This window comes from Candidatus Binatia bacterium (genome assembly GCA_036563615.1).
Classification (GTDB): Bacteria; Desulfobacterota; Binatia; order UBA12015; family UBA12015; genus DATCMB01.
The window spans coordinates 1-57671 of sequence record DATCMB010000011.1 but is presented as its reverse complement, the minus strand read 5'-3'; the positions used below and the strand labels follow the sequence as shown (position 1 = coordinate 57671).

The 57671-nt window shown below is 71.0% G+C and carries 48 protein-coding genes, 3 tRNA genes and 1 pseudogene (1 of these 52 running past the window's edge); 28 read left to right on the top strand and 24 right to left on the bottom strand.

The annotated features are described in order from the left end of the window. A protein-coding gene (locus VIS07_09590; GenBank protein ID HEY8515750.1) for a bifunctional aldolase/short-chain dehydrogenase crosses the window boundary here: on the top strand, positions 1-995 show its 3' portion. Its footprint begins 1126 nt before the window's first position; only the last 995 of its 2121 coding nucleotides appear in the window; its start codon lies beyond the left edge, outside the window; it ends in the stop codon at positions 993-995. Positions 996-1303: 308 nt separating this feature from the next. Next, positions 1304-3409: a right-handed parallel beta-helix repeat-containing protein gene (locus VIS07_09585; protein ID HEY8515749.1), complete on the top strand. Its 2106-nt coding sequence runs from the start codon at positions 1304-1306 to the stop codon at positions 3407-3409. Between the two features lie 51 nt (positions 3410-3460). Here VIS07_09585 and VIS07_09580 read toward each other — a convergent pair whose 3' ends face one another. Beyond that, positions 3461-3679, bottom strand: a complete 219-nt coding sequence (locus VIS07_09580) for a hypothetical protein (GenBank protein HEY8515748.1) — start codon at positions 3677-3679, stop codon at positions 3461-3463. Between the two features lie 108 nt (positions 3680-3787). After that, positions 3788-4540, bottom strand: coding sequence for an FRG domain-containing protein (locus VIS07_09575; GenBank protein HEY8515747.1), 753 nt, complete (start codon positions 4538-4540; stop codon positions 3788-3790). 218 nt (positions 4541-4758) lie between these two features. Between VIS07_09575 and VIS07_09570 the strand changes: the two genes are divergently transcribed. After that, complete coding sequence (locus tag VIS07_09570; protein HEY8515746.1) at positions 4759-6015, top strand: hypothetical protein; 1257 nt, start codon at positions 4759-4761, stop codon at positions 6013-6015. 99 nt (positions 6016-6114) lie between these two features. On the opposite strand, the gene VIS07_09565 is transcribed toward VIS07_09570, so the two are convergent. The 4 genes from VIS07_09565 to VIS07_09550 all read right to left on the bottom strand — a co-directional run bounded on the left by VIS07_09565 (position 6115) and on the right by VIS07_09550 (position 9096). After that, entirely contained in the window at positions 6115-7899 is a 1785-nt protein-coding gene (locus tag VIS07_09565) for a long-chain fatty acid--CoA ligase (protein HEY8515745.1), read from the bottom strand. 33 nt (positions 7900-7932) lie between these two features. Continuing rightward, positions 7933-8451, bottom strand: a complete 519-nt coding sequence (locus VIS07_09560) for a nuclear transport factor 2 family protein (GenBank protein HEY8515744.1) — start codon at positions 8449-8451, stop codon at positions 7933-7935. A 149-nt stretch (positions 8452-8600) separates the two neighbouring features. Then, a tRNA-Ser gene (locus tag VIS07_09555) sits at positions 8601-8687 on the bottom strand. An 88-nt stretch (positions 8688-8775) separates the two neighbouring features. Next, entirely contained in the window at positions 8776-9096 is a 321-nt protein-coding gene (locus tag VIS07_09550; GenBank protein ID HEY8515743.1) for a hypothetical protein, read from the bottom strand. 153 nt (positions 9097-9249) lie between these two features. Here VIS07_09550 and VIS07_09545 point away from each other — a divergent pair, with 153 nt between their 5' ends. After that, the gene (locus VIS07_09545; GenBank protein ID HEY8515742.1) at positions 9250-10146 is read left to right on the top strand and encodes a hypothetical protein; all 897 of its coding nucleotides are present in this window, start codon (positions 9250-9252) and stop codon (positions 10144-10146) included. Positions 10147-10168: 22 nt separating this feature from the next. Next, entirely contained in the window at positions 10169-10966 is a 798-nt protein-coding gene (locus VIS07_09540; protein HEY8515741.1) for a DUF4124 domain-containing protein, read from the top strand. Between the two features lie 42 nt (positions 10967-11008). Here the strand turns inward: VIS07_09540 and VIS07_09535 are convergent, their stop codons facing one another. After that, positions 11009-11218 carry a hypothetical protein gene (locus tag VIS07_09535; GenBank protein HEY8515740.1) on the bottom strand — a complete coding sequence of 70 codons (210 nt, stop codon included), beginning with the start codon at positions 11216-11218 and terminating at the stop codon, positions 11009-11011. 352 nt (positions 11219-11570) lie between these two features. Here VIS07_09535 and VIS07_09530 point away from each other — a divergent pair, with 352 nt between their 5' ends. Both VIS07_09530 and VIS07_09525 read left to right on the top strand, forming a co-directional pair. Continuing rightward, on the top strand, positions 11571-12536 hold the full coding sequence (locus VIS07_09530; protein HEY8515739.1) for a DUF3616 domain-containing protein: 966 nt from the start codon (positions 11571-11573) through the stop codon (positions 12534-12536). Between the two features lie 68 nt (positions 12537-12604). Further along, entirely contained in the window at positions 12605-14164 is a 1560-nt protein-coding gene (locus tag VIS07_09525) for a hypothetical protein (protein HEY8515738.1), read from the top strand. A 287-nt stretch (positions 14165-14451) separates the two neighbouring features. Here VIS07_09525 and VIS07_09520 read toward each other — a convergent pair whose 3' ends face one another. Further along, a complete protein-coding gene (locus VIS07_09520; protein ID HEY8515737.1) occupies positions 14452-14670 on the bottom strand; it encodes a hypothetical protein in 219 nt (72 codons plus the stop codon). Positions 14671-15002: 332 nt separating this feature from the next. Then, a tRNA-Ser gene (locus tag VIS07_09515) sits at positions 15003-15091 on the bottom strand. A gap of 188 nt (positions 15092-15279) precedes the next feature. Here VIS07_09515 and VIS07_09510 point away from each other — a divergent pair. The 4 genes from VIS07_09510 (at position 15280) to VIS07_09495 (ending at position 18674) form a co-directional block, all read left to right on the top strand. Beyond that, positions 15280-15353: transfer RNA gene (locus tag VIS07_09510), tRNA-Arg, on the top strand. Between the two features lie 448 nt (positions 15354-15801). Beyond that, positions 15802-16020 (top strand): hypothetical protein, encoded by a 219-nt coding sequence (locus VIS07_09505; GenBank protein ID HEY8515736.1) that lies wholly within the window; start codon positions 15802-15804, stop codon positions 16018-16020. Positions 16021-16159: 139 nt separating this feature from the next. Next, positions 16160-16852, top strand: a complete 693-nt coding sequence (locus VIS07_09500) for a response regulator transcription factor (GenBank protein ID HEY8515735.1) — start codon at positions 16160-16162, stop codon at positions 16850-16852. A 298-nt stretch (positions 16853-17150) separates the two neighbouring features. Then, the gene (locus VIS07_09495) at positions 17151-18674 is read left to right on the top strand and encodes a hypothetical protein (GenBank protein HEY8515734.1); all 1524 of its coding nucleotides are present in this window, start codon (positions 17151-17153) and stop codon (positions 18672-18674) included. Between the two features lie 173 nt (positions 18675-18847). On the opposite strand, the gene VIS07_09490 is transcribed toward VIS07_09495, so the two are convergent. From VIS07_09490 to VIS07_09470, 5 genes are read right to left on the bottom strand one after another with little or no spacing between them, the layout of a single operon-like run. Then, on the bottom strand, positions 18848-20866 hold the full coding sequence (locus VIS07_09490; GenBank protein ID HEY8515733.1) for a hypothetical protein: 2019 nt from the start codon (positions 20864-20866) through the stop codon (positions 18848-18850). A 3-nt stretch (positions 20867-20869) separates the two neighbouring features. Then, positions 20870-21319: a putative lipoprotein gene (locus VIS07_09485; protein HEY8515732.1), complete on the bottom strand. Its 450-nt coding sequence runs from the start codon at positions 21317-21319 to the stop codon at positions 20870-20872. Between the two features lie 43 nt (positions 21320-21362). Then, positions 21363-21650, bottom strand: a complete 288-nt coding sequence (locus VIS07_09480) for a hypothetical protein (GenBank protein ID HEY8515731.1) — start codon at positions 21648-21650, stop codon at positions 21363-21365. Then, positions 21640-22269 carry a hypothetical protein gene (locus VIS07_09475; GenBank protein HEY8515730.1) on the bottom strand — a complete coding sequence of 210 codons (630 nt, stop codon included), beginning with the start codon at positions 22267-22269 and terminating at the stop codon, positions 21640-21642. The genes VIS07_09480 and VIS07_09475 overlap by 11 nt, the downstream gene beginning before the upstream one ends. Before the next feature lie 59 nt (positions 22270-22328). Further along, positions 22329-22775, bottom strand: a complete 447-nt coding sequence (locus VIS07_09470; GenBank protein ID HEY8515729.1) for a spore germination protein GerW family protein — start codon at positions 22773-22775, stop codon at positions 22329-22331. Positions 22776-22889: 114 nt separating this feature from the next. Here VIS07_09470 and VIS07_09465 point away from each other — a divergent pair, with 114 nt between their 5' ends. The 4 genes from VIS07_09465 (at position 22890) to VIS07_09450 (ending at position 29561) form a co-directional block, all read left to right on the top strand. Beyond that, on the top strand, positions 22890-24113 hold the full coding sequence (locus tag VIS07_09465; GenBank protein HEY8515728.1) for an AI-2E family transporter: 1224 nt from the start codon (positions 22890-22892) through the stop codon (positions 24111-24113). Then, positions 24100-24420, top strand: coding sequence for a DUF167 domain-containing protein (locus tag VIS07_09460; protein HEY8515727.1), 321 nt, complete (start codon positions 24100-24102; stop codon positions 24418-24420). The genes VIS07_09465 and VIS07_09460 overlap by 14 nt, the downstream gene beginning before the upstream one ends. A gap of 255 nt (positions 24421-24675) precedes the next feature. Continuing rightward, on the top strand, positions 24676-27849 hold the full coding sequence (locus VIS07_09455) for an adenylate/guanylate cyclase domain-containing protein (GenBank protein HEY8515726.1): 3174 nt from the start codon (positions 24676-24678) through the stop codon (positions 27847-27849). Continuing rightward, complete coding sequence (locus VIS07_09450) at positions 27846-29561, top strand: sigma 54-interacting transcriptional regulator (protein HEY8515725.1); 1716 nt, start codon at positions 27846-27848, stop codon at positions 29559-29561. The genes VIS07_09455 and VIS07_09450 overlap by 4 nt, the downstream gene beginning before the upstream one ends. 6 nt (positions 29562-29567) lie before the next feature. On the opposite strand, the gene VIS07_09445 is transcribed toward VIS07_09450, so the two are convergent. Next, positions 29568-31136: a mercuric reductase gene (locus VIS07_09445; protein HEY8515724.1), complete on the bottom strand. Its 1569-nt coding sequence runs from the start codon at positions 31134-31136 to the stop codon at positions 29568-29570. A gap of 299 nt (positions 31137-31435) precedes the next feature. Between VIS07_09445 and tal the strand changes: the two genes are divergently transcribed. From tal to glk, 6 genes are all read left to right on the top strand, one after another. Next, a complete protein-coding gene (tal, locus tag VIS07_09440) occupies positions 31436-32584 on the top strand; it encodes a transaldolase (protein HEY8515723.1) in 1149 nt (382 codons plus the stop codon). 148 nt (positions 32585-32732) lie between these two features. Continuing rightward, positions 32733-35039, top strand: coding sequence for a transketolase (tkt, locus tag VIS07_09435; protein ID HEY8515722.1), 2307 nt, complete (start codon positions 32733-32735; stop codon positions 35037-35039). A 52-nt stretch (positions 35040-35091) separates the two neighbouring features. Continuing rightward, positions 35092-36105, top strand: a complete 1014-nt coding sequence (gene gnd, locus VIS07_09430) for a decarboxylating 6-phosphogluconate dehydrogenase (protein ID HEY8515721.1) — start codon at positions 35092-35094, stop codon at positions 36103-36105. A 45-nt stretch (positions 36106-36150) separates the two neighbouring features. After that, positions 36151-37695 carry a glucose-6-phosphate dehydrogenase gene (zwf, locus tag VIS07_09425; protein ID HEY8515720.1) on the top strand — a complete coding sequence of 515 codons (1545 nt, stop codon included), beginning with the start codon at positions 36151-36153 and terminating at the stop codon, positions 37693-37695. Beyond that, positions 37692-38825: a glucose-6-phosphate dehydrogenase assembly protein OpcA gene (locus tag VIS07_09420; GenBank protein HEY8515719.1), complete on the top strand. Its 1134-nt coding sequence runs from the start codon at positions 37692-37694 to the stop codon at positions 38823-38825. The genes zwf and VIS07_09420 overlap by 4 nt, the downstream gene beginning before the upstream one ends. Beyond that, entirely contained in the window at positions 38822-39817 is a 996-nt protein-coding gene (glk, locus tag VIS07_09415) for a glucokinase (protein HEY8515718.1), read from the top strand. The genes VIS07_09420 and glk overlap by 4 nt, the downstream gene beginning before the upstream one ends. A 130-nt stretch (positions 39818-39947) precedes the next feature. On the opposite strand, the gene VIS07_09410 is transcribed toward glk, so the two are convergent. Further along, entirely contained in the window at positions 39948-40547 is a 600-nt protein-coding gene (locus VIS07_09410; protein ID HEY8515717.1) for a chalcone isomerase family protein, read from the bottom strand. Between the two features lie 185 nt (positions 40548-40732). On the opposite strand from VIS07_09410, the gene VIS07_09405 reads away from it, so the two are divergent. Next, positions 40733-42091 (top strand): PQQ-binding-like beta-propeller repeat protein, encoded by a 1359-nt coding sequence (locus tag VIS07_09405; protein ID HEY8515716.1) that lies wholly within the window; start codon positions 40733-40735, stop codon positions 42089-42091. A gap of 2 nt (positions 42092-42093) precedes the next feature. Here the strand turns inward: VIS07_09405 and VIS07_09400 are convergent, their stop codons facing one another. The 7 genes from VIS07_09400 to VIS07_09370 all read right to left on the bottom strand — a co-directional run bounded on the left by VIS07_09400 (position 42094) and on the right by VIS07_09370 (position 49936). After that, positions 42094-44787 (bottom strand): glucosidase, encoded by a 2694-nt coding sequence (locus VIS07_09400; protein HEY8515715.1) that lies wholly within the window; start codon positions 44785-44787, stop codon positions 42094-42096. After that, positions 44784-45554: a glucose 1-dehydrogenase gene (locus VIS07_09395; protein ID HEY8515714.1), complete on the bottom strand. Its 771-nt coding sequence runs from the start codon at positions 45552-45554 to the stop codon at positions 44784-44786. Before VIS07_09395 ends, VIS07_09400 begins: the two co-directional genes overlap by 4 nt. A 12-nt stretch (positions 45555-45566) precedes the next feature. After that, positions 45567-46049, bottom strand: a complete 483-nt coding sequence (locus VIS07_09390; GenBank protein ID HEY8515713.1) for a VOC family protein — start codon at positions 46047-46049, stop codon at positions 45567-45569. A 60-nt stretch (positions 46050-46109) separates the two neighbouring features. Next, positions 46110-47222: an amidohydrolase family protein gene (locus VIS07_09385; GenBank protein ID HEY8515712.1), complete on the bottom strand. Its 1113-nt coding sequence runs from the start codon at positions 47220-47222 to the stop codon at positions 46110-46112. Further along, positions 47219-47932 carry a TetR/AcrR family transcriptional regulator gene (locus tag VIS07_09380; GenBank protein HEY8515711.1) on the bottom strand — a complete coding sequence of 238 codons (714 nt, stop codon included), beginning with the start codon at positions 47930-47932 and terminating at the stop codon, positions 47219-47221. Before VIS07_09380 ends, VIS07_09385 begins: the two co-directional genes overlap by 4 nt. Continuing rightward, positions 47929-48837, bottom strand: coding sequence for a hypothetical protein (locus VIS07_09375; protein HEY8515710.1), 909 nt, complete (start codon positions 48835-48837; stop codon positions 47929-47931). The genes VIS07_09380 and VIS07_09375 overlap by 4 nt, the downstream gene beginning before the upstream one ends. A 94-nt stretch (positions 48838-48931) precedes the next feature. Continuing rightward, entirely contained in the window at positions 48932-49936 is a 1005-nt protein-coding gene (locus tag VIS07_09370; protein ID HEY8515709.1) for an aldo/keto reductase, read from the bottom strand. Between the two features lie 94 nt (positions 49937-50030). On the opposite strand from VIS07_09370, the gene VIS07_09365 reads away from it, so the two are divergent. Beyond that, positions 50031-50465 carry an NFACT RNA binding domain-containing protein gene (locus VIS07_09365; GenBank protein ID HEY8515708.1) on the top strand — a complete coding sequence of 145 codons (435 nt, stop codon included), beginning with the start codon at positions 50031-50033 and terminating at the stop codon, positions 50463-50465. A 56-nt stretch (positions 50466-50521) separates the two neighbouring features. On the opposite strand, the gene VIS07_09360 is transcribed toward VIS07_09365, so the two are convergent. Next, positions 50522-51436, bottom strand: a complete 915-nt coding sequence (locus VIS07_09360) for an SMP-30/gluconolactonase/LRE family protein (protein ID HEY8515707.1) — start codon at positions 51434-51436, stop codon at positions 50522-50524. Between the two features lie 387 nt (positions 51437-51823). On the opposite strand from VIS07_09360, the gene VIS07_09355 reads away from it, so the two are divergent. The 5 genes and pseudogenes from VIS07_09355 to VIS07_09335 all read left to right on the top strand — a co-directional run bounded on the left by VIS07_09355 (position 51824) and on the right by VIS07_09335 (position 57671). Further along, on the top strand, positions 51824-52786 hold the full coding sequence (locus VIS07_09355) for a hypothetical protein (protein HEY8515706.1): 963 nt from the start codon (positions 51824-51826) through the stop codon (positions 52784-52786). 52 nt (positions 52787-52838) lie between these two features. Further along, positions 52839-54308, top strand: coding sequence for a DUF1800 family protein (locus tag VIS07_09350; protein HEY8515705.1), 1470 nt, complete (start codon positions 52839-52841; stop codon positions 54306-54308). A 19-nt stretch (positions 54309-54327) separates the two neighbouring features. Further along, positions 54328-55752 carry a DUF1501 domain-containing protein gene (locus VIS07_09345; protein HEY8515704.1) on the top strand — a complete coding sequence of 475 codons (1425 nt, stop codon included), beginning with the start codon at positions 54328-54330 and terminating at the stop codon, positions 55750-55752. A gap of 286 nt (positions 55753-56038) precedes the next feature. Then, entirely contained in the window at positions 56039-56959 is a 921-nt protein-coding gene (locus VIS07_09340; protein ID HEY8515703.1) for a hypothetical protein, read from the top strand. A 434-nt stretch (positions 56960-57393) separates the two neighbouring features. Then, a pseudogene (locus VIS07_09335) lies at positions 57394-57671 on the top strand (recombinase family protein).

Sequence of the window (57671 nt, the reverse complement as noted above, 5' to 3'; positions counted from 1 at the left end):
TGGGGCTCTTCGGTGCGGGCAAGAGCCGCAAGGACGCCGCGATCGCGGCCGACATCGCGGAGCACACCGTGCGCGTCAAGGCGCTCGCCGACGCGCTCGGTCGCTACGAGCCGCTCGGCGACGACGACCTGTTCGACATGGAGTACTGGAGCCTCGAGCAGGCGAAGCTCGGCAAGGAGGCGGAGAAGCCGCTCGCGCGTCAGGTGGCGCTCGTGACCGGCGCGGCGGGCGCGATCGGCGTCGGCATCTGTCTCGAGCTCGTGCGCGCGGGCGCGCACGTCGTGCTGACGGACGTCGACGAGCAGCGCCTCGAGCAGGCGCGCGCGCGCGTCGCGCAGGTCGGCGGCGCGAGATCGTGCAGCGCGGTGCGGATGGACGTGACCAGCGAGGGCTCGGTGCGCGCGGCGTTCGCGCACGCCTGCCGGACGTTCGGCGGCGTCGACATCGTCGTGCCGAACGCCGGCATCGCGCACGTGAGCTCGCTCGAGAAGACCACGGCGCGCGACTTCGCCCGCGTCGTCGACGTCAACCTCGTCGGCTACTTCCTCACCATGCGCGAGGCGGCGCGCGTCATGCGCGCGCAGGGCACGGGCGGCAACATCGTGATCAACGCCTCGAAGAACGTGTTCGGTCCGGGCGCCGACTTCGGCGCGTACAGCGCGTCCAAGGCGGCCGGCCACCAGCTCGGGAAGGTCGCGGCGATCGAGCTCGCGCCGCTCGGCATCCGGGTCAACATGATCAACGCCGACGCGGTGTTCGCGGAGGGCGACACGCCGTCCGGGCTCTGGCAGGAGATCGGCGCCGACCGCGCGCGCTCGAAGGGGATCGCGCCCGAGGCGCTCGAGGAGCACTACCGCGAGCGCAACCTGCTGCACGCCCGGATCACCGGCGCGCACGTCGGGCGGGCGGTGGTGTTCTTCGCGGCGAACCTCACGCCGACCACCGGGGCGACGCTGCCGGTCGACGGCGGGGTGGCGGCGGCGTTTCCGCGCTGAGGCGGTCCCCGGGTCGCGCGGCGGGAGCGGGTCGCCGAGCGGCCGCGAGGCTGGCTGCGCTTCAGCGAGGGTGCTCCGGCGGCTGCGGGGAGTTCCGCGCCAAGAACCTCGCAAGCGCGCCGATCTTGCGGCTTTGCAAGGCGGGATTCCTCAATTTGTGTAGTGCATTGAAACCCGCACCGGCATAAGGTTTGCGGGGTCCGCGGCGCGCAGCGGCCCTCCTCCGGATGTCACCGACCCGTGCCGTTCCGCTCGCAGCGAGAGAAGCCGTCGAGGAGTTGCCCCAGGTGAGACACCTTCCGAGACCCATGCGGTGCGCGTTCGCCGTGCTGACGCCCTTGTTGCTCGCGCTGGCTGGTGTGGCCGACGCGCAGCCCACGCCCACGCCGAACCCGATCTACGTGTGCTCGGGCCATCTCGTGGGCGCCCGGGGGCTGCGTGACTACACCAACAACTACCTGCAGGACGTCGCCAAGTGCGCGCTCGAGCGGCTCAACGGAAAGTCGTGCGAGATCAAGGAAGACGACGACGAGGACCTGCTCAAGGAGGTCAAGAAGTGCACGCCGGAAGCGATCCACGCGATCTGCCCGCTCGGCGGTAACACGGAGCCCAAGCTCGCCGAGGCCTTGGTCGGCGCGAGCCCGACCTCGGTCAAGAGCCAGCTACGCGCGATCCTCGACGACGTCTTCTTCACCGAGCTCAACGAGTCCTGCCCGCGGCCGACCGGTGCCGTCTCCAGCGCGGCGCGACAGTGCGCGGACAAGCTCGTGAAGGCGATCGTCGGCCAGGAGACGGTCGAGCGCGTCGCGCAGTGCTACTTCAGCTGCGAGCGGCCGCGGCTCAACCAGTCGGGGCTCGAGTTCTGCATCGACGACCTCCTCGGCGAGCCGGTCAAGGACGACCTCATCGAGTGCGAGGAGAAGAAGCTCGAGGCCCTCGAGCTGATCGAGGACCGCTGCACCGCGGAGGTGATCCGCGAGCTCGGCTGCCCGCTCGGCGCCGAGAGCGTCGGCGAGCTGCAGCAGCGGCTGCGCGAGCGCATCACCACGTTCGCGCGCGAGCTCAACATGGGCATCTTCCACTCGCCCTGTCAGGGCAGCCTGCCGGGCGGTCCGGGCGAGCCGGAGCCGGTGTGGGTCACGCTGCGCCCGAAGGGCATCCGCAAGCAGCTCAGCTGCGGTCAGACGATCGACGCCGCGTTCATGGAGGGCAACAAGGAGGTCGTCTTCGAGGGCGACCTCGACTGCAGCGGTGCGAAGCCGCCCGAGGACGGCGGCCCGATCAACGGCATCCTCGTCGCGAAGCGCAACATCGTGCTGAGCGGCGTCGTCGGCAAGAAGTGGCGCATCCGCGGCCCGCAGCGCAGCAGCCTGCGTACGGGCGTCGGCATCAAGCTTCTACCCGGCGTCACCCACGTTCAGATCAAGAACTTCAAGGCGATCGAGAACTGGGGCATCGGCATCGAGGATTCCGAGGAGGGCAACAACAAGAAGCTCCGGATCGTCAAGACGACGGTGCGGCGTAACGTCATCGCCGGCCTGCGGATCCGCTCGCCGAAGGCGATCATCGACGAGGTCGTCGCCGACAAGAACGGCATCGGCATGGACCTCTCCGGCGAAGGGATCCGGGTGAAGAACCGCACGGAGGCGAAGAACTCGGCCTACCCGCCGAAGGTCGGCATTCGCCTCTCGGGCGTCGACAAGAACCGCAACGGCCTCATCGTGAAGATCTCGTCGGGGCCCTCGAAGCCGATCGTCGTCGAGGGGAATGAGGGCGCCGGCATCCTCATCGCCGAGGGCCCGCACTCGATCATTCAGGCCCACATCCAGAAGAACCCCGGGCCGGGGATCTTGATCGAGCCGTTCGGCTACGGCTCGCGCATCGACAGCAACAGTATCAAGTTCAACGGCGACGGCGTGGTCGTTCGCGGCAACTTCAACACCATCCGGTCGAACACCGCGGAGGACAACTTCGGCGACGGCTTCGTGGTCGAAACCGCCGAGGACGAGAACGGCAACGTGATCGGCGGCTACTTCAACGCGCTGATCAACAACGACTCGGGCAAGAAGTCCGACCGGGGCAACCTCGGCGCTGGCTATCGCGTTGGCGGCATCGGCACGCAGGTCGAGAGCAACGAGGCGGAGGCCAACCTCGGCTCCGGCTTCGTGGTCACCGGGACGACGTCGATGTTCAAGGGCAACAACGCCGAGGGCAACGAGGAGCACGGCTTCGACTTCCAGTCGTCGGGCCATGCCATCCAGGATTGCAACGCCGATGCGAACGGTGGCCACCAGTGGACGTTCGTCGCGGGCGAGATCGACAAGGGCGGCAACAAGGCCTCGGGCAAGACGATCCGCATCCCCGAGGAGTCGGGCTACTGCGACAAGCAGACCGACTGCCCGCTGCCGCGCTGAACGTCGCGATGGGAACGCGCGCCGACGGCGGCTCGTGCCGCCGTCGGTCGCTCAGCGCGGAACCGGCGGCTCGCCGCTGATCTTGCGCACGGCGACGTCGCGCACCTTGCGCCGCACGCCCGCCGCCGAAGCGATCGTGACGTAGGGCGGGTCGATGTCGACGATCGTGAACGGCCCGGGCTCGGCCATGATCACCACCTGGTCGCCGACCTGGAGGTCGTCGTCGCCGAGGCCGCTGCCGTTGAGGGCGCTTCCGTTGGTGGCTGCCACGGCCACGCCTCTTACGGCACTCCTCGCCCGGACGCAAAGCGTCCGCGCGCGAAGGGGTGATGCGGCCCGCCGCCGTGGGGGCCGCGCACGGCGGACGTCTCGTGGACGCTACTCGTAGTACCGCCGGATCGCGGCCGCGACGCCGTCGAGGTCCGGGAAGATCCGTCGCTCGTCGACCCCGACCAGGTCGAGCTGGTCGCGCACGACGGCGACGTCCTCGCCCTCGATCACGAAGCGGGTGAGGGCGTCCGACAGGCCGTGGCGCGCGAGGAACTCGTCGAACGACACCGAGGCGTCGGAGCAGACCGTGAACGCTCCTCCCTGCGCGACGATGCGCGGCTCGAGCGACGGCGGCTCGAAGAGACACGCGACCGGCCCCTCGCGCCGCGCGCTCGCCTCGTCGAACGGTGGCACCTCGCCGAAGAAGCGCTCGACCTCGTCGATCGTCAGCACGTGGTCCGGAAGGTCGAAGCGCGCGTGCACGCGCCGCCAGTCGAGGCGCCAGATGACGACGGCCTCGCCGCGCGGCCGCAGCGTCGCGAAGTGCGCGGCGATCAGCGGCGACACCGTCCAGTCGAGGAGCCGCGTCGGCACGCCGTGGTGCTGCGCGGTCGCGAGCAGCTCCCACGGTCGCGACGCGGCGACGAACGCGCGCGCGTAGCGCGCGAACGAGCGGAAGAGGTGGGGCTCGAGGTGGTTCTTGCGATGCGGCTCGTCGAGCCCGCCGAGGCGGTCGAGCGACGTCAGGAGCCGCGAGCGCGCCTCGCGGCAGCCGCGGTAGACGGCGAGCGCGCGGCGGTGGCCGGTGTCGCGGTCGAGGTCGGGGGTGAGCTCGTCGACGAGCTGACCGAGCGTCCGCACGCGGACCTCGCGTATTCCGCGGGGCGCGAAGCGCGCCTCGGACGAGGTGGCCCTCTGCGGCGAGTCGTTGGTGGGTCGCTGCGTCGACACGGATGCGCCAGCGGGGCCGTGTTCACGATGGCGCATCCGGCGCGGGGCCACAAGCGAGCGTCCGCCCGCTGGGGGACACCCGAGATCGCTCGCACCGTCGCGCGAGCTGTACTAACGCTGGCCGGGCCATGATCCGGCAGTGCAGCGCTCTGGACGAGCTACCCCGCCCAAAGCTGCTCCGCGTCGCGCTCGAGACGATGCTCGTCGGCCACCTGTTCGACCGCGCCTTGATGCCGCAGGTCTACTTCGCGACCGAGAGCTTCGACGCCGTCGACCGGCTCGCGATCGACGAGTGGATGGGCGCGAGCCCGGTCTACACCGGCCGCATGCGCCGCCTGATGCGGATCGAGGGCGACACGGTGCCGGCGATCATCAAGGCGCTGCAGCTCGATTGCGGCTTCGTGCACCAGTACATGGACGTCGGCTGGAAGCTCATCGACGACCGCCGCGCCGAGTTCTTCCTGCGCCACTGCGGCGCGCTGCTCGACGTCGAGCCGTACGGCGAGGAGCGGGTCCGCGGCATGTGCCACACGATCGAGGACCCGACCTTCGACGCGACCGCCTACGCGACCAACCCGCGCGCGCGCATCCGTCCGATCCACCGCCCGCCGCGGGTGCCGGCGGACCGCTGGCCGCACTGCCACTGGACGATCGAGATCGACCCCGCGGCCGAGCCCATCGGTCCGGCGAAGAACACGCAGGCGGTCGCGGCGCTGCCGCTCGCGCGCGTCGTGAACGAGCGCGCGCCGGAGCGCGACGCCGGCTGGACCGACTACGCGCGCCCGGTCGATCCGAGCTTCGAGCTCGGTTTGCTGTCGAGCGCGACGCTCGCGGCGGTGACGCGCGAGCTCCAGATCCAGGAGCACCTGCTCGCGTGCTCGACGGAGCTGGCGCTCGGCGAGCGCTTCGACGTCGAGCGGTCGCGCGCGCTGCTGCGCACGCAGTGGAGCGCGGTCGCCTGGCGCGCGAGCGAGCGTCTCGCGGCGGCGCTCGACCTCGCCGGCGGCGGTGCGGACGCCGTCGCCCGCGTGCTCTGCCTGCACGCAGCGCTGCCGCCCGGTTTCTCGCGTGACGCCGTCGTGCGCGGCGACACCGTCGAGCTCGTGCTCGAGCCGCAGGCGGCGGAGCTACTCGATCCCGCGCACCCCGGTTGGCTCGGCCTGCTCGCGCGCGGCGAGGGGCTCGGCGTCGAGGCGGCGGCGCAGGGCGTCGATCCGCGCGCGCGCCTCGAGCACGTCGCGGTGCGCGACGGTCGCATCGAGGTCGAGCTCTCGGTGCGGTCGAGCGCGCAGCCCGCGGTCATGCCGAAGGCGGCGCAGCTCATGAGCGTCAGCGGCGCGACGACCTTTCGCTTCGTCACGCGCGAGCCCGCACGCGCGCAGTGAGCTCGCTCGCGGTCGCGACGCGCTCGGCGCTGCTCGGCGCCGCGCCGCACGCGGGGCGCTGCGCGACGCAGGGCATCGCGACGCGCGGACCGCGGCCCGTCAGGCGTCCGCGTACAGCGACAGCACCGCGTTGCCGTGCTTCTCGAACACGGCCTTGCGCTTGAGCTTCAGCGACGGCGTCAAGAGCCCGTTTTCCTGCGTGAAGTCCTCGCCGACCAGGACCACCTTGCGGATCTTCTCGTACTCCTTGAAGGACGCGCAGCGCTCGTGGATCTCCTTCAGGATGAGCTCGCGCACGCGCGGGTCGTCGAGCAGCTGGCCGTCGCTCAGCTCCGGCGCGTTCTCCTGCGCCCACTTCTTCAGGTTCTCCATGTCGGGCACGACGAGCGCGACGTTGTACGGCTTGTTGTCGCCGTAGACCATGACGTTGGAGACGTAGGGCGAGAGCTTGATCTCCTCCTCGAGGAGCGTCGGCACGACGTACTTGCCGTTCTCGAGCTTGTACTGCTCCTTGATCCGCCCGGTGATGTAGAGGAAGCCGTCCGCGTCGAGGTGGCCCATGTCGCCGGTGCGGAGACCGCCGTCGGGCGTGAACACCTTGGCGTCCTCGTCGGGCAGGCCGTGGTAGCCCTTCATGACGTTGTGGCCGTAGACGATGATCTCGCCGTCGACGGCATCGCCCGTCGCGCTGCGGTCGATCTCGACGCGCACGCCGGGGATCGGCTTGCCCACGCTGCCGATCTTGCGATTGCCCGGCCAGTTGGCGGTCACGATCGGCGAGGTCTCGGTGAGGCCGTAGCCTTCGTAGACCATGATGCCGAGGTCGTCGATGAACTCCGCGACCTCGCGGCTGATCGCCGCGCCGCCGCTGAACGCGTACTTGAGCTTGCCGCCGAAGCGCGCGCGGACCTGCGAGAACACGAGACGATCGAAGAGCGCGTGCTGCAGCTCGACGACGATGCTCGACTCGTTCTTCTCGGCGAGCCGCCTGCGCCGCTGCTCGTTCGCGATCGCGAGGTCGAACAGCAGCTTGCGGATGCCGCCTTCCTCGGCCATGCGCTGGTGCAGCCCGCGGTAGATGCGGTTGAAGATCCGCGGCACCGCGAACAGCAGCGTCGGCTGCACCTCGGCGAGGTTGTCGATGATCTTGTCGACCGACTCGGCGATGCCCATCGAGGCGCCCATCGAGAAGAGCCCGTGCAGCTCGACGGTCTGCCCGAAGCTGTGCGCCCACGGCAGGAACGAGAGCGAGCGCTCCTCCGGACCGATCGGGAACAGGTCCTGGATCGCGCTCACGTTGCTCGCGAGGTTCTTGTGCGTCAGCAGCACGCCCTTCGGATTGCCGGTCGTGCCCGACGTGTAGATGAAGCCCGCGAGATCCTCGGGCTCGGGATGGAAGATCGCGACCGGCGAGCGCTCCCCGAGCTCGACCACCTCGGCGAAGCTGTGGTCGGCCTTGCCCTCGATGACGATCACGTGGCGCAGCTCGGGCAGGCGCGCGCGGAACGTCGCGACCCGGTCCGCGATCGTCTGGGTCGAGACGACGAGGACCTTCGCGCCGGAGTCCTTGAGGATGTACTCCCACTCGTCGTCGTGCTGCGCCTCGTACATCGGCGCGAACGACGCGCCGAGGCCGTAGGTCGCGTACGCGGCGGTGGCCCACTCGGGTCGGTTGTTCGAGATGATCGCGACCACGTCGCCGCGCCCGACACCGAGCGCGCTGAGCCCGGCCCGGAACGCGTCCGTGGTGCGGCGGAACTCGCCGTACGTGGTCCACACCCAGCGTCCGTCGCGCTTCACGCCGAACAGCGGACGCGAGGGATGCTGGTCGGTGCTCTTCTCGTAGATCTCGACCAGGGTGCCGAACATCGGCTGGAACGACATGCTCGAAGTATAATCCTTTTTCCGTCTCGTTCTTTACGGCCTGTGCGGCTCGAGGTGCCTCCAGGCCCTGGGCAGCGACACGTCTCGATTGGGATTGGGCGGCGGCACGTTGACCGTCGCCGGCGGCTTCCAGCCCATCGCCTTCATCACCTCGAAGACGTGGACCATGTTGAGCATGTCGTGGCTGTAGCAGAACCGCCCGCCGCCCGCGTAGTAGAGGATCGACAGACCGGGGACGAACCAGCGCTTGCCGTCGGGCCCTTCGCCGAGCACCTGGTCCCACTGGCTGACCACGCGGTGGCCCTCGACCATGATCCAGTTCTCCGGCGTGTACCAGCCGTGCCCGGTGAGCCCGGACATCGACGTCTCGAAGAACTCGCGGATCGCCTCGCGCCCCTCGATGCGGCCCCACGCCGGGTCGATGTAGGCCGCGTCCTCGGTGAAGAAGTCGGCGAGCGCCGACCAGCGCTGCCGTCCGGCGTCGATCTCGTCGCGCAGGGCGACGAAGCGCTCGTAGGTGTCGCGGGCCTCGCGTTCGATCGCGTTCGGCATCTCGGGCCTCCCTTCGGCTCCGGCGACGCTCCGGCGTCGCCCCGATGTCCCGCTGTACTTCAATCGGCCCGAGGGGCGGAAGCGCGCGGCCGACGGCATCTCGAGATCGGTCGTTCGCTCCGTCGTGCGCCGCGCGGCGCGGGAGCGAGCGGAGGGGGTGGGATTCGAACCCACGAGACCCTCGCGGGCCTGCCGGTTTTCAAGACCGGTGCCTTCAACCGCTCGGCCACCCCTCCGTGACCGCCGATTGAAGCAGTTTGCGCGCGGCGGCGCATCTCCGTGACGTCGAGATGCGCACTGCGGGACGTGCGCACGAGCTCGCGGTCAGCGCGGCCTGCGGGCGCGCGGCTCGCGCAGAGCCGTGTGCGGCGTGTCCCGCGGCGGTCCGATCCAGGCGCCGGATTGGTGCGCGAGCGATGGTGGCCGCTTGAGGGTCGCGTCGGCGTCCCGGTGGCACATCACGCAGATGCAGTTGCCGCTTTCGTCGAGCTTCCAGCCGATCGCGAGGAGCAGGTGCCAGTCGCTCGCGCTCGCCGTCTGGCCACACCGAGAACAGCTCCATTCCATGTTGCGCTCCGGCCGTCGGTTGAAGACCTGCGCCGCGCGGGGTGTTCGGGGATGCGGCTCGAGGAAGCTCCGCCACATGGGGGCGGGTTGTCAAGAACAATCGGACAGGGTTGAGAAAAAAATTGGCGTGGCGCCCGCGTGCGCGGGGCGGCGTCGGGACGCGCGTCGGCTGGCGCTGCGTCGACCCGCGCGGCGCGTCGTGGCGACACGGCAAAGCCGCTATCATCGAGCATGGCCGCCTACGCCAAGGCGCTCGAGGAGCTGTACCGGAGCCGCCCGCAGGACTTCGTCGCGGCGCGAAAGCGCCTCGCGGCGGACCTCCGGCAGGCCGGCGAGCGGGATGCCGCCGCGCGCCTGGCGAAGCGCCGCCGACCGCCGGCGTCGGCCTGGGCGGTGAACCAGCTCTACTGGCGCCAGCGAAAGGCCTTCGACTCGGTGCTTGACGCCGCGGCCAAGCTGCGCGACGGCGACGTCGGGGCTGCGAAGGACTACCGTCGCGGGCTCGGCGAGCTGCGCCGCCGCGCCGAGGAGCTGCTGCGCGAGGTCGGCCTCGGGGCGAGCGACGCGACGCTGCGCCGCGTGAGCGCGACGCTGGCCGCGATCGCCGCCGCGGGCGGCTTCGACCCGGACCCGCCGGGCGCGCTCGAGGACGACCGCGACGCGCCGGGCTTCGACGCCTTGACGCTCGCTGCGGGCGACGACGGCGGCGCGGCGCGCAGCAAACCCGCGCGCGAGACCGAGAAGCGAGAGCGGGCGACCGCTCACGGCCGGAGCGCCGCCGAGCCGGTCGGGCGCGCACCCGAGCGCGACAAGCGCGACGCGGCGCGCGAGAAGCGCGACGCCGAGCGCGAGCAGCGGCGAGCCGAGCGCGCCGAGCGCAAGCGTCTCGCCGCGGAGCGCAAGCGACGCGACGCCGAGCGCCGCCGCCTGCGCGCCGAGCTGCGCAGCGCCGCCGACGACGTGCGGAAGAAGGAGAAAGTGGCCGAGCAGCTACGCGACGAGCTCCGTCGTGCCGAGGAAGCGCTCGCCGCCGCGCGCAGCGCGGCGGAGGATCTCGAGCGGCGGCTCGACGACCTCGAGCAGGAGAACGAGCGGCCCCCCGTCGACAGCCGCGACGGAGCGCGATAGCGTCGAAGCGAGGAGATTCACGATGCAGCTTTTCGGCATCGTCGTCCTTCTCGCGCTGCTGCTCGTCCCCTCCGCCGAGGCGACCGTCTACATGTGGAACGACGCGGAGGGCGACCTCGTCCTGACCAACGATCCACGCCAGGTGCCCGAGGACCCGCAGCATCCGGTGAGGACCTTCGAGACCGTGGACGGCGCGGCCGCCGCCGAGGCGCGAGCGAGCGCCGCGACGGCGCCCGGTGCGGCGCCGCAACGAGCGGCCAGCGGACAGCCCGGCACGCACGGCGCGCAGGCCGCGGCGAAGGAGCAGGGCGACCCCCAAGGGCAGCCGTCGGTGAGCGGCGCGGTCGCGGCGGCGGGGACGTCCGGCGCAGCGACGCGCGGCGGCGCGCGCGTGCTCGGGCAGAGCGAGACGTCCGGGGCGTCCGAGCGGATCCTCGGCGCGCGCTCGGGCGAAGCCGCCGGGCCGCTTGCCGGCGCGGACGGCGACGGCGCGGCGGACGACCAGGGCTCGACGCAGCAGAGGGCGACGATCGACCCGCGCGCGCTCTTCGAGGAGGCGGCGCAGCGCGAGCCGCCGCGCGTCGTGGTCAGCATCGTGCCACCGACGGAGCGAGCGGGCTCGAGCTTCGACCGCCGCGGCGCGAGGTCGCGCGACCTCGAGGGCGGCGGCTCGTCGCTCGGCCGCGACGACCGCATCGGTGGCTTCGGCGGCGGAGGCCTGGGTGGGAACGATCTCGGCCGCGGCGGCGGGTTCGGCGGCGCCATGAGCCAGCGCCGCGGCACCTTCGGCCGCGGCGCCCGCGGCCTCGGCGGGCGCTAGAAACAGCCTCGCGAGCGTCGCGGGCAGCGGGCTCGCCGAACCTCAGCCGCGCGGCCCGCGCGGCTGCCTGGCATCCGCGCGCTGCGAGCTCGCATCGCGTCCCGTGGTGCCTCTCTCGACGCCCGCCGAGCGCGCGGGCCCCTTGCGGTAGACGCGGCACTTCGCGCACAGCGCGCCGATCTGCTCGCCCTCCGACTCGGTCGGCTCGACGAGCCAGCCCATCGACAAGACCATGTCGACGTTCGACGCCACCGCTTCACACCCGCATTCGGTACAGCACCAGATCGGCATCCGTGTCCTTCCTGGCCGCGGCGTTGAGGCGATCGGTGGGAGGCGGTAGTCGGGTCCGGGACGCGTGACGGTATCGTGCGCGGCCGATGCAAAGCAAGGTTTTGCTGCACGCGGGGAGGAAGCGATGCGGTGGAGGATCCGGCGACAGAGGCGCGCGACGTGTGCGACGGCGCGCGCAACGAGGCGCGAGAAAGGGCACGAGACGACGGGCGCGAGACGACGACGGCAAGCCCCACCGTGCACCGCCGCGACGCTCGCGCTGCTGCTCGCCCTGCTCGCCTCACGCAGCGCGAGCGCGATCGGCGAGCCCAAGGTGCTCGAGCGCTATCCGGTGTGCGAGGCCTCGGCGGCGCTCCTGGTGCCGTGCGGGGAAGAGGGCACCTGCGTCTGGGTCGCGGACAACGAGCACGACCGTGACCTCTTCGCCTACGACGTCGAGAAGGACGGCACGCTCGTGCCGCGCGTCCCCTGGCAAATTTCGCTCGGCAAGGCGCGCGTCGACGACATCGAGGCGCTGGCCCGCGACGGCGACGGCGTGCTCGCCTTCGGCTCGCACGGCCGCGACTCGAAGTGCCGTCTGCGCGAGGAGCGCGCCGGCGTGGCGCGCGTCCGGCTGCGCGATCTCGCGACGGAGCTTCTGACCTCGGGCAAGCACTGGCGCCGTCGGCTCGAGCACTGCGACGGCGAGCTGATCGTGCACACGACCGATCCCGCACGCAGAGCGCAGCGCAGCGCGGTGTGCGACGCGATCGTCGCCGCCGACAGGGCGTCCGAGAAGGTCGCCGGCTCCGAGGACGAGTGCCCGGGCGACGCGTTCAACATCGAGGGCGCGGCGGCGGTTCCGGGGGAGAACGGCACGAGCCGGATCTGGATCGGGCTGCGCGCGCCGCTCGTCGAGAGGCGTGCGGTCCTGCTGCGTCTCGTCCCCGAGATCGTGCGCGACGGCAACATCGCCTTCGACGCCGTCGCGACCGTCGACCTCGGCGGCCGCGGCATCCGCGAGCTCTCGTACGCGGACGGCTTCGTCTGGGGCATCGCGGGGAGCGTCGAGGACAGCGATCGGCCGAGCGTGCTCTGGCGCATGCCGGCCGCGCTGCTGCGCGACGGGGCGACGATCCTGCGCGTCCAGACCGCGACCGAGACCTTGCCGCCCACGGCGGAGGGATTGGTGATCCAGCCCGAGGCGCGGCGCGCGATCGTCCTCGCCGACGGCGACACCGACAAGAAGAAGAAACGCTGCGTGGTCCCGGCGCGCCAGCTGGTCGTGCCGCTGTTCTGACGCGGAGTCGAGCGGTGCGCGACGCGCGCGCTTTACGAGCGCCGTCGCGCACGGCAAGTTGTCGCGCCTTGGACACCTTGGAGACGGAGCAGGAGAGCGGGCGCACGCTCGACCACGTCCTCACGTGGCTCGCCGTGCTGCTCGCGACGGCGTGGCTCGCGTGGGTGCAGTTCTCCTTCACGGGCCTCTACGACCTCGACAGCTACTTCCACGTCCGCGCCGCCGAGCAGCTCGCCACGCACGGCGTGCAGAAGACCTTCCCGCAGGCGGTGCACAGCACGTGGGCCGATGCGTACAGCGACAAGGACTTCCTGTTTCACGTCCTGCTGCGGCCGTTCATCGCGGGCGGCGATTTCCGCCTCGGCGGCAAGTGGTACGTCGTCTTCCTGGACTTCCTGGTGCTGGCGGCGTTCGCGTGCGCGCTGCGCGCGCTCGGCGTGCGCTTCGGCGCGCTGTGGGTGCTGCTGCTGATCGCGGCGAGCCCGTACTACGTGACGCGACTCTCCTCGGTGCGTCCGCACATCCTGGGGCTCGCGTTCGTGACGCTCGAGGTCGCGCTGCTGGCGAAGGACCGCTGGAAGACGCTGTTCGTCGTCTCGGCGCTGCACGTGCTCGCGCACTCGTCGTTCCTGCTGCTACCGGCGCTGCTCGCGGCGCGCATCGTCGTGGCGCTCGTGCACCGCGAGGGCTTTCCGCTGCGCACGACGCTCGGCGTGCTCGCCGGGATCGTCGTCGCCTCGCTCGCGCACCCGTACTTCCCGAACAACCTGACCGTCGCGGAGCAGATCGTCGACATCGTACGCACCGTCGGCGGGAGCGGGGCGGCGATTCCGCCCGAGGCGTTCGGCAGCGAGCTGCGTCCGGCGAGCTGGCAGTCGTTGCTCGCGCAGTTCCCGGGCTGGGCGCCGGCGATCGTCGGGCTCGTCGCGCTCTTCGCCGTGCGCGGTCGCGCCGCCTGGGACCGCACGCTGACCTACCTCGCGCTGCTGGGCGTCGGCGCGCTCGTCCTCGCGCTGCGCTCGCGGCGCTTCGTCGACGTGCTCGTCGTCGCGGCGCTGCTGCTCGCGGGCGCGCTGTGGACGCGCGTCGCGGGCCGCGAGCCGCTGCCGCGGCTGCTCCGCGCGCGGCCGGCGGTCGCGTGGCCGCTCACGGTGCTGGCGTGCGGCTTCGTTGCGTTCTCGCTGCTGCGCGTGCAGGAGGTCCGCGACAACTTCGCGCGTCAGGCCTACGGCGACGTCTACGCGCCGGCGATGGCCGCGCTCACGCAGCTCGCCGCGCCGGACGAGCTCGTCTACCACGTGTCGTGGATGGACTTCGCGGTGCTCTACGCGTTCCGTCCGAATGGCCGCTACGTCTCGGGTCTCGACCCGATCTTCCTCTACCAGAAGGATCCGCAGCTCTTCGCGAAGAACCTCGCGCTGTCGCGCGGTCGGGCGCGTGACGCGGCGCGGATCATCGGCGAGGACTTCGGCGGGCGCTGGGTGTTCGTCACGCACCAGCCGCGCGACGCGGCGTTTCGCCAGCTCCTCGCGCGCAGCGCGGGCGTGCGGCTCCTCTACGACGACGGCTTCGCGCAGATCTGGCAGGTCGGCGAACAGCCGCGCCCGCTTCCGGCGCCGCCGGCGTAGCGCGGCGTGAATGCACGGCGCTCCCGCACGTCTGAGGGGGCGCTGCGCGGGGCGGCGGCACACGCGCGAGGCGCGTGCGGCGAGAGTGACGGCTGCTGCGCCCGCGTCGTTGCCTGCCTGCTTCTCGCTTGGGGGAAAGGTACCGCCTCGCCTTGGGGTGGGGGGTGGGGGAAGCGGACCGTGCGAGCGCGTGGGTGGCGGCGCGACGCGAGCGCAGCAGCGTCGGGGCCCCGTGGCGACCGCGCCCTGGGGGGAGGGGGCAGGGGCGGTCGCGTTGATGGGGCGTCCTACTGCGGCGGGATGTTGGGAAGCGACGTCACGAGGAGGCTGCGTCTTCCGCTGCTGAACTGAACGTCGCTGTCGATGAACGATTCCACCAGACGGGAGTCGGCTTGGTCCGTCGCCCGTGCGCGCAGACCGAGCAGCGCGCCGACGCGAACGAACTCGGGATCGTTCAGGACCAGGAGGAAGGTGTCGGTTTCGGTGGAAGTGGTGGTCTCGTTCATGCCGGGGCGGAGTAACAATGCTCGTGCCACTTCGAGCGTCCGTCGTCGACGCAACGAGGTGCGGCAGAGGCTACGGCGCACGCGCAGAAGAAACTCCCGACTCGTGCAACGCGAATCGGAGAAAAGCGCAGAAGATCGAGGGTTGGGGCGTGCGCGGCGCGCCGACCGCTGCGTTGCGCGCGTCGGCTGGGGACGACGCCGTCGCTGCCGTGCGGATCGATCAATCTCGCGCGAGCGTGCACGCGTGCAGGCTGTCCTTGCGACTTGCCTTGCGCGTCGAGCCCTGCGGAGAGACCGTGGCGTGAGGCCGCTCAGCGGCCACGCCGTGCGAGCGGAGAGAGAGGGATTCGAACCCTCGATACGGTTTTACCCGTATACGCGCTTAGCAGGCGCGCGCCTTCGACCACTCGGCCATCTCTCCAAGCACGTTTTCCGCGTGACCCCTCCTACTAATGCCTCGTCTCGGAGGCCGCAAGGCGCTCGCGCTGCGACCGCCCGACCTGGCGGGCTTGCGAGGACGCCCGTGGGACCGCGAAAGAGACGTGCCGTGCAGAGGTCACTGGACACCCGCAAGCGTTATGGCTACCTACCCGTGTCCGAACGGCTGATGCGCCCTTAGCTCAGCTGGATAGAGCGTCTGACTACGGATCAGAAGGTCGGGAGTTCGAATCTCTCAGGGCGCGCGCAGGAAAGCCCCCGGAAACGGGGGCTTTTCCTTTTTCGGGGGCATTCCTCGGCGACGGCCCTCGAGCCGCCCTGCCGGCACGGCCGGCCGTCCTGGCGGCTCTCCGATCCCGACGTCGGTCCGTCGGGTGGGCGTTGCCGCCGGCGACGGGCAGGTGCTTGGCAGGCGGTGCTGCCGGGGCACGGATCGGGATCGTCGAGCCGGCGCGGCGTGCTCGCGCGCTTTCTCGCATGTGCTTGACGCGGCACGCGACGCCGCAGCGTGTCACGACGCCGCGAGCGAACGAGCCTTCGCTCGCACGGCCGTCAAACGCTCGCACGACCGTGAAAATCGTCAAGTATCGAGCAAACCCCCTTGTGTCGCCGGGCGCGCCGGCATAGCTCCTTGTCGTTCGCTTCCTCCTTTCTCGGCGCATCTCGGTAGACGGTAGACGACACGAGGCGGCTATGTTCGCGTGGCATTGCGAGTCGTGCGGCGCCCCAGCCGACGTTTCCAGCGCCTATCTGGTGAAGGCGATGGGCTGGGCGGTGACGCGCAAGGAAGAGGGACGTCGTCAGACCGCCATCTGCCCGCGCTGTCTGAGCACGGCCCGTCCGGTGGAGCGCTTCTCGCGCCTGGAGACCGAACGCGCCGCGACGCAGGGCGCGCTGCGCGTCGGGCGCTGAAGGCCCCCGGCGACGTCGCTCGCCTCCGACGATGCTCGGTCGGTCTCGGGGAATCCCCTAAGCGCTTCTCCTCCAAACCCCGACGGTACGCGCAGCGGTCTCGTCGACGGCATGGCGCGTGCGTAGAGCCACGGACGGTATGGCGCCGATCCGCATCGTGATCGCCGATGATCACGTGTTCGTGCGAGCCGGCATCCGCGCGCTGGTCGAGCGGATGCCCGATCTCGAGGTGGTCGGCGAGGCGAGCGACGGCGCCGAGGTGATCCGCCTGGTCGAAGAGACGACGCCCGACGTCGTGCTGATGGACGTCGCCAGACCCGGCTTCGACGGAGCCGAGGCCACGGCGCGCGTGCTGCGGGCGAGCCCGACGACGCGCGTGGTCGCGGTGTCGGTGCACGCGGATCCCGAGTCCGTGCTGCGCGCGATCGATGCCGGAGCGTCGGGCTACGTGCTGAAGGACGCGAGCGTCGTCGAGCTCGAGCTCGCGATCCACGCCGCGCTCGAGGGCGGCACGTTTCTGAGCCCACGCGTCTCGGGCCTGGTGGTCGAAGCGTACCGGCGACGCTCGACGGGGCAGGGCGGCGAGGCAGGGACGGACGTCCACCCGGCGTCGGATCGCGCACGGCTCGCACGCCTCACGCCGCGCCAGCGCCAGATCCTGCAGCTCGTCGCCGAGGGCGCCTCGTCGCGCTCGATCGCGCGTCGCCTCGAGCTCAGCGTCAAGACGATCGAGAGCCACCGCGCGCAGCTCATGGAGCGGCTCGGCATCCACGACGTCGCCGGCCTCGTGCGCTTCGCGATCCGCGCGGGGCTCGTGCGCGTCGAGCCGTGACGGACGCGGCGCGCCCGGCTCGACGAGGGCGGAGCCGGCTTCGGCAACGCGTGCGAGACGGCGCCGGGTCCGGGCGCCGGGGGCGGCGCCATCGGGCCGCCAGCGCCGCCCGCGCCGGGACGCGCGTGCGGGTGTCGCTGCGGCTCGCCGGGGAGTCAACGTAGGCGACTGCGGCAAAATTCCACATTCGCTGGCGCGCGCGCATCTGCTATGGCCTCGCCTCAAGATCCCGATGTGCGCATCGGGAGGGGCGGGTCAGCGTCTTGATCAAGCAGCAACGAGCCCCAGGGAGTTGTGCATGAGGACCTCGCGATGGACCGCGGTGCTGGCTGGGATGGTGTTGGTGGGGATCGCAACACGCGTTCTCGCCGCCGGACCGCCGATCGAGGCGTACACCATCTTCGGTGAGAACGGCGTGATCATCGGCTTCGACTCCGACATCGTCGGCCTGGTGGGCGCTCGCAACGAGCATCCGGTCACCGGTGACGCCGTGCGCCTGCAGGGGCGGGCGACCATCGACGGCGACGTACGCAGCGGCGGCGACGTCAATCTACAAAATAATGCCGCGGTGTTCGGAACCGTCTACCGCGCGCCGGGAACGACCCTGTCGCTGGGCTCGAACTCGACCGTCGGCGGCGACGTGGTCGGCGATCCCATGTTGCCCGATCTGCCCGCACCGACGCCGTTCACCTGCCCGACCGGCGGCCAGAACTTCAGCGGCGGCAACAACCAGTCGCTGTCCCTCGGCCCGGGCACCTACGGCGCGCTCAGCTTCGGCGGCCGCTTCAACCTCACGCTCGACGGCGCGGGCGACTACTTCTTCCAGTCGATCAACGCCGGCAACGGCTCGACGCTGAGGGTGACGCAGTTCGGGACGCGCGTCTTCGTCTGCGGCGCGGCGCGCTGGGGCTCGGTCAACGTCACGGTCGCGAACGGCGGCGCGTGCGGCTTCCGCCTCGAGACGCACGCCACCGGCGCGAACGCCTTCCAGGCGGGCGGCAACTCGAACTGGATCGGCAACGTGTTCGCGCCGAACGGCGAGATCCACATCGGCTCGGGCGGCTCGCGGGGCACGTTCGTCGGTCAGCTGTTCGCGAACGGGATCGACATCGAGCACTCGATCGCGGGCATCGCGGACAACTGCGTGAACCCCCCGCCGCCTCCGCCGCCCGGTGAGGTCGGCAAGGACGCGACCATCCTGCACTTCCAGAAGAACCGCAACAACGGCGCGAACCTGACGCTGCGCGTGGAGCGGCAGATCCGCTCGCTGGTCGGCTTCGACGTGCGCAACGTCGACTTCGCGAACGTCACGAGCGCGCAGCTCGTCCTCACCATCTCGAACAACGGCTTCGACGTACCGCCGTTCTCGCCGCCCTCGGGCTGGCCCGCCGGCGGCGGCCCGGTGTACGCCGCGCGCCTCAACGACGGCTTCGAGGACTGGGCCGAGGGCAACGGCAACAACTACCCGGTGCCGAACAATCCCAAGGGCACCGGCTGGGGCGTCACCTGGAACTGCAGCACCGACACCAACATCGCGAACCAGAAGCCCGACTGCTTCGGCGTCGCCCGCTGGAAGACGGGCGGCAAGAAGGTGCAGGGGCCGGCGCGCGGTCCCGCGGTCGTCACCAACGATCTGCCCGACGGAACGCAGATCGTCATCGACGTCACCGAGGACGTGAAGGCCGGCCTCGGCCCGAATGACGAGCAGTTCATGACCTGGTTCATCTACAAGCCGGGTCCGGGCTCGGTGGCGTTCTACTCGCGCGAGGGTGCGGAGGCGGCCGGCAATCCGGCGCTCGCGCCGGCGCTGGTGATCCAGTAGCGCGACGGCTCGACGCGCTGCGGTAGCGAGGTCGTGCGGAGCGCGGTCCGGGGCGTTCGTCCCGGGCCGCGCTCCGTTACGCCTTCGGCGTCCGCGTCGCGTCGTGTCCGGACGCGTGCGACGTCGGCGCGAGCGCGACGTCCGCGAGAGCGCGGGCCCGGGCGAAGAGCGCGTCAGCCCTGCTCGCGGAGCGGCGCCGCGCCGGACGAGGAAGAAGCAGAAGGCGAAGCCGCGTCCGCCGCGAGCGGCTCCACGCGCGGCGTGCGCGGCACGTAGGCGAAGCTGCCCTTGCGCAAGCTCACGAACGCGAGCTCGGGCACGCTGAACAGCGCGCCGCGCAGGCCGGCGACCACCAGGTCCGTCTCGCCGGCGGGCAGCAGCGCCAATCCGACGGCGCCCGCGCCGAGGCCGGCGGCGAGGTTGAGCGCGCCGAACAGCGGCCGCAGCGGTCCCGCGTCGTCGGTGAAGAAGAGGAAGGCCGAGTCCTCGTCGTTCGGCTCGTAGACCGTCGAGGTCAGCACGTTCGACTCGCGCAGGAAGACCAGCAGGTCGTTCTCCTGGGCGTACATCTCCTCGAGCCGCGCGCGGCGGTAGGACGGCAGCTCGAGGCTGGCGGCGACGTCGTACTCGCTCGCGACCGCGCGCGCGGAGACGAACGGGATGAAGTGCAGACCCTCGTCCGGCGCGACGCAGCCGCCGAGGCGCGCGCGCGAGCCGGCGCAGCTCGGCGCGCGGAGTTCATTCGTGGACCGGACGTTGGCGACGCCGCCGTCGCCCTCGTCGTCGAGCGCCAAGGCGATCTCGCGGAAGATCTCCGACACGCAGTTGCGCCGCACGAGGTCGTAGGCGTAGACCTCGCGCAGCCGCGCCTCGTAGCGGGCGAGCGAGGCCTCGAGCGCCGCGAGACGCGCCCCGAGCTGCTCCTTCGACGCCGTCTCGAGCGTCGGTGCTTGACGGGGAGCGCTGCGCCCCGGCAGCAGCGGCCCCGGCGCGACGCGCAGGGGCGCGCCCGAGAGCGTCGCGTCGTGCAGCTCGAGGAAGCGGTTGGTCGCGGTCTCGAGCGCGGTGTACTTGGCCTCGGGAACCCCACCCGTCGCGACCAGCGCGCGGCGCGCGGCCGTGAGGTCCGCGCGGGCGTCGTCGAGCAGGGCGGGGAGGTGCTGCGCGTGGGCGCGCACGTGCTCCTCGGGCAGGACGGTCGCGTCCTCGGGGTAGGCGTCGAGGACGACGAGCTGCCCGCTCGCGATGCTGCGCGCGAGCGTCGCGAGCCGCGCCATGCCGAGCAGTAGCGCGACGCCCCAGTCCGGGCGGGACGACGCCGCGAGCGCGACGAGCTGCGTCTCGAGCTGACGCGCCCAGGCGTGCAGCGCCTCGATCTCGTCCGCGGCGAGCGCGGTCTCCGGGAGCGACGTCGCGCGTACGACGCGCGGCTCGAGCACCGCGCCGTGCTGCAGGACGTCGAGCGCCGCCTCGGCGGCGAGGAGCTCGATCGTGCGCTGCGCGAGCGACGGCGCGCTCGCCGGGTAGCGGTGTGGCGCGACGTCCTCGGGCGGTGCTGCGACCACCGGACGAAGCTCTGCGAGCGCGCGCCGGGTCTCGCGCGCGCGACGCGCGAGCAGGTCGCCGTGCTGCTCCTCGATTCGCGCACGCAGCGCGGCGAGCGTCGCACGGTCGAGCGCCGCGTCGTCGCACGCGGCGGCGTCCGCGTCGAGCGCGCTCGCAAACAGGCCCGCTCCCGGAACCGCGAGCACGGGCGGCGAGCCTGCGGCCTGCGCGGCGAGCAGATCGCGGTCGGCGCGCAGCGCGTCGAGCAGCGCGAACTGCTGCTCCTCGAGCAGGAAGCGATGGTTGAAGCGGCGGCGCAGCAGCGTCGCGGTCTCGGGCGCGACGCGCACGCGCTGCACGTGCACGTCGCGGTTCTGCAGGCCGCCGTAGACGTGCAGGAAGCCGTCCGCGTCGTCGCGGTGCAGCCGCAGCACGCCCTCGGGGTGGTACTGGAAGTGGTAGGTCTCGTCGCCGAAGCGGATCGCGGCGTGGCCGCCGCTCGCGCTGCCCTCGTTGGCCTCGACGTGCAGGTAGTCGAAGAACGCCGCAGGCTCGGAAGCCGCGAGCGACGGTGCAGCGAGCAGCGTCGCGCCGAGCGCTGCCGCGAGCAGCGTCGGAGCGCGCCGCGGCGCGCGAGACCAGCGCATCGATCAGGCCTGGCCGTCGTAGCCGCGCTGGATCTCGCGCCGGCGCTCGACGTCGCCGCCGGCGAGCGCGTCGCCGAGCGCGGTCGCACGCTCGCTCGACGCGGCGGCGCGCCGCAGACCCTCACCGATGCCGATCCAGGTGGCGGGCGTCGCCTGCCAGTCGGTGATGCCGTGACGGCGCGCCACCGCGGCGAGCCCGCGCTGGAAGCCCTCGACGTCGCCGTCGCCGCTCGCGTACGCGGCGGTGAAGTCGCGCACGTCCTCCTGGTAGAGCGACGCCGCGTGCTGGTTGCCGCTCGACGGCGAGCTGCTCTCGCTCGACTCGGAGATGCTCTTGCCGCTCGCCGACACCGAGTCCGAGATGCTGCGCGAGCTGTAGTAGAACGAGCACCCGCTCGCGACGACGCACGCCATCGCGAGCGCGACGAAGGAGCCTTCGATTCTCGTCTTCACGTTTGCCTCCGGCCACGCGCCGCGCGCGTGGTTCTCGAGTCGATCAACATCCCGATTCGTCGCCTGCTTCAAGACGGGCGCGCAGCTCGGCGACGAGCGTCGGCCGCGCGGCGAGCCAGGCGTCCCAGCTCGAGACGTCGTCGGGCAGGGGGACGAGCGGCGTCCAGCGGACGCCGTGCGCGTCGCGGATCAGCAGACCGACCGCCTGCGCTTCCGCCGTGTACGCGACCGCGCCGACCGACGAGGCGACCACGCGTACGACCGGCACCACGAGGGCGGCGCCGCAGCGCCGTGCCGCGCAGGCGAGCAGCCGCTCCTCCTCATGCCGCATGCAGCGGCGCTTCGCGCACTCGCTCATGGACCGCAAGCGCGCGGCGCCGCCGCCACTCGTGCACGAGCAGCACGCGGACGAGGCGCAGCGGACGCACGCGGGCTTCGAGCCTGAGATCGATCGCGAGCCAGCCCTCGAGCGTCCAGCGCGGGATGATGCGCACCGCGCGCTCGGGATCGGCGAGCGCCTGCAGCGCGCAGGCGAGGCCGTACGCCTGTCCGGTCTGCGCCGGGTCGTCGAGCGCGAGCTCGATCCAGCCGCGGGGGCGCTCGATGACGACGGCACGGGTCTGCAGCGCGCGCAGCGCAAGCGCGGCGTACTCCGCGAGACGTTGCGCTCGCTCGTGCACGGTCGTTCCGCGAGGTCGGCGTTTCTCGCGCGTGTCGCGCGGCGTCGCGCTCGCGTCGGCGGACGTCGTCGCGCGCGCGTCGTCGGACCGCGGCGGCTTCGACGGTGCAGCTTCGGGCGGCGTCGGCGTCACCGTCGAGGACGTCGGGCGTCGGCGCAGCGCGCGGCTCCCTCGCAGGACGCCGAGCGCACGCCAGCGGAAGCGCAGCTCGAAGCCGCGCTCGACGTCGCCGCGCACGCACAGCGCGAGCCGCACCGGCGGCAGCAGCAACAGGACGACGACGAGCGCGAGCGCGACGAGGATCGCGCCCGCGATGGCGAGCGCGCTGCTCAGGCCTGGTCCTGTTGCTTGCCCTGATCCTCGTTCTCGGCCCTGGCCGAGCCGTCGCGGTCGGAAGGCAGCGCGGCGCTCGCGGAGGACGCTTCGGGCAGCGGCAGGCCGAGCTGGCGCAGGACGCTCGGCAAGAGCTCGATCGCGCGCAGCACCGTCGCCGAGCGCGAATCCTTGAGCGACAGGAGCTGCGCTCGTCCCTCGCCGTCGACGACGATGAACGCCTGCGGATCGACCGACAACCCACCGCCGATGGCGCTCGACTCGACGCCCGACGGGGTCTCGTTGCGCGACCCCGCGGTGCCGGTGCCGAAGCCGAGCGTCACCTTGCTCACCGGGATGATCGTCGTGTCGCCGGAGCGGATCGGGGCGCCCACCACCGTCTCCGACGCCGAGATCTCCCGCATCCCGGCGAGCAGCGCCGTGATGATCTTGCTGACGTCCATGTGCCTTCCTCCTCCCCCATCGGCCGGGCGAGTGTGCCGCTTTACGACGCGGGTGGAAAGACCGACGCGCCCCGCGCTTTACGCCTGCGACGGCAGTCTCTAGAGTTCGACCGAATGGCACGGCTGCAGCGGACACGGCGCAACACGGTGCAGCGCCAAGGCCTCGTCTGGCTGCTGCTGCTCGGCGGCTTCCTGCTCTTCCTCTGGCTGCTGAGCCCGATCCTGCTGCCGTTCGTCCTCGGGATGGCGATCGCGTACTTCCTCGACCCGGTCGTCGACCAGCTGCAGCGCATCGGCATCTCGCGCGGCATCGCGGCGGCGATCATCATCATCGGCTTCTTCTTCGTCGGCACGCTGATCTTCGTCTTGCTGCTGCCGACGGTGCTCGAGCAGATCGCCGGCCTGATCACGCGCATGCCGGACTACTTCGTCGCGCTGTTCGACCTTGGACGCTCGCTGATCGAGCGCGCGCTCGCGTCGCTCGATCCGAGGGACGTCGAGCAGCTCAAGGCGCCGCTCGCGGCGGCCGTGCAGCGCGCCGCCGGGTTGCTCGCGACGTTGCTCAACGGCCTCGTCGACCGCGGCGTGCGCATCGTCAACGTCATCACGCTGCTGTCGATCACGCCGCTCGTCGCGTACTACCTGCTGCGCGACTGGCCGAAGGTCGTGGAGACGGTCGACAGCTGGCTGCCGCTCGAGCACGCGGAGACGATCCGCGCGCAGGCGCGGGCGATCGACAACGTGCTCGCCGGCTACGTCCGCGGCGTCGCGACCGTATGCTTGACGCTGGGCGCGTTCTACGCCGTGGCGCTGACGGCCGTCGGCCTCAACTTCGGCCTCACGATCGGGCTCCTCGCGGGCCTGATCTCGTTCATCCCGTACGTCGGGACGTTCGTCGGGCTCGTCACCTCGGTCGGCGTCGCGACGCTGCAGTTCTGGTCCGACTGGACCATGATCCTGGTGGTGTTCGGCATCTTCATGGCGGGGCAGGTGCTGACGGACTACGTGCTGACGCCGCGGCTCGTCGGCGATCGGATCGGGCTGCACCCCCTGTGGGTGATCTTCGCGCTGTTCGCGGGCGGCTCGCTGTTCGGCTTCCTCGGCATCCTGCTCGCGATGCCGGTCGCGGCGGCGATCGGCGTGCTCGCCCGCTTCGCGATCACCCAGTACAAGGAATCGAACCTCTACCTCGGCGAGGAGACGCCGGCCGAGGCGCGCGCGCAACGCGCCGCGGGCGAGGCGGCGCCGCTGCCGCGTCCCGCGCCGCAGGCGGAGACGCCGGCCGAGGACGCGCCGGCGGCTACCGGGCCGGCGACCGCGAAGCATGAGCTCGCCTGAGCTCGACGCGCGCCAGGTCGGCGACGGCGTGCGGATCAAGCTGCGCGTCGTGCCCGGGGCGAAGCGCGACGCGATCCTCGGCCTGCACGGCGACGCACTGCGGATCTCGGTGCGCGCCGCGCCCGAAAAGGGGCGCGCCAACGAGGCGGTCGAGCGTCTGCTGGCGCAAGCGCTCGACGTGCAGCCGTCGAGCGTCGAGCTCGTCCGCGGCACCTCGGGCCGCGACAAGATCGTGCACGTCCGCGGCATCGATCTGGCGACCGTGCGACAGCGGCTCGGCGCCGCGCAGAGCGCCGCCGACCGCTGAGCGGACGGCCACACGCGCCGCGCGAACCGCGCCACGCACGGACGCGCGCCGCCACGGCTTCGGCGCGGAATCCGTCATTCTTCCCACGCCTTCGCGGCCGGAAAGTGCTACTCTCGGCGCGGCGAAGTCGACGCCGAGGGCATGACTCCAGCAGAGCGCAGCACGGATTCGCCGGACGAATCCTTCGACCACTGCCTCGCGTGCGGCGCGGACAGCCCCGCCGGTGCGCGCTTCTGTCGCCGCTGCGGACGACCGATGGCGGCGCTCGCGGTCGAGCAGCAGGGCGGCGGGCGCTGCGACGTGCGCGGTCCGCTGCGCGCGGAGCACAAGCAGGTCACGGTGCTGTTCGCCGACGTGCAGGGCTCGATGGCGATCTCCGAGCGCCTCGATCCCGAAGAGTGGTACCGGATGATGGTCCGGCTCTTCGTGATCCTCGCCGAGAACGTGCAGCGCTTCGGCGGCGTCGTGAACCGCTTCACGGGCGACGGCATCATGGCGCTGTTCGGCGCGCCGGTCGCGCAGGAGGACCACGCGCAGCGCGCCTGCCACGCGGCGCTCGCGATGAAGCGGTCGCTCGCGAGCTACGCCGCCGAGCTGCGCGACTCGCGCGGCGTCGATCTCGGCGTGCGGATCGGCATCAACTCCGGCGACGTGGTCGCGGCGACGCTCGGCGGCGAGGGGCCGACCAACTACACCGCGCTCGGCCACACCGTGCACCTCGCGTCGGCGATGGAGCGGCTCGCTCAGCCGGGACGCGTGTTCCTCTCGGAGCGCACGGCGCGCCTCGTCGACGGCTACTTTCGCCTCGCCGACGTCGGCGAGCAGCGCGAGTGCGAGAACGGTCCGCCGCTGCGCGTCTACGAGCTGCTCGGCGCCGGCGCCTACCACACGCGCCTCGAGCGCTCGCGCTCGCGCGGGCTGTCGCGCTTCGTCGGACGCACCGCGGAGATGCACTTTCTCGAGCGCGGCCTCGAGGAGGCTCGCGCCGGTCGCGGCGCGATCATCGGCGTGCGCGGCGAGGTCGGCGTCGGCAAGAGCCGCCTCTGTCAGGAGTTCGTCGAGCGCTGTCGCGCCGAGCGCGTGCCGGTCTACCAGTGGCGCATCCTGTCGCATCTCCGCGGTACGCCGTTTTTGAGCTTGATTACCGAGCTGCGCCGCGTCTTCGACGTCCGCATCGAGGACGACAAGGAGGCGGCGCGGGCGCGCATCGAGGAGCGCCTGCGTGCGCTCGGCGAGGGCGCCGTCGGGCTCGCGCAGTTCGTGTCGGAGCTGCTCGGCGTCGGGGACCGCCCGAGCGAGTCCGAGTCGATCCAGGCGGAGCGGCTGAAGCCGCTGCTCACCGGCTTGACCGGCGCGCTCGGCGCCCGCGGGCCCGCGGTCCTGCTGGTCGAGGACCTGCAGTGGATCGACAGCGCGAGCGGCAAGCTGCTCGATGTCTTCCTCGAGACGGTCGCGGGGACCAACGTGCTCGTGGTCCTGAACTTCCGTCCGGAGTACCGCACGCGCGCGCCGCGGCTACCGTACTACCAGGAGCTCCAGCTCGCCCCGCTCGGTCCGCGCGCGACCTCCGAGCTGCTGCGCCACCTGCTCGGCGAGGACCCGTCGCTCGCCGAGCTGACCGCCGAGATCCGCGAGCGCACCCGCGGCAATCCTTTCTTCATCGAGGAGCTGGTCACGATGCTCGCCGAGGTCGGCGTGCTCGTCGGCGAGCGCGGCGCGTACGCGCTCGGACCGAACCGGACGTTGACCCAGCTGCCGTCGTCGCTGCAGGCGCTGCTCGAGTCGCGCATCGATCTTCTCGAGCCGCGCGAGAAGCGCGTGCTGCAGGCGGCGGCGGTGATCGGCAAGACGTTCTCCGTCGACCTGCTGCGCCGGGTGACGGGGCTCACTGCGGAAGAGCTCGCGGACTCGCTGCGCGAGCTGCGCGCCGCCGATTTCGTCACCTTCTGCGAGCCGCCCGAGGAGGGGCACTACACCTTCCGCCACCCGCTGATGCAGGAGGAGGCGTACTACTCGCAGGTCAGCGAGCAGCGCGCGGCGGTGCACGCGGAGGTCGCGCGCGCCTGCACCGAGGTCTACGCCGGACGGCTCGACGAGCGCGCGTCGCTCATCGCCCATCACTGGGAGAACGCCGGTGACCTCCTGGAGGCGGCGCGCTGGGGGCAGCGCGCGGCGACCTGGACGACGCGCCGCAATCTCGCCGAGGGTCTGCGGCGCTGGCGTGCGCTCGCGGCGCTGACCGAGCGCGCGACCGATTCGGAGGAGATTCGCAAGATCGGGATCAAGGCGCGCATCAAGGCGCTCGAGATCGGCGCGCGGCTCGGCATGTCGAGCAAGGAGTCGGCGCGTCTGTTCGCCGAGGCACGCGCGCTCGCCACGCGCGACGCCACCCCGCGCATGCTCGCGCTGCTGCACGCCGCGTACGGACAGGCGCGCGGCTTCATCGGCGAGATCGTCGAAGCGCTCGAGCTGCACCGCGAGGCAGCACGGCTCGCGGAGGCGACGGGCGACCCCGTCCTGACGGTGCGCCTGCGGATCAGCCTGACCTACGCGGCGATCACCGCGGGACGCTTCCGCGAAGCGCTCGCGCTCTGCGAACGCCTGCTCGAGGACGTCGCCCGCGGCATGCTGAGCCCGGAAAGCAGGGCGGTGGGTTATCTGCGCTTCATGCACGCCATGCTGTGCGTCGACATGGGACGTCCCGCGGAGGCGCGCGACGAGCTGCGCGCGGCGGCGGACATCGCGTGGCGCAACGCCGACGTCGAGCTGCTGTGCCAGGTGTACAGCTTCGATCCCGTGGTGACGCGCATGCTGGGCGACGATGCGGAGGAGGCCTTCCTGCGCGCGCAGCGTTCGGTCGAGCTCGCCGAGTACCTCGGCAGCCCGTTCGTGCGCGTGTTCGCGTACTGGGGCATCGCGGGCGCGCACTTGCTGCGGGGCGACGCGCGTAGCGCGGCGCGGATCCTGAACGGCGTGCTGCTGTTCGCGCGCGATCACGGCGTCGCGCTGCAGGGCGAGGCGGGCATCCTCGCCGACCTGGCGCTCGCGACCATCGTGCGCGGCGACGGCGCGGTCGCGCTGTCGATCGCGGAAGAGGCGATCGAGGTGGCGCGCAAGCGTGGTGTCGGGCTCTACGAGTGCATCGCGCAGCTCGCGCGCGTCTACGTCCTGCTCGAGACCAAGGGCGCCGCCGCGGCCGACGAGGTCGAGGTCGCGCTCGCGCGCGTGCACGAGCTGATCGCGGCGGACGGGCTGACGAGCTTCGACGCGGTCGTGCGGATGCACTGCGCGACGCTCGCTCGGCTCGAGGGTGACCACGTGCGCGCCGCGAACGAGCTGCGCGCGGCGCGCGATCTGTACGCGCGCATGGGCGCGACAGGCTGGGTGCGCCGACTCGAGCGACGCCTCGCGGAGGGCGCCGCCGCATGAAGCCGCAAGCGCAGTCGAGCGCGACGTCGGCGCCCGCGGGTCCGATCGAGGAATCGCGTCTGCGCCTGCTGTACGAGCTCGGCTGCACGTTCGCCGAGCGCACCGATCTCGACGAGCTGATCCCGCTCGTGGTCGCCAAGTGCCGCGAGGTGCTCGGCGCGCACGGCGCCGCCGTGCTGCTGCTCGACGAGACGACGAACGAGCTCTACTTCCCCTACGTCGCGCAGGAGCGCGCGTCGGTCGCGGAAGAGCTCCTGCGCACGCGCTTCCCGGCGCATCTCGGGCACGCCGGTGCGGTGCTGCGCTCGGGCAAGTCGCTGCGGCTCGACGACGCGTCGGCGGCGCCGCAGTTCTACCGCCAGATCGACCTCAAGACGCGCTCGCAGACGGGGCCGATGCTGACCGTCCCGCTCACCACGCGACAGGGACGCATCGGCGTGGTCCAGGTGGTGAACCAGCGCGGCGGACGGCGCTTCACGGACGCCGACCTGTGGTTCCTCGAGACGCTCGCGGCGAGCATCGCGGTCGCGATCGAGAACGCGCGGCTCTACGCGCGCATGCGCGAATCGCAGGAGACGCTGCGCGAGGAGGTCGCGACGCTGCGGCAGGACCTCGCGCTGCAGGAGCGCTTCCCCGACATCGTCGGCTCCGGAACGGCGATGCGCGAGGTGATCCGCCTGATGGAGCGCGCCGCGGCGTCGCCGATCACGGTGCTGATCCAGGGCGAGACCGGGACCGGCAAGGAGCTCGTCGCGCGCGGCATCCACCAGGCGAGCGCGCGCAGCCGCAGCAAGTTCTTGCCGATCAACTGCGGCGCGCTGCCGGAGCCGCTGCTCGAGAGCGAGCTCTTCGGCCACCGGCGCGGCGCGTTCACCGGCGCGCACCAGGACCACGTCGGGCTCTTCGAGGCCGCGGCCGGCGGCACCGTGCTGCTCGACGAGGTCGGCGACATGCCGCTCGCGATGCAGGTGAAGCTGCTGCGCGTGCTGCAGGAGCGCGAGATCGTTCCGGTCGGCGACACGCGCCCGCGCAAGGTCGACGTGCGGATCCTGTCGGCGACGCACCGCGATCTCGAGGCGCTGGTGCGCGAGGGACGCTTCCGCGAGGACCTCTACTACCGTCTCGCCGCCTTCCCGATCCGTCTGCCGCCGCTGCGCGAGCGCCGCGAGGACATCCCGGCGCTGGTCACGCACATCCTGAACAACGTGAGCGCGCGGTGCGAGCGCGAGGCGATCGGCATCGAGCCCGCCGCGCTCGACGCGCTGTGCGCCTTCGACTGGCCGGGCAACGTGCGCGAGCTGCAGAACGAGATCGAGCGCGCCGTGGCGCTGCTCGGCAGCGACGAGCGCATCGCGCTCGCGCATCTGTCGCCGAAGATCGTCGGCGCCGGGCGGCGTGCCTTCCCGGTGCCTTCCGCGGCCCCTGCGTCGCGCGCGGCGACCAGCGCGAACGTGTCGCAGACGTCCGACGGCAAGGCGTCGGCGCCGACTTCGCCAGCGGCCGCGACGCTCGCCGACGTCGCGGCGTGGAGCGCGCCGATCCAGCCGCTGCGCGTCGCGCGCGCGGAGTTCGAGGAGCGCTACATCGAGCAGGTGCTGCGCGAGCACGGCGGCAACATCTCGCGCGCCGCGGCGGCCCTCGGCCTCTCGCGCGCGATGCTGCACAGGCGGCTGCGGGCGATGCGCTCGCGCGAGACGCGGACCGACGCCTGAGCGCGCTCAGCGCGTCCAGCGCAGCCAGGCCGAGAACAGACGCTTCACGGTCGGCGTGAGGCGCGTGCGATTGTAGGCGTCGCCCGCCTTGCGGATCGCCTCCGCCTGGGTCGGGTAGGGGTGGATCACGTTGGCGAGCGTGCCGAGCCCGACCTTGCCGACCATGGCGGTCGTGATCTCGCTGATCATCTCGCCGGCGTGGCGCGCGACGATGGTCGCGCCGACGATCCGGTCGCTGCCCCGTGCGACGTGGATCTTGACGAAGCCGTCCTCCTCGCCGTCCGCGATCGCGCGGTCGACGTCGGCGAGGCGGACGACGAAGGTCGTCAGCGCGACGCCGCGCCGGCGCGCTTCCTCTTCGGTGAGCCCGACGTGGGCGATCTCCGGATCGGTGTAGGTGCACCACGGGATGGTGAGCGCCGAGAGCTTCTTGCGGCCGCGGAAGAGCGCGTTCTGGATCACGATGCGCGCCGCGAAGTCGGCGGCGTGCGTGAACTTGCGCTCCATGCAGACGTCGCCCGCCGCGAAGACGCGCGGGTTCGCGGTGCGCAGCTGGTCGTCGACGTGGACGCCGCGGCGCTCGTCCCACTCGATCCCGGCGCGCTCGAGGTCGAGGCCCTCGACGTTCGGCGCGCGTCCGACGCCGACGAGCACCTCGTCGACCGCGAGCTCGCCGCTGCGGTCGTCGGTCGCCCAGACGAGCACCTTGTCCGCACCGCGGCGGAGGACGCGGGTCACGCGCGCGCCGAGCAGGAGCTCGACGCCGTCGCGCGCGAGCGCGCGCTCGAGCACCTCGGCCGCATCCGGATCGTCGCGCGGCAGCAGGCGCGTGCGGTCGTGCAGCAGCGTCACCTCGGAGCCGAGGCGGCGAAGCGCCTGCGCGAGCTCGCAGCCGATCGGGCCGCCGCCGATCACCGCGAGGCGGCGCGGGCGCTCGGTGAGCGCGAACACGCTCTCGTTGGTCAGGTAGCCGACCTCGGCGAGCCCGGGAATCTCGGGCGCCGCGGCGCGCGCGCCGGTCGCGATCACCGCGTGCTTGAAGCGCAGCACCTTGCCGTCGACCTGCACCGCGTCTTCCGCGACGAAGCGCGCGCTGCCGAGGAAGACGTCGACGCCGAGCTCGTCGCGAAAGCGGCGCGCCGAGTCGTGCGGGCTGATGCGCGCGCGGATGCGGCGCAGCCGCTCCATCACCGCGGCGAAGTCGACCTCGGCGCCGGGCGGCACGCGCACGCCGAGCTCGCCCGCGGAGCGCAGGTCGGCGACCGCGCGCGACGAGCGGATCAGGCACTTCGACGGGACGCAGCCGACGTTCAGGCAGTCGCCGCCCATCAGATCGCGCTCGACGAGCGCGACCTTCGCGCCGAGCCCGGCGGCCCCCGCCGCGCAGACGAGCCCCGCGGTCCCCGCGCCGAGCACGACGAGGTTGTAGCGCCGCGCCGGCTGCGGATTGACCCAGTCCGACGGGTGGACGTTCGCCACCAGCTCGCGGTCGTGCGGATCGTCGAGGAGAAGCTGCGGTCCCCCGTGCGGGCGCGCATCCCCGCGGGCGCCGTGCGCGGTTGCGCCGTGGCTCATCACGTCCTCCTCCGCTGCTCGTTCCTTGAATATGGTCTCGAAGCCTGCCAGTTCTGGGGGTGTATCTCGGTCTCGCCGCGGACCGCGTGAGCGTATCACGGCCTTTGCTCTGCAACGCCACCGCGCCTTCGATGCCCGGCCGGGTCGTGCGTTGCGCGGCGGCGCTCGGCTCGGGCGTTTCGCGTTCGGTGCCGATGAACGGATCGATGACCTTCGCCGCCGAGTCGCCGAGCCGGCGTCGTGCGGACGAGCGATGAATTGCACGCGACGTCGATCGGCGAGCGCGTGAGGAGATCGCCATGAGCAACCCGTTGTTGGAGATTCGCAAGTACGGTCAGAGCATCTGGTACGACAACATCCGCCGCGGGATCATCACGTCGGGGCAGCTCCAGTCGATGATCGACAACGACGGGCTGCGGGGGATCACGTCGAATCCGGCGATCTTCGAGAAGGCGGTGGTCGAGAGCAGCGACTACCAGCACGCCATGAAGGCGCTCGTCCTGCAGGGCGTCGGCACCGCGGTCGACATCTACGAGCGCCTCGCGATCGAGGACATCTCGTGGGCGGCCGACATGCTCCATGGAGTGTACGACGAGAGCAACGGCCGCGACGGCTACGTGAGCTTCGAGGTGGCGCCCGCTCTGGCGAACGACACCAAGGGCACCGTCGAGTACGCGCGGCGTGTGCACCGCCTGATCGGCCGCGACAACGTCCTGATCAAGGTCCCGGGCACGCCCGAGGGCATGCCCGCGATCACGCAGCTGATCAGCGAGGGCATCAGCGTCAACGTCACGCTGCTGTTCTCGGTCGACGCCTACGAGGCGTGCGCCAACGCCTACATGGAAGGGCTCGAGCGCTACGCCGCGAGCGGACGTGATCCGGGCCGCGTCGCGAGCGTCGCGAGCTTCTTCATCAGCCGCATCGACACGCTGGTCGACGAGAAGCTCGAGAAGCTGCTCGAGACGACGACCGACGCCGCGAAGCGCAAGCAGATCGAGGGGCTGCTCGGCCGCGTCGCGGTGGCGAACGGCATCCTCGCCTACGAGCGTTACAAGCAGCTGATCGCGACCGACCGCTGGAAGGCGCTCGCCGCGAAGGGCGCGCAGACGCAGCGCGTGCTCTGGGCGAGCACCAGCACCAAGAACCCGAAGTACCCGAAGACCAAGTACGTCGACGAGCTCATCGCGCCCGACACCGTCAATACCATCCCCGAGGAGACCTTCGTCGAGTACCGCAAGAACGGCAAGCCGTCGCCGGGTCTCGCCGAGGGCTGGGAGCGTCACCTGGCGAACGCGCGCGAGGTGATGTCGACCCTCGACGCGGTCGGGATCTCGATGAAGGACGTCACCGATCAGCTCCTGCGCGAGGGCATCAAGAAGTTCATCGACCCGTTCGACAAGCTGATCGCCACGATCGAGAGCAAGCGACGCATGCTGCAGGCGGCGTAGCGACGCGCGCGCGATCGGGTGCGCTGATGGCCGCCAGGCGGCGGGGGAGAGAGGCGAGATGGCACGGACGACGAGCGCGACGCGTGGGGGCGGTGCACGCGTGGACGAAGTGAAACCATCGGCGGGGCACGAAGCGGCGGTCGAGCGCGTGCGCGCGGCGAGCGAGCCGGTCAAGGAAGCGCCGTCGATCGACCTGCTCGCGATCAACACAATCCGCACGCTGTCGATGGACGCGGTGCAGGCCGCGAACTCGGGACATCCCGGCACCCCGATGGCGCTCGCGCCGGTGGCGTACACGCTCTGGCAGCGCTTCCTGCGCTACGACCCGAACGACCCGATCTGGCCGAATCGCGACCGCTTCGTGCTGTCGAACGGCCACGCGTCGATGCTGCTGTACTCGCTGCTGCACCTCGCCGGCGTGAAGGCGGTGAACGCGCAGTACGAGACGGTCGGCAAGCCGGCGGTGACGCTCGACGACATCAAGCGCTTCCGCCAGCTCGACTCGAAGTGCCCGGGGCATCCGGAGTACCGCTGGACGTCGGGCGTCGAGACCACGACCGGGCCGCTCGGCCAGGGTGTGGCCACCAGCGTCGGCATGGCGATCGCCGGCAAGTGGATGGCGAGCTACTTCAACCGGCCCGGCTACACGATGTTCGACTACGACGTGTACGCCATCTGCGGCGACGGCTGCCTGATGGAGGGCATCTCGAACGAGGCCGCGTCGCTCGCCGGGCACCTCGCGCTGTCGAACCTCTGCTGGATCTACGACAACAACCACATCACGATCGAAGGCCACACGGCGCTCGCCTTCAGCGAGGACGTCGCGACGCGCTTCGTCGGGCTGGGCTGGAACGTCACCCGCGTCGGCGACGCGAACGACGTCGAGATGCTCACGCGCGCCCTCGAGGTCTTCAAGCAGACCAACGACCGCCCGACGCTGATCATCGTCGACAGCCACATCGGCTACGGCGCGCCGAACAAGCAGGACACCTCGGCGGCGCACGGCGAGCCGCTCGGGGAGGACGAGATCCGGCTCGCGAAGCGCAACTACGGCTGGCCGGAGGACGCGAAGTTCCTGATCCCGAAGGGCGTGCGCGAGGCCTTCGCCGCGGGCGTCGGCAAGCGCGGCGGTGAGCTGCGCAAGCAGTGGATGGAGTCCTTCAAGCGCTACAAGAAGGACTATCCCGAGCTCGCCGACCAGCTCTACCGCATGCAGCACCGTCAGCTGCCCGAGGGCTGGGACAAGAACCTGCCGACGTTTCCGGCCGATCCGAAGGGGCTCGCGAGCCGCGACTCGTCGGGCAAGGTGCTGAACGCGGTCGCGCAGTCGGTGCCGTGGCTGATCGGCGGCGCCGCGGACCTGGCGCCGTCGACCAAGACGCGCCTCACCTTCGAGGGCGCCGGCGACTTCGAGGCCGGCTCCTACGGCGGACGCAACCTCCACTTCGGCATCCGCGAGCACGCGATGGGCGCGATCCTGAACGGCATGGCGCTCTCCAAGGTGCGGCCGTTCGGCTCCGGCTTCTTCATCTTCTCGGACTACGGACGTCCCGCGCTGCGCCTCGCGGCGCTGATGGAGATCCCGGTCATCTACGTCTTCACGCACGACTCGATCGGGCTCGGCGAGGACGGTCCGACGCACCAGCCGGTCGAGCAGCTGCCGTCGCTGCGCGCGATCCCGGGTCTGATCACGATCCGGCCGTGCGACGCGAACGAGGTCACCGAGGCGTGGCGCGTGATCATGAAGCTGCGTCACGAGCCGGCGGCGCTCGTCCTGTCGCGCCAGGCGCTGCCGACGCTCGACCGCACGAAGTACGCGTCGCCGAAGGGGCTCGCGCAGGGCGCCTACGTGCTCGCGGACGCGCCGGGCGGCAAGCCCGAGGTGCTGTTGATCGCGAGCGGCAGCGAGGTCGCGCTGTGCGTCGAGGCGTACGAGCAGCTGATCGCGCGCGGCGTCGGGGCGCGCGTCGTCAGCATGCCGTCGTGGGAGCTCTTCGAGCGTCAACCGCAGAAGTACCGCGACAAGGTGCTGCCGCCCGACGTGACGGCGCGGGTCGCAGTCGAGCAGGCGTCGACGTTCGGCTGGGAGCGCTACATCGGTCCGACGGGGCACGCGATCGGCATGACGACGTTCGGCGCGTCGGCGCCGATCAAGGACCTGATGCGGAAGTTCGGCTTCACGCCGGAGAACGTGGTCGCGGCGGCGCTGAAGCAGCTCGGACGCGGCGCGCGCGGCCAGCGTGCTGCGAGCGTCAAGCGACCGAGCGTGTCGGTCGGCACGAAGCGAGCGAGCACGCCTGCGGCCGCGAAGCGGGCGAGCGCGTCCGCCAGCGTGAAGCGTGCCGGCGCCTCGGCGAGCGCCGGACGGCCGGCGGCCAAGGGACGCAAGACGGCGCGCGCGGCGGCGAAGGCCACCCCGCGCAAGCGAGCCACGACGCGGCGGAAGCGGCGGTGAAGGCATCGGCCGCGTCGGCGGCCTTCAGGCGTTCGCGGAGAAGGAGGACAGCGTGCAGCTGGGCATGATCGGTCTCGGACGGATGGGCTTCAACATCGTCAAGCGCCTGATGCGCGCCGGGCACACCTGCGTCGTCTACGACCAGAACCAGAAGGCGGTCGCCGACCTGGTGAAGGAAGGAGCGACCGGGGCCGCGAACCTCGACGAGTTCGTGCAGAAGCTCGAGAAGCCGCGCGCCGCGTGGATCATGGTGCCTGCCGCGGTCACCGACACCGTGATCAACGAGCTCGCGCCGCGGCTCGAGCAGGGCGACATCATCATCGACGGCGGCAACTCGTACTTCCGTGACGACCGCCGGCGCGCCAAGGAGCTCCTGCCGAAGGGCATCCACTACATCGACTGCGGGACGAGCGGCGGCGTCTGGGGCCTCGAGCGCGGCTACTGCTTGATGATCGGCGGCGAGCCCGAGCCCGTCAAGCATCTCGATCCGATCTTCAAGGCGATCGCGCCCGGACGCGGCAACATCGAGCGCACGCCCGGCGCGGAGAAGCTCGGCACGGCGGAGGAGGGCTACCTGCACTGCGGACCCGCGGGGGCCGGGCACTTCGTCAAGATGGTGCACAACGGCATCGAGTACGGGCTGATGGCCGCGTACGCCGAGGGCTTCGACATCCTGAAGAACGCGGACATCGACACGCGCCCGACGTCGGTCGACGCCGAGACGGCGCCGCGCATGAACCACGACCTCGACTACAAGATCAACGTCGCGGCGGTCGCCGAGGTGTGGCGGCGCGGCAGCGTGGTCGCGTCGTGGCTGCTCGACCTCGCCGCGCGCGCGCTCGCCGAGAGCCCGGGGCTCGAGGAGTTCAGCGGTCGCGTGTCGGACTCGGGCGAGGGACGCTGGACGATCATGGCGGCGATCGAGGAGGCCGTGCCGTGCGAGGTGCTGACCTCGGCGCTGTACGCGCGCTTCCGCTCGCGCCAGGACCACACGTTCGCCGAGAAGATCTGCTCCGCGATGCGCTTCCAGTTCGGCGGTCACCTCGAGCGACCGTCCGGCGGCTGACCGGCACGGAGGGCGAAGCGGCCCACGACCGGGCCGGGAGGCAACATGGTCGACGTCCTGGAACAGAATCCTCTGGCGGCCGGCCTGGGCCGCGTCTCGGTGCCGCAGCCCAACACGCTGGTGATCTTCGGCGCCGCGGGCGATCTCACGCGGCGCAAGCTCCTGCCGGCGGTCTACAACCTGGCGCTCGACGGCCTGTTGCCGGCGAGCTTCGCGGTGGTCGGCTTCACGCGGCGCGACATGGACGACGCGTCGTTCCGCACCTTCGGACGCGAGGCGGTCGCCAAGTACTCGCGCCGCCCGCTCGAGACGAGCCACTGGTCGGACTTCGAGCAGGGGCTCTTCCACGCCAAGGGCAACCTCGACGACCCCGAGGGCTACGCGACGCTGCGCCGCAAGCTCGAGGAGGTCGACGCCGCGCGCGGCATCCCCGGCAACCGGATCTACTACCTGTCGGTGCCGCCCAGCATGATCGCGACCTGCGTCGACCAGCTGAGCGCGGCGGGGCTCGTGCAGCCGCTCGAGCCGGGCAAGCCGTTCACGCGCATCATCGTCGAGAAGCCGATCGGCCACGACCTCGCGAGCGCGCGCAAGATCAACGACGACGTCGCGCGCGTGTTCGACGAGCGTCAGGTGTTCCGCATCGACCACTACCTCGGCAAGGAGACGGTGCAGAACATCCTGGTGCTGCGGTTCGCGAACTCGATCTTCGAGCCGCTGTGGAACCAGAAGTACATCGACCACGTGCAGATCACGGTCGCGGAGGAGGAGGGCGTCGGGACGCGCGCCGGCTACTACGAGGAAGCGGGCGCGCTGCGCGACATGATGCAGAACCACATCCTGCAGCTCCTTTGCTTGACGGCGATGGAGCCGCCGTTCTCGATGTCGGCCGACGTCGTGCGCGATCAGAAGATGGGCGTCCTGAACTGCCTGCGGCCGATCCGGCCCGAGGAGGTCGGGCAGCACGTCGTGCGCGCGCAGTACGGACCGGGCTTCCACCACGGCGAGGAGGTCCCCGGCTACCGGCGCGAGCCCAACGTCCGACCCGACTCGACCACCGAGACCTACGTCGCCATCAAGGCGTGGATCGACAACTGGCGCTGGGCGGGCGTTCCGTTCTACCTGCGCACCGGCAAGCGCATGCCGAAGCGCGCGAGCGAGATCGCGATCCAGTTCAAGCCCGTGCCGTCGATCCTGTTCAACACGGACGCCAGCGCGCCGCTCGAGCCCGACGTGCTGGTGCTGCGCATCCAGCCCGACGAGGGGCTGTCGCTGCGCATCGCCACCAAGATGCCTGGGCCGCGGGTGCGGATCTATCCCGTCAAGATGGATTTCCGCTACGGAGCGACCTTCGGTGACCAGTCGCCCGAGGCCTACGAGCGGCTGCTGCTCGACGTCATGGCGGGCGACGCGACGCTGTTCATGCGCCGCGACGCGGTCGAGGCGTCTTGGGCCTGGGTGACGTCGATCCTCGACGCCTGGCAGGAGAGCGGCGCGAAGTGGCTGCCGGAGTACCCGGCCGGCACGTGGGGCCCGGTCGAGGCGGAGCGCCTGATCCAGGACGACGGCCGCGAGTGGAGAACGCTGTGAGCGAGCCCGCGCCCAGCGTCGACGCGGCCGGCTTCACCGCGTACCCGGCGAAGCCCGTCGACATCGAGCAGATCGAGCGCGAGCTGACCGCGATGTGGAGCGAGCCGCCGGCCGGCGCGGACGCCGCGCCGGTGACGCGCGCCTGCATGTCGAACCTGATCGTCTTCGCGCCGGATCGCGACGCCGCCTCGCGCCTCGGCGACGAGATCGTCCCGCTCGTCGAGCACCACCCGTCGCGCGTCCTGATGCTGGTCGTCGACCCGGCGAAGGACGGAGACCAGGTCGAGGCGTACGTCTCGGCGCTCTGCCACCTCGGCGACGGCGGACGTCAGGTATGCTCCGAGCACGTCGTGATCACGTCGTCCGACCGGATGCTGCGCCGCCTGCCGTCGGTCGTGCGGCCGCTGATCCTGGGCGACCTGCCGACGGCGCTCTGGTGGACGGGCGCGACGCCGCCGTCGCGCGGCGGAGAGCTGTTCCGCGAGCTCGCCGAGGTCGCGAGCCAGGTGATCTTCGACAGCCTCGAGTGGGACGATCAGGAGCGCGCCTTCGTCGACACCGCGACGTGGTCCGCGGGCGTGCCGCGCGGCAACGGCGTCTCGGACCTCGCCTGGACGCGTCTCGGACCGTGGCGGAGCCTCGTCAGCCAGGCGCTCGATCCCGCGGTCGCGCCGGGCGCGCTCGACACGCTGCTCGAGGTCGAGGTCGAGCACGGCGCGCGGACCGGTCCGCAGGCGTGGCTGCTCGTCGGCTGGCTCGCCGATCGGTTGCGCTGGAAGGTGCAGAGCGCGCGGCGGCTCGGGCCGCGCCGCTTCGAGTGGATCTTCACCACGCGCACCCCCATCGAGGTGCGCGCGGTGACGCGGCCGGGCGACGCGGACCCGCCCGACGCGTTCGCGACCCGGCTGTGCTGGGGCAAGCAACAGGACCCGACCGAGGTGCGCGTCGTGTGCCACGGCGGCGAGCGGATCGCGATCGCGTCGCGCGGCACGCCGACGCACGGCGTGATCGTGCCGTCGCGCAGCCGCGCGGCGATGGTCGCACAGGAGATGGCCGACCTCGGCCACGACGCGGTCTACCGCTCGAGCCTGGAGATCGCGCGCCGTCTGGTCGACGAGGTGAACGCTTGAGCACGACGGAAACCATCCTCGCCGGCGATCTCGGCGGGACCAAGACGCTGCTCGCGCTGTTCCGCGAGCGTCAGGAGCGCTTCGCGCTGATCCGGGAGAAGAGCTTCCCGAGCCGCGCGCACGAGAACTTCGAGGAGATCCTCGACGCGTTTCTCGCCGAGGGGCCGCCCGAGAAGATCGACGCGGCGTGCTTCGACGTCGCGGGGCCCGTGTTCGAAGGGCGCGTCCGCACCACCAACCTGCCGTGGACGCTCGACGAGCGCCTGCTCGCCGACAAGCTCGGCACGCCGCGCGTCAAGCTGCTGAACGACCTCGAGGCGACGGCGTACGGCATGCTGTCGCTGCCGGCGGACGATCTGGTGGTGCTGCACCCGGGGCGCACCCCGGCGCGCAAGGGGCACATCGCGGTCATCGCCGCCGGCACCGGGCTCGGCGAGGCCTACCTGTTCTTCGACGGTGCCCAGCACCACCCGATGGCGTCGGAGGGCGGGCACGCGGACTTCGCGCCGCGCAACGACCTCGAGATCGGGCTGCTGCGCTACCTGCGCGACAAGCACAGGGACCACGTCAGCTACGAGCGCGTGCTCTCCGGCCCCGGTCTGCACTCGATCTACGAGTTCCTACGCGACACCGGGTTCGCGCCCGCGCCCGACTGGCTCGAGCAGCAGATCGCGACGGGCGATCCGGGAGCGGCGATCTCCGAGGCGGCGCTGACGCGCAACGAGCCGCTCGCGAGCAAGGCGCTCGACATGTTCTGCGAGCTCTACGGCGCGGAGGCCGGCAACATGGCGCTGCGCGCGCTCACCTACGGTGGCGTCTACGTCGGCGGCGGGATCGCGCCGAAGATCCTGCCGCGCCTGCGCGAGGTCTTCCCGCGCGGCTACCTCGACAAGGGACGCTTCCGGCACGTGGTCGAGGAGATCCCCGTGCACGTCGCCCTCGAGCCGCGGACGGCGCTGCTCGGCGCCGCGCACTACGCGCTGCGGCTGTAATCGGGGCACGCAAACGCAGACGCCGACGAGGCTCGCCCCGAACAGCGAGAAACGGGAAGCGTCGCCGCGTCACGGGCTCGCCGCGGAGCGCCGCAAGGAAGTCGCTGCGCGGCCGAAGCGCGCGCGGCGCTCAGCTGCCGCCGCCGAGCAGACCCTCCTTGAGGCTCGCGTCCGCGGGCTCGGGCCCGAGCCAGATGCCCCACAGCGCCTTCATGAAGTCCGCGCCCGGGATGGTGCCCTTGTTGGCGCCGCCGATCGTCACCGTCGTGCCCTCGCCGGGCACGTAGTCGAAGCTCACCTGCGAGCCCTCGGTGAGGGGCTGCGTGAAGAAGCCCGAGAACTGGTCGATCTGCGGCTGGAGCGCGGGCGACCCGGTGTGCTCGAAGCCTTCCTTCATCGCGTCGACCATCTCGTCGTGCGAGACCTCGCGCAGGAACTGCAGCAGCATCCGCTTGGGCTGGTCGCTGTCGATCGCGACCGAGGCGTCGCGCGTCGTCTGCTCGAGGTAGAGACCGGCGACGTAGACCTTGACGAACACGTACGCCACGCGGACGCCCATCCCGTTGAGCTTGACGGTCTTGCCGCCGACCGTCGCGGTGTCGGGGAAGGTCACGCCTTGGAGCGTCGCGGCGCGGGCCGAGTCCGGAATCGGGACGGCGATGGCCAGCGCGAACGCGAGGGCGAGGGCGGCGACGGCGCGCGCCGTGAGCGAGCTCGAACGTGTCTTCATGGCATCCTCCCGGGACCTCTCGGGTCCACCGAGTCGGTCTACTGCAACCCGCACCCTTGCCAGCTTCTCGCAGCGGCGCAACGGGTTGCGGGGTGCGTGGCGAAATTCCTGCCGAGATTTCGGACACGTCGCGGCACCGCCTTTGCAACCGTCCAGCGGTCGGCAAAGAGCCGGAGGAGGAGATCGTGCAGCAAGGAATCGGCTGGGGACTCTCGCGGTGGGGCCATGCGCTGCTGGGGGCGCTCGTGGCGCTCGCGTCTCTCGTGGAGGCGCAGAGCGTCGGCGCCGCACCGCGCTGCTCCCGCGAGGAGCAGAACAACGTCTGCATCGACGCGAACCCGAACTGCCCCGCGACTCCGGGGCCCTTCGGCATCGCGGCGGGCTCGTGGCCGGTCTACCAGCAGAACGTGCAGCACACCGGGCAGAGCCCGTTCAACGGTCCGACGTGCAGCAACCTCGTCTGGGAGACCAAGCTGAAGGGGCAGGTGCTGAGCGCGCTCGCGCTCGCGCCGGGCAACACCGGTGAGCCCGAGACGCTCTTCGTCCCCGTCGGCAAGGCGCCGATCTGCGCGGTCGACCCGAACACCGGAGCCGAGCTCTGGTGCAAGACCAACGAGATCGGCAAGCGCCCGGATCGCTCCGCGCCGGTGATCGGCAATGGCAGCTACGCCTTCATCGGCACGCGCGACAACGACATGTGGGCGATCAACGTGCCGCCGCTCGGATCGTCGTCGGCGACCGTCGCGTGGCGGCAGAAGGTCTGCACCGACGGCGACATCACCGTGCCGCCGATCATCGGCAACGACGGCTTGATCTACATGGCGTCGGACTCGCTCAGCGCGGGCACCTTGATCGCGATGTGCCCAGGCCCGGTGCGCCAGCCGAAGTGGTGCCTGAACCCGGTCGGGGGCGGCATCCGCAACGCGTCGCCGGCGCTCAGCCCGTCGGGCAACGTGCTCTACGTCGTGATCGGCGGCGGCGCGCTCGGCGCGTTCGATCCGCAGACCGGCGCCGAGCTGTGGCGCGTGCAGCTCGAGCCGAAGCGCAGCATCGGACGCAACGAGAACCTTGCACCGGTCGTGCACCCGACGACGGGCCAGATCTACGTCGGCCTGCGCAAGGGGCTCTACGTGGTCAACCCGCCGGTCTCGCCCGGCGGCCAGCCGACCTCGACGCTGCTGTTCGCGATCCCGAAGGGCTACCGCATGGCGCCGCCGGCGCTCGACGTGCCGCGCAACACGATCGTCTTCGGGGTGTCGAAAGGCCTCAAGAACACGATCTACGCGATCGGCTTGAACGGCGCCGTCAAGTGGCAACGCAGCGACCTCGGGCGCGGGCGCTTCCAGAACAACCCGCCGGTGATCGACGCGTCGGGCCGCATCTACCTGGCGCTGCGTCGCACGCTGATCGCGCTCGACGTGAACGGCGGCGACCTGTGGCGCCGTGACGTGCAGGGCCAGCTCAACGGCTCGCCGATCCTCGCGGCGGGGCGGCTCTACGTCGGCACGACCGCGGGCCGGGTGTACGCGATCGGCGGCTGCTGAGATCAGCCGCCGCCCTGCTGGATCAGCTTCGCGATCAGCGCCGTCCAGCCCGTCTGGTGGCTCGCGCCGAGGCCGGCGCCGGTTTCGCCGTGGAAGAACTCGTGGAAGAGCACGAGGTCGGCGAAGCTCGGGTCCCTGCGGAAGATCGACATCTCGCGCAGGCAGGGACGCACGCCGGCCTCGTCGGGCAGGAAGAGGCGCACCAGCCGGCGCGTGAGCTCCGCCGCGACCTCGCCGAGGTGCATGCGGACGCCGGAGCCGGTCGGGCACTCGACCTCGAGGTCGTCGCCGTAGAAGTAGTGGTAGCGCTGCAGCGCCTCGATCAGCAGGAAGTTCACCGGTAGCCACACCGGCCCGCGCCAGTTCGAGTTGCCGCCGAAGAGGCCACAGCGCGAGTCGCCGGGCTCGTAGTCGACGCGGTGCACGGTGCCGTCGACGGTGAGCTCGTAGGGATGTCGGAGGTGGTGGCGCGACAGCGCGCGCACGCCGTACGGCGACAGGAACTCCTCCTCGTCGAGCATGTAGCGCAGCACGCCCACGAGTCGCTCGCGTCCGACCAGCGCGAGCAGACGCAGCACGCGCAGGTCGGGCTTGGTGCAGGTCTCGACGTGGTCGCCGAGCTCGGGGCGGTGCTCGATGAACCACTGCATGCGCCGCTTGAATGCCGGCAGGCGGTCGATCAGCTCCGAGTCGAGCGTCTCGACGCCGTAGAGCGGGATCAGCCCGACCAGCGAGCGGACCTTGAGCGGCAGCCGGCGTCCGTCGGGCAGTGACAGCACGTCGTAAAAGAAGCCGTCCTCGCAGTCCCAGAGCTCGACGCCGTTGCCGCCGAGGTTGTTCATCGCGTGGCAGATGTAGACGAAGTGCTCGAAGAACTTGCTCGCGACGTCCTCGTACGCGCGGTTCTCGCGCGCGAGCTCGAGCGCGATCGTGAGCATGTTGAGGCAGTACATGCCCATCCAGCTCGTCGCGTCGCTCTGCTCGATGACGCCGCCGGTCGGCAGCGGCTTCGAGCGGTCGAAGACGCCGATGTTGTCGAGGCCGAGGAAGCCGCCCTGGAAGACGTTGCGGCCCTGCGCGTCCTTGCGGTTCACCCACCAGGTGAAGTTGAGCAGCAGCTTGTGAAAGACGCGCTCGAGAAAGGCGCGGTCGCCCACGCCGCCGCGCCGCTTCGCCTCGATCTTGTAGACCCGCCACGCCGCCCACGCGTGCACGGGCGGGTTCACGTCGGAGAAGCTCCACTCGTAGGCGGGGAGCTGGCCGTTCGGGTGCATGTACCACTCGCGAAGGAGCAGGAGGAGCTGCTCCTTCGCGAACGCCGGGTCGACGAGCGCGAGCGGGATGCAGTGGAAGGCGAGGTCCCACGCCGCGTACCAGGGGTACTCCCACTTGTCGGGCATCGAGACGACGTCGGCGTTGTAGAGGTGCGTCCAGTCGGCGTTGCGCCCGTCGCGCCGTGACGCGGGCGGCGGCGGTCCCTCCGGGTCGCCCGCGAGCCAGCGATCGACCTCGTAGTGGTAGAACTGCTTGCTCCACAGCAGCCCGGCGATGGCTTGACGCATCACGGTGCGCGACGCGGCGTCGAGCGTCGACGTTGCGAGCCCGGCGTGGAACTCGTCGGCCTCGGCGCGGCGCTGGGCGAAGATGCGATCGTGCTCGTCACGGAGCGCGTCGGTGGCGTCGGGCATCGAGGGGTCGTCGGACAATCGTAGCTTGACGGTGCGCGACTCGCCCGCGGCGAGATGCAGGACGTGGTGGAAGGCCGCCTTGGTGCCGCGGCCGAGCGGGCTCACCGCATCGCGCACCCCGTGTACGACGTAGTCGTGAAAGGCGTCCTTCACGTGCGCGGACGCGTTCTCGATGCCCCAGAGCCGGCGCGCGTTGCTCTCGTTGTCGGTGAACAGCGTCTCGCCGCGCCTGTCGACGGCGAGCCAGCGCCGTCCGTAGTACTCGTGCTCGACCTCGAGCGCGGCGGCAGCCTCGGTCGCGCGCTGCGCGCGGATCACCGGCCGCCGCGGATCGAGCCCCCACGACCACGTGTTGCGGAACCAGACGGTCGGCAGCAGGTGGAGCGGCGCCGGGTCGGGTCCGCGGTTCGTGACGGTGACGCGGACGAGGATGTCCTCGGGCGTCGCCTTCGCGTACTCGACCTCGACGTCGAAGTAGCGGCCGTCGTCGAACACGCCGGTGTCGGTGATCTCGTACTCGGGAAGCTCGCGCCCGCGCCGACGGTTCTCCTCGACGAGCTGCGCGTAGGGAAAGGCGCGCTGCGGGTACTTGTAGAGCATGCGCGCGTAGGAATGCGTCGGCGTCGCGTCGAGGTAGAAGTACAGCTCCTTGACGTCCTCGCCGTGGTTGCCGTCCTCGTTGTCGAGGCCGAAGAGGCGCTCCTTGAGGATCGGATCGCGCTCGTTCCACAGCGCGATCGCGAAGCAGACGTACTGGTGGCGGTCGCAGAAGCCGGCGAGCCCGTCCTCACCCCAGCGGTAGGCGCGCGAGCGCGCGTGGTCGTGCGGCAGGTAGGTCCAGGCGGTGCCGTGCGGGCTGTAGTCCTCGCGCACCGTGCCCCACTGACGCTCGCTGAGATAGGTCCCCCAGCGCTTCCAGTTGCGCAGCCGTCGTTCGTCCTCGCGGAGCCGCGCGAGCTCCGCGCCGGCGCCGACGCCGGGGTCAGGGGCCTCCGCAGGGGGCGTCACTGCACGACGATACCACCATCGACGCGCAGAACGGCACCGCTGATCCACTTGGCCTCGTCGGAGGCGAGGAACACCGCGGCGCGTGCGACGTCGTCGATCTCGCCGACGCGCCCGAGCGGGATGAACATCGCGGTCGCCGCGCGGCCCTCGGGCGTGCCGAGGAACGGCGCGTTGAGGTCGGTCGGGATCGGACCCGGCGCGATGCAGTTCGCGCGCACGTTGCTCGAGCCGTACTCGGACGCGAGGTAGTAGGTCAGCGTGACGAGGCCGCCCTTCGCGGTCGCGTAGTCCGCGACGCCGACCGGCGCGGCCTGGAACGCGCCGTGCGACGAGACGTTCAGGATCACGCCGCCGCCGCGCGCGATCAGGTGCGGCAGCGCGTACTTCGCGCACAGGAACGGGCCGCGCAGGTTGATCGCGATCGTCCGGTCCCACTGCTCGACCGGCATGTCGGCGATGCGGTTGCCGTACGAGATCACGGCCGCGTTGTTGTAGAGGACGTCGAGCCCGCCGTACGCATCGACCGCCGCCGCGATCGCGGCGGACACGTCGTCCTCGCGCGACACGTCGCAGCGCCGGAAGAGGGCGGTGCCGCCTTCCGCGCGAATCGCGGCCGCGACCGCCTCGCCCGCGTCGTCGAGGACGTCGAGCAGCGCGACGCTCGCTCCTTCGGACGCGAACGCACGCGCCACGCCCGCGCCCTGTCCCTTCGCGGCGCCGGTGATCACGGCGACCTTGCCGGCGAGCCTTCCCGTCGAGCGCGACATCTCGGCCTCCGTTCAGCCCGCCGCGGGCGCGTTGGGAACCTCGTAGGGCAGGAGGTCGAGCGTCGGCACCTGCACGATCTCGATCGGGAAGCCGTCGGGATCGCGCACGACGCAGCACTCGATGCCGCTCGGCAGCACGGTGCGCGTCTCGTCCTCGACCGTCACGCCCTGCGCGCGCAGCTCGGCGAGCGTCTCGTCGAGGCTCAGGACGTAGAAGCTCAGGTGCGAGTGCCCGACCTCGTTCGCGGCGCGCTTGCGCGCGGCACGCTCGGGCGGCGGATTCGAGAAGCCGATGAGCTCGATGCGCATGCCGTCGCGCTTCATGAAGACGCCCTTGAACTTCGCGTCCGGGACGCCCATCACGCGCGCCGTCGCCGCGTCGTCGAACTCGGCCTCGAGCACGACCTCGAAGCCCAGCACGTCGGTGTAGAAGGCGCGCGAGCGCTCGAGGTCGGACACGCAGTGCGAGTAGTGCAGCAGGCGGGCGTTCTTCATCGCTCGTTCCTCCTCACGCGCGTTCCTCGCGGGCGTGTCGCGCGCGCCTTTCTCGCGTGCTCAGGCGGCGAGCCCGTAGAGCCGCGCCGCGTTCGCGCCGCGGACCTTGTCGCGCGCCGAGAGCGGCAGCTTCTCGAGGTGCTCCTCGAGCTCGTCGACGACGCCCGGGAAGGTGGCGTCGAGGTGCGGGTAGTCCGACGCCCAGACGATGCGGTCCTCGCCGATCACCGGCGCGAGCAGCGGCAGCGTCGTCTCGTCGGGGTCGAAGGAGATGAAGCACTGGCGCTTGAAGTACTCGCTCGGCTTGAGCTTCAGCTCGGGCGCCATCCAGCCGTAGACGCGCGCGAAGTGGTCGAAGCGGTCGAACCAGTGGCCGAGCCAGCCGCCGCCCGCCTCGAGCACGACGACCGTCAGCTTCGGATGGCGCTCGAGCACGCCGCCGCAGACGAGCTGCGAGAAGCCGATGTAGTCGTCGATGAAGAAGATCGACGGGTGGCCCATGATCGGCGCGTCGAGCGGCAGGCCCTGCATCGTCCCCGGCAGATCTCCGGCGCCCGACGGATGAAGCCCCACGGGCACGCCCGCTTCCGCGCACGCCGCCCAGAACGGGTCGTAGTCGCGGTGGTGCAGGCTGCGCCCCTTGCACGGGTTCGGGCGGACGAAGACGCCCTTCATGCCGAGCTCCGCGACGGCGCGCTGCATCTCGCGCACCGCGGCGTCGACGTCCTGCAGCGGCACCGCGGCGACTCCGATCAGACGCGCGGGATCCGTGCGGCAGTAGTCCGCGAGCCAGTCGTTGTAGACGCGGCAGCAGGCCGCGGCGAGCGCCGGATCGTCGACCGCCTCGAGGAAGAGCCCGATCGAGGGGTAGAGCACGGCGACGTCGATGCGTTCGGTGTCCATGTCGCGCAGGCGCTGCCGCGGGTCGCTGCCGCCGGGGAGGAGCTCCGCGTAGCGCACGCCCTTGCCGACGTCGTCGAACGGTCGTCCCGCGAGCCCGACCCCGACGATGCCGAAGGGCAGGAGCACCCGACCTTCGAGGTGGACTTCTTCTTGACGTGTGTCGGGGTTCCAGCGGATCGCGAAGCCACGCGCGCGGAGCGACGGCGGCAGCTCGCGCTGCCAGAGGTCGGCGGGCTCGATCACGTGACCGTCGGCGTCGATCGTCTTCATGTCCGGCTCCTGCTCGCTGTCGCGCGCTCCGTGCGGCCGAGCCGCGCGGCGGGGCGGACGACGGCGCGACGGACGAGCGCGACCATCTCCGCCTTGCGTTGCTCGAGGCTCGGAAGACTGCCGCCGTAGAGCTGGCGCCGCCCGTGCGCGGGCAGCATGAACTCGAACAGCACCACGCCGCCGATCGACAGCACGGTCGCGAGCGGCGGGTCGGGGTAGAACTCGCCGGCGCGCACGCCGGCGGCGATGAACTCGGTGAAGCGCCGCACGAAGTGGGCGAAGACGGGCGGCATGCCGACGCCGCCGCGCGTCTCGAGCAGGCCGCGGCAGAGGATGCGCGCGTTGACCGGGTCGGCGCCGTAGAAGTCGACGAGTGCGCCGACGAGGCGGTCGAGGCGCGCGGCAAAGCTCTCGGGCGGGGCGTCGAACCAGCTCTCCGCGGCGGCCTCGAGACGCTCGCCGAGCGCCTGGAAGACGGCGTAGCGCAGCGTGTCCTTGGTCGGGAAGTAGTGGAACAGCGTCGGCTTGGTGAGACCCGAGCGCTCGGCCAGCACCGCGTAGCTGAGCCCAGCGTCGCCGCCCTCGGCGTAAATCGCGCTCGCCGTCGCGACCAGACGGGCGCGCGCTTGCTTGACGCGGCTCGGTCCGGGCGGCCTCCCGGGGCCGCGCGCCCGGCGCGCGACGCGGCCGCGCTCGGCTCGGACGCTCATGCCGCCATCCCGGGCTGCGGGCCGTAGCACTCCGGCCAGTACTGCGCCGGCACGAACGCCCGGCGCAGCACGCGCTCGGGAAACAGCGCCAGGCTGTAGTTCGAGATGCGCTCGAGCACGAGCTGCGTGTCGGGATTGCGCTCGCGGTAGCCGAGGCGTGAGAGGCGCATGTAGAGCTTCGACAGCCGACGCACGGCCGCGAGCTCGACCGCGTTCATCGAGCCGAGCAGGAAGGTCACGTGGCCGATCTCGTCGATCAGGATCTCGTCGAGCAGCTCGCGCACGCGGCTCTGCATCTCCGGCCACTCCGCGAGCAGCTTCTCGCCGCGCTCGGCCATGCGCAGGAACGCGACCGTGCCCATGAGCTCGCCCGCGAGCAGCAGCACGTACGACCCGCGCTGCGGCAGGCGCGACATCAGCTTGACGGACTGCTGGATGACGCGCGGCGGCTCGCGCAGCTCGTAGTCGACGCCGAACAGGCGCACGATCGAGCGCAGGATGCGCGTGTGGTACGTCTCCTCGAGGTCCGCGAAGTCGCGCGGCCTGAGCACGCCGCCGCGACCGAGGCCGTCGAAGCCGCCGCGATCGAGCAGGTAGTCGACACCCCAGGCCTCGCCCTCGTTGGCGCGGGACACCTGCACGAGCCACCAGACCAGCGGTGACGCAGCAGAGAGCGGCTTGACGCCCCGGTGGAGCTGCGTGAACTCGTCCTGCGTGATCTTCTCGCCGCGCCAGACCGGCTGCGGACGCGACTCGAGCTCGCGGAAGAACTCCTCGCGCCGCGACAGCGTGCGCCGGGCGACGTCGGGCTCGCCGTCGCGCTTCAGCGCGTAGGCGACGTAGTCGGCGCCGATCCGCCGCCGCTGCTCGGCCGGGAGTGGGGTGAACAGCCGAGGATCCAGCATGCGGCCGTTATCATCCGATCGGTTGATTTTTGCAAGAGGCTTGGGCGTTCGGAGGCGCGTGCCGACGCGACGCCGTCCACCGCAGACGAGCGCGTCAATGCCAGGGTAGGGCGGAGCGCGTCTTCCAGTACGTCTCGGGCGGCTCGGCCAGCTCCGCGAGCTCGCCGAGCGTCGCGTCGTCGAGCTCGAGCGCGACGCCCGCGACGTGCGAGCGGAGCTGATCGGTGGTCACGGCGCCGGAGAGCACGAGGTCCGCGGCGCCGAGCGACGCGGCGAAGGCGACGGCGAGCCGGTCGACCGGAACCGCGAGGCGCCCGGCGATCTCGCCGAGGCGCTGGCGCAGGCGCTCGTCCTCGGGCCGCCGGTTCGCGGGCGTGAGCCGTCCGTTGGCGTGCACCTCTTTGAGGATGACGCCGAGACCCGCGGCGCGCGCCTCGGCGAGCGCGTCGCGCAGCGACGGCTCGAGGACGTTGTAGGTCGCCTGCACGACGTCGAAGACGCGCTCCCCGTCGATGCGCGCGTCGAGCGCGAGCTCGAGCGTGCGTCGCGAGCCCGTCCCGGTCAGCGTGAGCCCGATCGCGCGCACGACTCCCGAGCGCCGCGCCTCGACCAGCGCGCGCAGCACGTCCTCGTCCTGCAGCACGCCGGAGTCCGCGGTCGCGCTGTGGATCTGGTAGAGCGTCAGCGCCTCTCCGAGGATCGCGCGGCTCTCCGCGAGCTGCGTGCGCAAGCGCGCGAGCGAGAGCTCCTTCTCCTCGTGCACCGGCGCGTCGATCCGCCAGTCGGCGGTGTAGCGGTAGCCCCACTTGCTGCCGACGGTCGCGTCGCGCGGGCCGAGACCGCGCGCGCGAAGCCAGCGGGCGAGGAACTCCTCGGCGCGGCCGTAGCTGCGCGCGGCGTCGACGTAGCGCACGCCGGCGGCGTACGCGGCGTCGAGGAGCTGCACGGTGCGCGCTTCGAGCGCTTCGACCGTGCGCTCCGGCAGGTCGGCGCTGCGGCCGAGGGTGATGTAGCCGGGACGGCCGAGCGCCGCGAGCCCGAGGCCGAGCTTCGACACCGTCGGCCCGCGGTCGCCGAGCGGACCGAGCGCGAGCGCCATGCGAACGATGCTACCGTCTCGCGCGCGCGTGTCCACGGGCTTCGTCTGGACAACGCGCATCGCGGCTGTTCCATTCCGCGTGCGGAGAACCGAGATGGCGCGGCAGGAGCGAGGGGAGGTTGGTCCGACCGATGCGGACGCGGGCGTCTGGCGCGGACGCTCGGTCGCGCGGCGCTTCGTGTCGCCCGACGGCATGATCGTGCTCGTCGGGCGCACCGCCGAAGACAACGACATCCTGTCGCTGAAGCTCGCCTCGCCGCGCGACTTCTGGCTGCACGTCGCGGGCGAGTCGGGATCGCACGTCGTGATCCGCAACCCGGACAAGCTCGCGCGCCCGCCGCGCGACACCGTGCGTTTCGCGGCCGGCCTCGCCGCGGGCTACTCGCGCGCACGTCACGGCGGACAGGTGAGCGTGCACCTCGCGACCTGCGCCGACGTCAAGAAGCCGCGCGGCTTGCCACCGGGCAAGGTGACGCTCGGCCGCTTCACCACGGTGCGCGCGACGCCGCTGCGCTTCGACGATGCTTGACGCTCGACGGCGGGCGCGGGCGTGCGCATCCACGCCCGCGCCGCCGACGCTGACGCTCAGAAGGCGAGCTTCAGCCCCGGCCGCGGCCAGTCCATCGCGACCAGCCGACCGGTTCCCGAGAGCGTGATGTAGGCCGTCTTCAGGTCCGGGCCGCCGAAGCAGATGTTGGTGGTCAGCGGGTCCGGCATCGGGACGTGGGTCACGCCCTCGCCGCTCGGGGGCACGACCGTGATGCCGCCGTTCGCGAGCGTCGCGACGCAGACGTTGCCCGCCGAATCGACCGCCAGCGAGTCGAAGAGCTGGAAGCCGGGCAGGCCGACGACGAGCGTGCCGGGCGTGCCGAGCCCCGCCGCAGGAGCCACCTCGCCCGGGGCCGTCACCTCCCACGACCAGAGGCGTCCGGTGAAGGTCTCGGCGACGTAGAGGCGCTTGCCGTCCGGTGACAGGCCGATTCCGTTCGGAGCCTCGAGGGGAAAGATCACCTCGCGGATCAGCGAGCCGTCGGGCTTGGCGTAGTAGACGCCGGTGCGGTCCCGGTCGCGCTCGCGCATCTTGCCGTGGTCGGTGAACCAGAAGCCGCCGCTCGCGTCGAACACGAGGTCGTTCGGGCCGCGCAGCGGGCGACCGTCGCACTCGGTGTAGAGGTCCTCGACCTTGCCGGTCTCGAGGTCGACGCGCTGGATGCGCCCGCCGATGTACGACGCCGGCTGGTTGCCCGGCACGACGAGACCATTGACGTCGTGCCACTCGAAGCCGCCGTTGTTGCAGACGTAGAGCTTGCCGTCGGGCCCGAGCGCGGCCCCGTTCGGGCCACCGCCGACCTCGGCCACGACGCTCGTTTTCCCGTCGGGCGTGACGCGTGTGATGGTGCCGCGCCGGATCTCGGTCAGGATGATGCTGCCGTCCGGCATCCAGACCGGGCCCTCGGGAAACTGCAGTCCGCTTGCGATCTCGCGCAGCCCTTCGCCCATGGATCCCTCCTGCGAAACGACGTGAAAAGTGTATTCTCTGGCGCTCGGCATGCTGCTATAGGACGGGCCGGCGCTCTCCCAGGAGAGCAGATTTCACGGACGCAACCCAACCGACGGAACCTCTGCCAATGCATTCTGTGAAGCGGAACAATCAGATCCGGGCGAGCGACGTGCTGATGCTCGTCGCGGTCGTCGGCACCATCCTGGGCGGCATCATCACGCTTCTCGCCTGACGCAGACGGCCTGGACGCAGCGCGCGCCACCCCGTGGAGGACGCGGTAGCGGCCGCGCGAGCGCTTGCCTGCCGTGCGAGCTGCGTCCTATACCCGCCCGGCCACCGGGCCACCGCGCGGCGGGATCGGCGAACGGGTGGCGGAGGAGCCCAGCATGTCGAACATCATCCGTCGCTTCTACGCCGTCGCCACCGTGCTCGCGCTGCTCACCTGGCCGGGGGTCGCCGACGCGACCATCGTCACCGGCGGCGGTGCGCGCGTCCTCGACTGCATCACCGTCTTCGACACGCCGGCGCCGCTCGCCCGCAACCAGCGTCACATCCGCTGCGTCGACGGCGATCCGTCGTGCGACGCGGACGGGGAGGTCAACGGCGAGTGCCGCTTCCCCGTCTCGGTGTGCGCGAACAGCACCGCGTCGGTCTACTGCACGCCGCTCGGCGTGTCCTCGATCACCGTCGACCACTCGCTCGACAACGGTGATCCCAAGTTCGATCCCGACTTCCAAGCGCTGCGCTCGCGCATCGAGAACCAGATCGATCCGCCGACCCAGCAGCCCGACGCCTGCACGAGCCCGAGCAACATCGTCGTCCGCCTGAAGGGCCCGTTCCCCGGCAACCGCTGCCGGCAGAACTCGAAGCTGCTCAAGGTGCGTGCGATGTCGCCGTTCGTCGGCGGTCGCTTCTTCAACGACACCGACACGCTGCGCTTCACCTGCCGTCCGGCGCCGGGGAGCTGCAATCCGACGTCGCTCTTCGAGGGCACGTACGACCGCATCCAGAAGCAGATCTTCAACGCGAGCTGCGCGCTGTCGGCGTGCCACGACTCGCAGACGCAGCAGGCCAACCTGCTGCTCGAGATCGGCGCGTCCTACACGCAGCTCGTCGGTGCTACGCCGACCAACGCGACCGCGCAGGGGCTCGGGTGGCTACGCGTCACGCCGGGCGACCCGTCGACGAGCCTCATCTACCGCAAGGTGACGGGCGACCTCGGGGTCGGGCTCGGCTCGCGCATGCCGCTCGGCAGACCGCCGCTCCCCGCCAACCTGATCCAGATCCTGCGCCTGTGGATCGAAGCAGGCGCGCCCGAAACCGGCTGGGTACCGGGCACCGATTCCTGAGCGTCCTCGCCGCGGCACGGGGTGTGTGGCGCGGGCGGGGTGGGGGAGACCGATGGGACACCAGAACACCGTCCTGACCGAGGCGGACGCTCGTCACCTGCTACGCCGCGCCGGCTTCTCGGCGACGCGCAAGGAGCTCGCGCAGAGCGGCATCGTCGGCATGACGCGCGGTGCCGCGGCCGACAAGCTGCTGAACTACAAGCCGAAGCCCTTTCGTCCGGGCGGACGCGACCAGCGGCGTCAGCACGACGCGCTGATGCGCTTTCTCCTCACCACCAAGACGCCGGTGCAGGAGAAGCTCGTGCTCTTCTGGCACGACCACTTCGCGACCGGGATCACGAAGCTCTTCGCGGTCAACTTCGGCGCCGCGACGAAGCTCATGGGCAACCAGCAGAAGCTCCTGCGCAAGCTCGCGAAGGGGAGCATGAAGGACCTCGTCAAGGCGATCGGCAAGGACGCCGCGATGATGGAGTTCCTCGACACCACGCGGAACGAGAAGTCGATCCCGAACGAGAACTACGCGCGCGAGCTGCTCGAGCTGTTTACGCTCGGCGTCTACGACAGCGCCGGCAACCCGAACTACACGCAGGCCGACATCGTGCAGATCGCGCGCGCCTTCACCGGCTGGCGCTACAAGCAGAACGGCACGGCGTACCTCGACAGGAGCAACCACGACTTCACGTCGGAGTTCCCCGAGCGCGGCCCGAAGCGGATCTTCGAGACCACCGGCAACATCGGCGGCGCCGACTTCGACGTGAACGGCGAGGGCGAGCCGGAGATCGACACCGTCGTCGACATCATCTTCACCCACACCGACACCGACGGGCACAACACGGTGGCGCGCCGCACCGCGCGCCGGCTGCTCGAGTTCTACGTCGGCCCCGATCCGAGCCTCGCGACGATCGACCAGGTGATCGCCGAGTCGAGCTTCGACACCACCTGGAGCATCCAGGCGCTGCTGCGCGCGATCTTCTGCCACGACGACTTCTACGAGACCGGCAAGCCGTTCGGTCCCGGCGTCAAGAAGTCGGTGAAGTGGCCGGTCGACTTCGCGATCGGCACGCTGCGGCTGCTCGGGATGCGCTTCGCCGGCGCCCACAAGTACATCCCGGGCGGGTCCTACACCGGCATCTTCAACCACATGGAGAACCTCGGTCAGGTCCTGATGGATCCGCCGAGCGTGTTCGGCTGGGACTGGGAGACGGCGTGGCTGTCGAGCTCGACGCTGCTCGCGCGCTACAACTTCGCGCGCGACGTCGCCGCGGCGCGCGGCGCCGCGCGGCTCAAGCCCGACAAGTTCGTCGACGTTTCGGAAACCGACCCCGCGGTGATCGTCGAGCAGGTGCTCGACGCGCTCGACGTCGCGCACAACTTCACCGCCGAGGATCGCCAGATCTGCATCGACTACTTGACGGACGGTGGTACGGTGACGCCCGACCTGCGCGACTATCGCTACCGCAACGCCAAGCTGAACGGGCTCTTCGAGATCGTGCTGAAGTCGCCCGGCTACCAGGTCTACTGAGCGGGGAGGGGAAGCACCGATGGCGATCACACGACGTCAGTTCATCCGTCGCACCGGTCTCGCCACCGCCGGCACGCTCCTCGCGCCGAGCCTGTTCACGAGCCCGCTCGTCCGTCGCGCGTTCGCCGATCTCGGCGACCGCTACCTCGTCGTGATCTTCCTCGACGGCGGCAACGACGGCCTCAACACCGTGGTCCCGGTCGACGATGGCGCGGGCACGCTGCGCACCGACTACGAGGCCGCGCGGCGCGCGGGCAACGGTGGCCTGCGTCTCTCGACCGCGTCGCTCGCGTCGACGATCGTCGGCAACGACCCGAACACCGGCGCGCTGCTCGCCCTGCACCCCGGGCTCGTCGGGCTCACGCAGCTCGCCGACTCGGGCAACGCGAGCCTCGCCGTCATCCAGGGCTGCGGCTACCCCGAGTACAACCTGTCGCACGAGGAGTCGCGGCTCATCTGGCAGACGGCCAACCCGCTGCGGCTCACGCCGCTGAGCGGCTCCGGCTGGGTCGGACGTCACCTCGCGGCGACCTACGGCCCGAGCCAGATCCCCGCGGTGTGCGTGCAGGACTCGATCGCGCCGGACTTCCGCCAGAACGTGACCAGCGTGCTCGCCGTGCGGCGCCTCGGGGACTTCGGCTTCCCCTGGGACGACTACGGCGACGACCAGGCCGCGAAGGAGGCCGCGTTCGCGGCGCTGCACGCGGCGGCCTCGGCCGGCTCGCAGCCGACGCAGGTCTTCGTCGGCAACGCCGGCACGGCGACGCTGCAGAGCACCAGCAGCTACCCCGTCGTGCACGACCTCTACCAGACGGACCGCGGCGCCTTCGGCCAGCTCTACTCGGAGATCGACCGCCGCCTCGCGTACGACCTGCGCGAGGTCGCGAAGATCATCTACGGCGTCTCGAGCGGCGTGCCGGGCGTCGGCGCGCGCTTCTTCCAGCTCTCGAACGGCGGCTACGACACGCACTCGGATCAGGGCGGGGCGCTCGGACAGCACTACGAGCTGCACCGCGAGCTCGGGGATTCGCTCAAGGTCTTCTACGACGACCTCGCCGACATGGGCGTCGCCGACAAGGTGCTGACGGTGGTGTGGAGCGAGTTCAGCCGCCGCATCGAGCAGAACGGCAACGGCACCGACCACGGCTCGCAGGGCCCGATGTTCGTCATCGGCGGCCCCAACGCCGTCAACGGCGGCGTCTACGGCAACCACCCCAACATCAACAAGGCCGACCTCGAGAGCGACGGCAACACGCGCTACCGCCAGACGCCGCACGACTTCCGCTCGACGGACTTCCGCGACGTCTTCGGGACGATCCTCAAGCACTGGCTCAACATGTCGCCGGCGCAGATCACGTCGAACGTCCTGATCCCGGATGCGTTGCCCGGCGAGTACTGGTCGGTCGCGAACGGGATCGACTTCGACATGGGGTTCCTCGCGTAGGGCAGGCGGATCCGCGCACTTTGTTGGATTGCCGCCGGGGTCGGGGCTCGGTCCCTGGCCGCGGCCGTCGTCATTCTGGCCGAACTTGCGTCTCACGACGGTCGCAGGAAGAAGCGGAGCGCCCGTTGTGAAGTCGTCGCGATCAAGCTGCTCTTTGGCGGCGTCCACGCCCGACCTTGATCAAGAACCGGACCGCGCGGTCATCGCGGTGGTCCACGAGCCAAAGTGCTCGTCTCGACGACGCGCGGTCGCAGCGACCGTCGGTGGCGCGTGAGGTGATGTAGCCGTGGAGGTTCTGACCTTCGACAGGATCGCGGCCGACGTCGAGAAGGTCCTTGCCATCTGCAGTGATGCCGGCGTGCGAACCGCAGGCACCAGAATCGCCGTAGCGGCGAAGCGCATCCGCGAAATCTGGGAGCACATCGCGACCCATCGACCGGACGAGGATTGGCCTAGGGTTGGCGGCTTCCGTGACGTGTCGCTGCTGATTGAGGGCTCCGAGTTCGCGACACTACTGCCCTGCATCGAGCGGTGGCTCGCTGAGCAGCCTGAGGATGTCTCGAGCAAGCTGAATAGGGTTCTTTCCGGTCCGCTCTTACCGACGCAGGAGACAGCCGAAACGAACAAAGCCCGGAACGTGCTGTTCGAACTGACTCTGGCGGCGAAGCTCGAGCGATTCGGTCGGCGGACTGAGCATGGCGAGCACCCGGATGTGACCTTGCGACTCCCGCAACGGGATATCTTCCTGGAATGCAAGAGGACGTTCTCGCCCAAGAAGGTTGACGAAAATATGAAGGATGCCGAGGCGCAGCTTGCTAGCGATCTGGAGGAAGCTCCCGGCACAACGTTCGGAGTCGTAGCTATCGACGTAACGAAGGTCGTCAATCCAGAGTACGAGTGCTGCAAGTTCTGGGACGAGTCTCAGCTCGGCAGAAACATGGCGAGTCGAGTCGACTCAGTAATCGCCCGCACCAAGAGCACGCGCGAGCGCTTTCGAGCGCAGCGTATCATCGGCGTGCTCTACAGGTTCGTCACGATCGCACACGACCTCCTTCACAATCGCTACGTGCTGGCGATCCAGGACTGCGTGGTCAGTCTCGGTGGCCCCCAGTACACAAACCGATATGCGGCCTTCGAGGCGTTCCGTAGGTCTCTCGGGATGGACGGCGTGCGTTACCGACGGAACACGAAGGCACTGCTCGGTTAGCTGGCACGAAGAACTCGACGGCCAGATTCCGCCGAACCGTAGGTGACCGGCGACGAGGCTCGCCACGAACGGAGCGAGCCCCTCAACAGGGTCTCGCTGGCGCCTCGGCGGCGCCAGGGCTCCAGCCGACTCCGGACGCCGCCGCCTGAGGCGCTGACGCGTCGAGAGTCGCAGGAGGTCAGGCTCCGCATTCGTAGCGGCCCGCTGGTGGCTCTCTGGGAGCCCTGAGCGGGACGGCCTCGATGTCGGTGCCCGACCTGAAGCTCTCTTGCTCCGCGAAGCTCCCGGCTTCGATGGCGATTCCTGCGGGACAGAGCTCGGTTGCGGGACGGCACGCGTTCATCGTCTCGTCCGTCTCTCGGTGCGGCTCCCACGCGCGCGTCGCGCCACGAAGGTGCTGGACAGATTCAACAGCGAAAGTGCTGTCCGATCGCCTGGACTGTCCCGCGAAGTCGAGCACCCGTGACCAACCGACGCCGGAGACGAAGCGCTGCGCGATCTACACGCGCAAGTCGACGTCGACCGGCCTCGACTCCGACTTCAACAGCCTCGACGCGCAGCGCGAGGCCTGTCGCGTACATCCAGCGCCAGCCCGGGTGGACCCTCGTCGACGAGCGCTACGACGACGGCGGCTTCACCGGCGCGAACACCGACCGCCCCGCGTTCCAGCGCCTCATGGCTGACATCGACGCGGGCAAGGTCGACGTCATCG

Bases quoted from the DNA above. Each gene is read 5' to 3' on its own strand.
- VIS07_09585 (HEY8515749.1), top strand. From the start codon at position 1,304: ATGCGGTGCGCGTTCGCCGTGCTGACGCCCTTGTTGCTCGCGCTGGCT.
- VIS07_09570 (HEY8515746.1), top strand. From the start codon at position 4,759: ATGATCCGGCAGTGCAGCGCTCTGGACGAGCTACCCCGCCCAAAGCTG.
- VIS07_09565 (HEY8515745.1), bottom strand. From the start codon at position 7,899: ATGTCGTTCCAGCCGATGTTCGGCACCCTGGTCGAGATCTACGAGAAG.
- VIS07_09560 (HEY8515744.1), bottom strand. From the start codon at position 8,451: ATGCCGAACGCGATCGAACGCGAGGCCCGCGACACCTACGAGCGCTTC.
- VIS07_09550 (HEY8515743.1), bottom strand. From the start codon at position 9,096: ATGTGGCGGAGCTTCCTCGAGCCGCATCCCCGAACACCCCGCGCGGCG.
- VIS07_09545 (HEY8515742.1), top strand. From the start codon at position 9,250: ATGGCCGCCTACGCCAAGGCGCTCGAGGAGCTGTACCGGAGCCGCCCG.
- VIS07_09540 (HEY8515741.1), top strand. From the start codon at position 10,169: ATGCAGCTTTTCGGCATCGTCGTCCTTCTCGCGCTGCTGCTCGTCCCC.
- VIS07_09520 (HEY8515737.1), bottom strand. From the start codon at position 14,670: ATGAACGAGACCACCACTTCCACCGAAACCGACACCTTCCTCCTGGTC.
- VIS07_09505 (HEY8515736.1), top strand. From the start codon at position 15,802: ATGTTCGCGTGGCATTGCGAGTCGTGCGGCGCCCCAGCCGACGTTTCC.
- VIS07_09500 (HEY8515735.1), top strand. From the start codon at position 16,160: ATGGCGCCGATCCGCATCGTGATCGCCGATGATCACGTGTTCGTGCGA.
- VIS07_09495 (HEY8515734.1), top strand. From the start codon at position 17,151: ATGAGGACCTCGCGATGGACCGCGGTGCTGGCTGGGATGGTGTTGGTG.
- VIS07_09490 (HEY8515733.1), bottom strand. From the start codon at position 20,866: ATGCGCTGGTCTCGCGCGCCGCGGCGCGCTCCGACGCTGCTCGCGGCA.
- VIS07_09480 (HEY8515731.1), bottom strand. From the start codon at position 21,650: ATGCGGCATGAGGAGGAGCGGCTGCTCGCCTGCGCGGCACGGCGCTGC.
- VIS07_09470 (HEY8515729.1), bottom strand. From the start codon at position 22,775: ATGGACGTCAGCAAGATCATCACGGCGCTGCTCGCCGGGATGCGGGAG.
- VIS07_09465 (HEY8515728.1), top strand. From the start codon at position 22,890: ATGGCACGGCTGCAGCGGACACGGCGCAACACGGTGCAGCGCCAAGGC.
- VIS07_09460 (HEY8515727.1), top strand. From the start codon at position 24,100: ATGAGCTCGCCTGAGCTCGACGCGCGCCAGGTCGGCGACGGCGTGCGG.
- VIS07_09455 (HEY8515726.1), top strand. From the start codon at position 24,676: ATGGCGGCGCTCGCGGTCGAGCAGCAGGGCGGCGGGCGCTGCGACGTG.
- VIS07_09450 (HEY8515725.1), top strand. From the start codon at position 27,846: ATGAAGCCGCAAGCGCAGTCGAGCGCGACGTCGGCGCCCGCGGGTCCG.
- VIS07_09445 (HEY8515724.1), bottom strand. From the start codon at position 31,136: ATGAGCCACGGCGCAACCGCGCACGGCGCCCGCGGGGATGCGCGCCCG.
- tal (HEY8515723.1), top strand. From the start codon at position 31,436: ATGAGCAACCCGTTGTTGGAGATTCGCAAGTACGGTCAGAGCATCTGG.
- zwf (HEY8515720.1), top strand. From the start codon at position 36,151: ATGGTCGACGTCCTGGAACAGAATCCTCTGGCGGCCGGCCTGGGCCGC.
- VIS07_09410 (HEY8515717.1), bottom strand. From the start codon at position 40,547: ATGAAGACACGTTCGAGCTCGCTCACGGCGCGCGCCGTCGCCGCCCTC.
- VIS07_09395 (HEY8515714.1), bottom strand. From the start codon at position 45,554: ATGTCGCGCTCGACGGGAAGGCTCGCCGGCAAGGTCGCCGTGATCACC.
- VIS07_09390 (HEY8515713.1), bottom strand. From the start codon at position 46,049: ATGAAGAACGCCCGCCTGCTGCACTACTCGCACTGCGTGTCCGACCTC.
- VIS07_09385 (HEY8515712.1), bottom strand. From the start codon at position 47,222: ATGAAGACGATCGACGCCGACGGTCACGTGATCGAGCCCGCCGACCTC.
- VIS07_09380 (HEY8515711.1), bottom strand. From the start codon at position 47,932: ATGAGCGTCCGAGCCGAGCGCGGCCGCGTCGCGCGCCGGGCGCGCGGC.
- VIS07_09375 (HEY8515710.1), bottom strand. From the start codon at position 48,837: ATGCTGGATCCTCGGCTGTTCACCCCACTCCCGGCCGAGCAGCGGCGG.
- VIS07_09370 (HEY8515709.1), bottom strand. From the start codon at position 49,936: ATGGCGCTCGCGCTCGGTCCGCTCGGCGACCGCGGGCCGACGGTGTCG.
- VIS07_09365 (HEY8515708.1), top strand. From the start codon at position 50,031: ATGGCGCGGCAGGAGCGAGGGGAGGTTGGTCCGACCGATGCGGACGCG.
- VIS07_09360 (HEY8515707.1), bottom strand. From the start codon at position 51,436: ATGGGCGAAGGGCTGCGCGAGATCGCAAGCGGACTGCAGTTTCCCGAG.
- VIS07_09355 (HEY8515706.1), top strand. From the start codon at position 51,824: ATGTCGAACATCATCCGTCGCTTCTACGCCGTCGCCACCGTGCTCGCG.
- VIS07_09350 (HEY8515705.1), top strand. From the start codon at position 52,839: ATGGGACACCAGAACACCGTCCTGACCGAGGCGGACGCTCGTCACCTG.
- VIS07_09345 (HEY8515704.1), top strand. From the start codon at position 54,328: ATGGCGATCACACGACGTCAGTTCATCCGTCGCACCGGTCTCGCCACC.